The 57,671-nt window shown below is 70.6% G+C and carries 50 protein-coding genes (2 of these 50 cut by a window edge); 15 read left to right on the forward strand and 35 right to left on the reverse strand.

Features of this window, described 5'->3' with window-relative positions:
* The 5 genes in view from hisH to hisD are tightly spaced (at most 3 nt apart) and all read right to left on the reverse strand, a layout consistent with a single transcriptional unit that may run on beyond the window.
* Window positions 1-47 carry the start of an imidazole glycerol phosphate synthase subunit HisH gene (gene hisH, locus POF73_RS24765; protein ID WP_272119212.1) on the reverse strand. It extends 607 nt beyond the left edge of the window, so the window shows 47 of its 654 coding nt (coding positions 1-47); its start codon is at window positions 45-47; its stop codon lies beyond the left edge, outside the window.
* Window positions 44-208 (reverse strand): hypothetical protein, encoded by a 165-nt coding sequence (locus tag POF73_RS24770; RefSeq protein ID WP_272119215.1) that lies wholly within the window; start codon window positions 206-208, stop codon window positions 44-46. Before POF73_RS24770 ends, hisH begins: the two co-directional genes overlap by 4 nt.
* A 3-nt stretch (window positions 209-211) precedes the next feature.
* Window positions 212-805 (reverse strand): imidazoleglycerol-phosphate dehydratase HisB, encoded by a 594-nt coding sequence (gene hisB, locus POF73_RS24775; protein WP_030951295.1) that lies wholly within the window; start codon window positions 803-805, stop codon window positions 212-214.
* Window positions 802-1,908 (reverse strand): histidinol-phosphate transaminase, encoded by a 1,107-nt coding sequence (locus tag POF73_RS24780; protein WP_272119221.1) that lies wholly within the window; start codon window positions 1,906-1,908, stop codon window positions 802-804. Before POF73_RS24780 ends, hisB begins: the two co-directional genes overlap by 4 nt.
* Window positions 1,905-3,269, reverse strand: a complete 1,365-nt coding sequence (gene hisD / locus POF73_RS24785) for a histidinol dehydrogenase (RefSeq protein WP_272119222.1) — start codon at window positions 3,267-3,269, stop codon at window positions 1,905-1,907. Before hisD ends, POF73_RS24780 begins: the two co-directional genes overlap by 4 nt.
* A 171-nt stretch (window positions 3,270-3,440) precedes the next feature.
* Here hisD and POF73_RS24790 point away from each other — a divergent pair, with 171 nt between their 5' ends.
* The 4 genes from POF73_RS24790 to ybaK all read left to right on the forward strand — a co-directional run bounded on the left by POF73_RS24790 (window position 3,441) and on the right by ybaK (window position 7,589).
* Window positions 3,441-5,030 carry an oxidoreductase gene (locus POF73_RS24790; RefSeq protein ID WP_272119225.1) on the forward strand — a complete coding sequence of 530 codons (1,590 nt, stop codon included), beginning with the start codon at window positions 3,441-3,443 and terminating at the stop codon, window positions 5,028-5,030.
* A 161-nt stretch (window positions 5,031-5,191) separates the two neighbouring features.
* The gene (locus tag POF73_RS24795; protein ID WP_272119227.1) at window positions 5,192-6,235 is read left to right on the forward strand and encodes a hypothetical protein; all 1,044 of its coding nucleotides are present in this window, start codon (window positions 5,192-5,194) and stop codon (window positions 6,233-6,235) included.
* A gap of 11 nt (window positions 6,236-6,246) precedes the next feature.
* Window positions 6,247-6,984 (forward strand): LON peptidase substrate-binding domain-containing protein, encoded by a 738-nt coding sequence (locus POF73_RS24800; protein ID WP_272119229.1) that lies wholly within the window; start codon window positions 6,247-6,249, stop codon window positions 6,982-6,984.
* A 47-nt stretch (window positions 6,985-7,031) separates the two neighbouring features.
* Complete coding sequence (gene ybaK, locus POF73_RS24805) at window positions 7,032-7,589, forward strand: Cys-tRNA(Pro) deacylase (RefSeq protein ID WP_272119231.1); 558 nt, start codon at window positions 7,032-7,034, stop codon at window positions 7,587-7,589.
* A 133-nt stretch (window positions 7,590-7,722) separates the two neighbouring features.
* On the opposite strand, the gene POF73_RS24810 is transcribed toward ybaK, so the two are convergent.
* The 4 genes from POF73_RS24810 to POF73_RS24825 all read right to left on the reverse strand — a co-directional run bounded on the left by POF73_RS24810 (window position 7,723) and on the right by POF73_RS24825 (window position 11,842).
* Window positions 7,723-8,472, reverse strand: coding sequence for an AAA family ATPase (locus tag POF73_RS24810; protein WP_272119234.1), 750 nt, complete (start codon window positions 8,470-8,472; stop codon window positions 7,723-7,725).
* 34 nt (window positions 8,473-8,506) lie between these two features.
* Window positions 8,507-9,331 (reverse strand): ABC transporter permease, encoded by an 825-nt coding sequence (locus POF73_RS24815; RefSeq protein WP_272119235.1) that lies wholly within the window; start codon window positions 9,329-9,331, stop codon window positions 8,507-8,509.
* 100 nt (window positions 9,332-9,431) lie between these two features.
* Window positions 9,432-10,406 (reverse strand): ABC transporter ATP-binding protein, encoded by a 975-nt coding sequence (locus tag POF73_RS24820; RefSeq protein WP_272119358.1) that lies wholly within the window; start codon window positions 10,404-10,406, stop codon window positions 9,432-9,434.
* Between the two features lie 215 nt (window positions 10,407-10,621).
* Complete coding sequence (locus POF73_RS24825) at window positions 10,622-11,842, reverse strand: NYN domain-containing protein (protein WP_272119237.1); 1,221 nt, start codon at window positions 11,840-11,842, stop codon at window positions 10,622-10,624.
* 247 nt (window positions 11,843-12,089) lie between these two features.
* Between POF73_RS24825 and POF73_RS24830 the strand changes: the two genes are divergently transcribed.
* Window positions 12,090-12,254, forward strand: a complete 165-nt coding sequence (locus POF73_RS24830) for a hypothetical protein (protein WP_272119240.1) — start codon at window positions 12,090-12,092, stop codon at window positions 12,252-12,254.
* Between the two features lie 86 nt (window positions 12,255-12,340).
* On the opposite strand, the gene dnaE is transcribed toward POF73_RS24830, so the two are convergent.
* On the reverse strand, window positions 12,341-15,880 hold the full coding sequence (gene dnaE, locus POF73_RS24835) for a DNA polymerase III subunit alpha (protein WP_272119242.1): 3,540 nt from the start codon (window positions 15,878-15,880) through the stop codon (window positions 12,341-12,343).
* Between the two features lie 170 nt (window positions 15,881-16,050).
* On the opposite strand from dnaE, the gene POF73_RS24840 reads away from it, so the two are divergent.
* The 4 genes from POF73_RS24840 to POF73_RS24855 all read left to right on the forward strand — a co-directional run bounded on the left by POF73_RS24840 (window position 16,051) and on the right by POF73_RS24855 (window position 20,856).
* Window positions 16,051-17,376: a DUF2252 domain-containing protein gene (locus tag POF73_RS24840; RefSeq protein WP_272119244.1), complete on the forward strand. Its 1,326-nt coding sequence runs from the start codon at window positions 16,051-16,053 to the stop codon at window positions 17,374-17,376.
* Window positions 17,377-17,465: 89 nt separating this feature from the next.
* Entirely contained in the window at window positions 17,466-18,164 is a 699-nt protein-coding gene (locus POF73_RS24845) for a hypothetical protein (RefSeq protein WP_272119246.1), read from the forward strand.
* Between the two features lie 77 nt (window positions 18,165-18,241).
* Window positions 18,242-19,081, forward strand: coding sequence for a thioredoxin domain-containing protein (locus POF73_RS24850; RefSeq protein ID WP_272119248.1), 840 nt, complete (start codon window positions 18,242-18,244; stop codon window positions 19,079-19,081).
* Window positions 19,082-19,185: 104 nt separating this feature from the next.
* Window positions 19,186-20,856: an alkaline phosphatase D family protein gene (locus tag POF73_RS24855; RefSeq protein ID WP_272119250.1), complete on the forward strand. Its 1,671-nt coding sequence runs from the start codon at window positions 19,186-19,188 to the stop codon at window positions 20,854-20,856.
* Between the two features lie 33 nt (window positions 20,857-20,889).
* On the opposite strand, the gene POF73_RS24860 is transcribed toward POF73_RS24855, so the two are convergent.
* A complete protein-coding gene (locus POF73_RS24860; protein ID WP_272119253.1) occupies window positions 20,890-21,459 on the reverse strand; it encodes a dienelactone hydrolase family protein in 570 nt (189 codons plus the stop codon).
* Between the two features lie 95 nt (window positions 21,460-21,554).
* Here POF73_RS24860 and POF73_RS24865 point away from each other — a divergent pair, with 95 nt between their 5' ends.
* Complete coding sequence (locus POF73_RS24865) at window positions 21,555-22,685, forward strand: mechanosensitive ion channel family protein (RefSeq protein ID WP_272119255.1); 1,131 nt, start codon at window positions 21,555-21,557, stop codon at window positions 22,683-22,685.
* Between the two features lie 129 nt (window positions 22,686-22,814).
* On the opposite strand, the gene POF73_RS24870 is transcribed toward POF73_RS24865, so the two are convergent.
* The 6 genes from POF73_RS24870 to POF73_RS24895 form a co-directional block, all read right to left on the reverse strand.
* Window positions 22,815-23,555, reverse strand: a complete 741-nt coding sequence (locus POF73_RS24870; RefSeq protein ID WP_272119258.1) for an SDR family NAD(P)-dependent oxidoreductase — start codon at window positions 23,553-23,555, stop codon at window positions 22,815-22,817.
* Between the two features lie 38 nt (window positions 23,556-23,593).
* Window positions 23,594-25,180 carry a Na+/H+ antiporter gene (locus POF73_RS24875; protein ID WP_272119360.1) on the reverse strand — a complete coding sequence of 529 codons (1,587 nt, stop codon included), beginning with the start codon at window positions 25,178-25,180 and terminating at the stop codon, window positions 23,594-23,596.
* Between the two features lie 87 nt (window positions 25,181-25,267).
* Complete coding sequence (locus POF73_RS24880) at window positions 25,268-25,684, reverse strand: GNAT family N-acetyltransferase (RefSeq protein WP_272119362.1); 417 nt, start codon at window positions 25,682-25,684, stop codon at window positions 25,268-25,270.
* 65 nt (window positions 25,685-25,749) lie between these two features.
* Entirely contained in the window at window positions 25,750-26,694 is a 945-nt protein-coding gene (locus POF73_RS24885) for an RluA family pseudouridine synthase (protein ID WP_272119260.1), read from the reverse strand.
* A 73-nt stretch (window positions 26,695-26,767) separates the two neighbouring features.
* Window positions 26,768-27,364 (reverse strand): signal peptidase II, encoded by a 597-nt coding sequence (gene lspA / locus POF73_RS24890; RefSeq protein ID WP_272119262.1) that lies wholly within the window; start codon window positions 27,362-27,364, stop codon window positions 26,768-26,770.
* A 70-nt stretch (window positions 27,365-27,434) separates the two neighbouring features.
* Complete coding sequence (locus tag POF73_RS24895) at window positions 27,435-28,463, reverse strand: TraR/DksA family transcriptional regulator (RefSeq protein ID WP_272119264.1); 1,029 nt, start codon at window positions 28,461-28,463, stop codon at window positions 27,435-27,437.
* 602 nt (window positions 28,464-29,065) lie between these two features.
* Between POF73_RS24895 and ileS the strand changes: the two genes are divergently transcribed.
* On the forward strand, window positions 29,066-32,203 hold the full coding sequence (ileS, locus tag POF73_RS24900) for an isoleucine--tRNA ligase (protein ID WP_272119266.1): 3,138 nt from the start codon (window positions 29,066-29,068) through the stop codon (window positions 32,201-32,203).
* 209 nt (window positions 32,204-32,412) lie between these two features.
* Here ileS and POF73_RS24905 read toward each other — a convergent pair whose 3' ends face one another.
* The 16 genes from POF73_RS24905 to rsmH form a co-directional block, all read right to left on the reverse strand.
* Window positions 32,413-33,558, reverse strand: coding sequence for a DivIVA domain-containing protein (locus POF73_RS24905; protein WP_272119268.1), 1,146 nt, complete (start codon window positions 33,556-33,558; stop codon window positions 32,413-32,415).
* A 55-nt stretch (window positions 33,559-33,613) separates the two neighbouring features.
* A complete protein-coding gene (locus POF73_RS24910) occupies window positions 33,614-33,901 on the reverse strand; it encodes a YggT family protein (RefSeq protein ID WP_004001943.1) in 288 nt (95 codons plus the stop codon).
* 58 nt (window positions 33,902-33,959) lie between these two features.
* Window positions 33,960-34,601 carry a cell division protein SepF gene (locus tag POF73_RS24915; protein WP_031483359.1) on the reverse strand — a complete coding sequence of 214 codons (642 nt, stop codon included), beginning with the start codon at window positions 34,599-34,601 and terminating at the stop codon, window positions 33,960-33,962.
* A gap of 125 nt (window positions 34,602-34,726) precedes the next feature.
* Window positions 34,727-35,461, reverse strand: coding sequence for a YggS family pyridoxal phosphate-dependent enzyme (locus POF73_RS24920; RefSeq protein ID WP_272119275.1), 735 nt, complete (start codon window positions 35,459-35,461; stop codon window positions 34,727-34,729).
* Window positions 35,462-35,467: 6 nt separating this feature from the next.
* The gene (gene pgeF / locus POF73_RS24925) at window positions 35,468-36,196 is read right to left on the reverse strand and encodes a peptidoglycan editing factor PgeF (protein ID WP_272119278.1); all 729 of its coding nucleotides are present in this window, start codon (window positions 36,194-36,196) and stop codon (window positions 35,468-35,470) included.
* Between the two features lie 10 nt (window positions 36,197-36,206).
* Window positions 36,207-37,418: a cell division protein FtsZ gene (gene ftsZ / locus POF73_RS24930; protein WP_272119281.1), complete on the reverse strand. Its 1,212-nt coding sequence runs from the start codon at window positions 37,416-37,418 to the stop codon at window positions 36,207-36,209.
* Window positions 37,419-37,705: 287 nt separating this feature from the next.
* Window positions 37,706-38,503: a cell division protein FtsQ/DivIB gene (locus POF73_RS24935; RefSeq protein WP_272119283.1), complete on the reverse strand. Its 798-nt coding sequence runs from the start codon at window positions 38,501-38,503 to the stop codon at window positions 37,706-37,708.
* 23 nt (window positions 38,504-38,526) lie between these two features.
* On the reverse strand, window positions 38,527-39,621 hold the full coding sequence (gene murG / locus POF73_RS24940) for an undecaprenyldiphospho-muramoylpentapeptide beta-N-acetylglucosaminyltransferase (protein ID WP_272119285.1): 1,095 nt from the start codon (window positions 39,619-39,621) through the stop codon (window positions 38,527-38,529).
* A 6-nt stretch (window positions 39,622-39,627) separates the two neighbouring features.
* Window positions 39,628-40,989, reverse strand: coding sequence for a putative lipid II flippase FtsW (ftsW, locus tag POF73_RS24945; protein ID WP_272119287.1), 1,362 nt, complete (start codon window positions 40,987-40,989; stop codon window positions 39,628-39,630).
* A 113-nt stretch (window positions 40,990-41,102) separates the two neighbouring features.
* Entirely contained in the window at window positions 41,103-42,527 is a 1,425-nt protein-coding gene (gene murD / locus POF73_RS24950; RefSeq protein ID WP_272119289.1) for a UDP-N-acetylmuramoyl-L-alanine--D-glutamate ligase, read from the reverse strand.
* Window positions 42,509-43,582, reverse strand: coding sequence for a phospho-N-acetylmuramoyl-pentapeptide-transferase (gene mraY, locus POF73_RS24955; protein ID WP_272119291.1), 1,074 nt, complete (start codon window positions 43,580-43,582; stop codon window positions 42,509-42,511). The genes murD and mraY overlap by 19 nt, the downstream gene beginning before the upstream one ends.
* Window positions 43,579-45,009, reverse strand: a complete 1,431-nt coding sequence (locus POF73_RS24960) for a UDP-N-acetylmuramoyl-tripeptide--D-alanyl-D-alanine ligase (RefSeq protein ID WP_272119293.1) — start codon at window positions 45,007-45,009, stop codon at window positions 43,579-43,581. Before POF73_RS24960 ends, mraY begins: the two co-directional genes overlap by 4 nt.
* A gap of 4 nt (window positions 45,010-45,013) precedes the next feature.
* Window positions 45,014-46,540 (reverse strand): UDP-N-acetylmuramoyl-L-alanyl-D-glutamate--2,6-diaminopimelate ligase, encoded by a 1,527-nt coding sequence (locus tag POF73_RS24965; RefSeq protein WP_272119295.1) that lies wholly within the window; start codon window positions 46,538-46,540, stop codon window positions 45,014-45,016.
* 182 nt (window positions 46,541-46,722) lie between these two features.
* Complete coding sequence (locus tag POF73_RS24970) at window positions 46,723-48,675, reverse strand: peptidoglycan D,D-transpeptidase FtsI family protein (RefSeq protein ID WP_272119296.1); 1,953 nt, start codon at window positions 48,673-48,675, stop codon at window positions 46,723-46,725.
* A 5-nt stretch (window positions 48,676-48,680) separates the two neighbouring features.
* The gene (locus tag POF73_RS24975) at window positions 48,681-49,262 is read right to left on the reverse strand and encodes a septum formation initiator family protein (RefSeq protein WP_272119298.1); all 582 of its coding nucleotides are present in this window, start codon (window positions 49,260-49,262) and stop codon (window positions 48,681-48,683) included.
* Between the two features lie 79 nt (window positions 49,263-49,341).
* Window positions 49,342-50,298 (reverse strand): 16S rRNA (cytosine(1402)-N(4))-methyltransferase RsmH, encoded by a 957-nt coding sequence (gene rsmH, locus POF73_RS24980; protein ID WP_272119300.1) that lies wholly within the window; start codon window positions 50,296-50,298, stop codon window positions 49,342-49,344.
* Window positions 50,299-50,717: 419 nt separating this feature from the next.
* Between rsmH and POF73_RS24985 the strand changes: the two genes are divergently transcribed.
* The 4 genes from POF73_RS24985 to POF73_RS25000 all read left to right on the forward strand — a co-directional run bounded on the left by POF73_RS24985 (window position 50,718) and on the right by POF73_RS25000 (window position 56,345).
* Window positions 50,718-51,266 carry a beta-class carbonic anhydrase gene (locus tag POF73_RS24985; protein WP_272119302.1) on the forward strand — a complete coding sequence of 183 codons (549 nt, stop codon included), beginning with the start codon at window positions 50,718-50,720 and terminating at the stop codon, window positions 51,264-51,266.
* A gap of 284 nt (window positions 51,267-51,550) precedes the next feature.
* The gene (locus POF73_RS24990; protein ID WP_272119304.1) at window positions 51,551-52,591 is read left to right on the forward strand and encodes an AAA family ATPase; all 1,041 of its coding nucleotides are present in this window, start codon (window positions 51,551-51,553) and stop codon (window positions 52,589-52,591) included.
* Window positions 52,591-53,964 carry a DUF58 domain-containing protein gene (locus POF73_RS24995; protein ID WP_272119306.1) on the forward strand — a complete coding sequence of 458 codons (1,374 nt, stop codon included), beginning with the start codon at window positions 52,591-52,593 and terminating at the stop codon, window positions 53,962-53,964. Before POF73_RS24990 ends, POF73_RS24995 begins: the two co-directional genes overlap by 1 nt.
* Window positions 53,961-56,345: a transglutaminase TgpA family protein gene (locus POF73_RS25000; RefSeq protein WP_272119309.1), complete on the forward strand. Its 2,385-nt coding sequence runs from the start codon at window positions 53,961-53,963 to the stop codon at window positions 56,343-56,345. The genes POF73_RS24995 and POF73_RS25000 overlap by 4 nt, the downstream gene beginning before the upstream one ends.
* Window positions 56,346-56,460: 115 nt before the next feature.
* Here the strand turns inward: POF73_RS25000 and POF73_RS25005 are convergent, their stop codons facing one another.
* Window positions 56,461-56,853 carry a DUF3040 domain-containing protein gene (locus POF73_RS25005; RefSeq protein ID WP_272119311.1) on the reverse strand — a complete coding sequence of 131 codons (393 nt, stop codon included), beginning with the start codon at window positions 56,851-56,853 and terminating at the stop codon, window positions 56,461-56,463.
* A 289-nt stretch (window positions 56,854-57,142) separates the two neighbouring features.
* Window positions 57,143-57,671: the 3' portion of a class I SAM-dependent methyltransferase gene (locus tag POF73_RS25010; RefSeq protein WP_272119313.1), read on the reverse strand. 296 nt of this gene lie beyond the right edge of the window; 529 of the gene's 825 nt are visible here — the last part of the coding sequence; its start codon lies beyond the right edge, outside the window; the stop codon is at window positions 57,143-57,145.

Raw genomic sequence — 57,671 nt, forward strand, 5'->3', positions numbered from 1 at the left:
TAGTCGAAGACGACGACCTTCTTCGCGTTCGTCGAAGGAGCGCTCAACTCCACACCTCCAGCCTCATGACGCCCGCCACGAGACACATCGCGGCGCCTATCGACAGCAGCACGATGAGGCTCTTCGGCATCTGCTGCTTGGTGAAGGAGATGATGCCGCCGACCAGGAAGAGGCCGACGACGATCAGGATGGTGGACAGCCCGTTCATGGGTTACAGCGCGCCCTTCGTCGAGGGAAGGATGCCCGCCGCGCGCGGGTCGCGCTCGGAGGCGTAGCGCAGGGCCCGGGCGAGCGCCTTGAACTGGCACTCCACGATGTGGTGCGCGTTGCGTCCGTACGGCACGTGCACGTGCAGCGCGATCTGGGCCTGGGCGACGAAGGACTCCAGGATGTGGCGGGTCATCGTGGTGTCGTACTCGCCGATCATCGGCGCCATCTTCTCGGGCTCGGTGTGCACGAGGTAGGGGCGGCCGGACAGGTCGACGGTGACCTGGGCGAGGGACTCGTCCAGCGGGACCGTGCAGTTGCCGAATCGATAAATCCCCACCTTGTCGCCGAGGGCCTGCTTGAAGGCGGCGCCCAGCGCGAGGGCGGTGTCCTCGATGGTGTGGTGCGAGTCGATGTGCAGGTCGCCCTCGGTCTTCACGGTCAGGTCGAACAGACCGTGCCGGCCGAGCTGGTCGAGCATGTGGTCGTAGAAGCCGACGCCTGTCGACACATCGACCTTGCCGGACCCGTCGAGGTCGATCTCAACGAGGACCGAGGTCTCCTTCGTCACCCGCTCTATGCGGCCTACGCGGTTCATGCGCTCTGCTCCTTCTTCAGTTCACGTACCGCGTCGAGGAACGCGTCGTTCTCTTCGGGGGTTCCGGCGGTCACCCGCAGCCAGCCGGGCACGCCGTTGTCCCGGACCAGGACGCCCCGGTCGAGGATCTGCTGCCAGACGGTGTGCGCGTCGTCGAACCGGCCGAACTGCACGAAGTTGGCGTCCGACGCGGTGACCTCGTAGCCGATGGCGAGCAGCTCGCTCACCAGCCGGTCCCGCTCCGACTTCAGCTGCTCGACGTACTTGAGCAGCGTGTCGGTGTGTTCCAGGGCGGCCAGGGCGGTCGCCTGGGTGACGGCCGACAGGTGGTACGGCAGCCGTACGAGCTGGACGGCGTCCACCACCGCCGGGTGCGCGGCGAGATATCCGAGGCGCAGGCCGGCGGCGCCGAAGGCCTTCGACATCGTCCGGGAGACGACGAGATTCGGCCGGCCTTCGAGCAACGGCAGCAGTGAGTCGCCGTGGCTGAACTCGATGTACGCCTCGTCCACCACGACCATCGACGGCTTGGCGGCCTGCGCGGCCTCGTACAGCGCGAGGACGGTCTCGGGCGGGACCGCGGTGCCCGTGGGGTTGTTGGGCGTGGTGATGAAGACGACGTCCGGCCGGTTCTCGGCGATCGCCTTCTCGGCGGCCGCGAGGTCGATCGTGAAGTCGTCATTGCGCGGGCCCGAGATCCAGCCGGTGCCGGTGCCGCGCGAGATGAGCCCGTGCATCGAGTACGACGGCTCGAAGCCGATCGCCGTACGGCCCGGTCCGCCGAAGGTCTGCAGCAGCTGCTGGATGACCTCGTTGGAGCCGTTGGCCGCCCAGACGTTGGCCAGGCCCACCTCGTACCCGGAGGTGTCGGTGAGGTACTTCGCGAGCTGGGTGCGCAGCTCCACCGCGTCCCGGTCCGGGTAGCGGTTGAGGTTGCGGGCGGCCTCGCGGACGCGCTCGGCGATCCGCTCGACCAGCGGCTCGGGCAGCGGGTAGGGGTTCTCGTTGGTGTTCAGCCGTACGGGGACGTCCAGCTGGGGCGCGCCGTAGGGGGACTTGCCGCGCAGCTCGTCCCGTACGGGGAGATCGTCAATGCCGGTCACTTGTTCTCGGGTACCTTCCAGCCGCGCGACACTTGTTCGTCTCCGACAAACCTCGCCTTGACCGCCGCGCCGTGCGCCGGCAGGTCCTCCGCCTCCGCCAGCGTCACCACATGATGCGCGACCTCGGCCAGCGCGTCCTTCGTGTAGTCGACGATGTGGATGCCGCGCAGGAAGGACTGGACGGACAGGCCCGAGGAGTGGCAGGCGCAGCCGCCGGTGGGCAGCACGTGGTTGGACCCGGCGGCGTAGTCGCCGAGCGAGACCGGCGCCCAGGGCCCGATGAAGATCGCGCCGGCGTTGCGCACCCGGTCGGCCACGGCGGCCGCGTCGGCCGTCTGGATCTCCAGGTGCTCGGCGCCGTACGCGTCGACCACCCGCAGCCCCTCCTCGACACCGTCGACCAGGACGATCGCGGACTGCCTGCCCTTGAGTGCGGGCACGATCCGGTCGTCGATGTGCTTGGTGGCCGCGACCTGCGTCTCCAGCTCCTTCTCCACCGCGTCGGCGAGCTCCACGGAGTCGGTGACCAGGACGGCTGCGGCCAGTGGGTCGTGCTCGGCCTGGCTGATCAGGTCGGACGCGACGTGCACCGGGTCGGCCGTGGCGTCGGCCAGGACCGCGATCTCGGTCGGGCCCGCCTCGGCGTCGATGCCGATCTTGCCGGTGAAGTAGCGCTTGGCGGCGGCGACCCAGATGTTGCCGGGGCCGGTGACCATGTTGGCGGGCGGGCAGGACTCGGTGCCGTACGCGAACATCGCGACGGCGGTGGCGCCACCGGCGGCGTACACCTCGTCGACGCCGAGCAGCGCGCACGCGGCGAGGATCGTCGGGTGCGGCAGGCCGCCGAACTCGGCCTGTGCCGGGGAGGCGAGCGCGATGGACGCGACGCCGGCCTCCTGGGCCGGGACGACGTTCATGACCACGGAGGACGGGTAGACCGACCGGCCGCCGGGCGCGTACAGCCCGACGCGGTCCACCGGCACCCACTTCTCGGTGACGGTACCGCCGGGCACGACCTGCGTGGTGTGCGTCGTACGGCGCTGCTCGCGGTGGACGAGACGGGCGCGGCGGATGGACTCCTCCAGGGCCGCGCGCACGGCCGGGTCGAGTTCGGCGAGGGCCTTCTCGATCGCCTCGGCGGGCACCCGCACCTGGTCGAGCCTGACCCCGTCGAACTTCTCGGCGAAGTCGATCAGCGCCGCGTCGCCCCGATGATGCACGGCCTCGCAGATCGGACGCACCTTCTCCAGGGCGGCCTGCACGTCGAAGTCGGCTCGGGGCAGCAGGTCGCGCAGGGCGGGGCCCTCGGGAAGGGCGTCGCCGCGCAGATCGATTCGGGCCAAGAAGGAATATCGCAGCACGGGCTCAATTCTCTCAGACCCGGCTCCGGCGTCGTGCGCGCGTATCACTGGGTGGAACACGAGTCCGTCGGGAACCTGGAAGGTCGCGTTCACGTCTGGCGTTCGGGGCGTCACTCAGCGGGCATGAACAGTTGTACGAACCCACGAGTAGATGAGGGGGATGGAAGCAACGTGACCGAAGGTGCCGGCCTCCGTGACGGAGACCTGCCGGACGATCTCCCGGACGACCTGAGCCCCGCCGAGCTCGGCATGTGGCAGGCCTTCCGCAATGGCAGCGTGTACGACCTGAGCAGCGGCGACACGGTCGTCGACGATCCACACGGCGGGCACCCCTGGGGCGAGGAGCGGACGGTACGCGCACGGATCATCTGCTGGCTGCTGCTGGACGGGCCGCCCGCCCTCGCGGGCCGGGTGTCCTCGCTGAAACTGGTCGGCATACGGATCAGCGGCACGATGGACCTCGCGGGCGGCACGGTGGTGCCGTACGTCGAACTGCGCGGCTGTCGCTTCGACCGGGAGGTCCGGCTGCCGGAGGCCCGCTTCACGACCCTGCGCCTGGTGGACTGCGCGGTGCCGCGGCTGGAGGCGGCCCGGGTGCACACCGAGGGCGATCTGCATCTGCCGCGCTGCCGGTTCCACAACGGCGTACGGCTCACCGACGCCCACATCGGCACGGATCTGCTGCTCAACCAGGCGATCGTCCACCGCGACCGCAGCGGCCGCTCGATCGCCGCGGACGGCATCGGGGTCGGCCAGGACCTCCAGGCCGAGATGCTGGAGTCGCACGGCGAGCTCAGTCTGCGCGGTGCCGTGATCGGCGTGTCGCTGAGCCTGCGGGGCGCCCGGCTGGTCAACCCGTACACGCGGCTCGCTCTGAACGCGCCGCAGCTGACCGTCGGGCGCACCCTGTATCTGACCCCGGCGGGCGTCGGCAGTCCGCTGCTGAGCGGCCGTACGCCCGCGCGCGGGACGCGTATCCAGCGGTTCGCGTGCCAGGGCGGGGTGCGGCTGGACGACGGGCGGTTCGGGGACGCGGTCGACCTGGAGCGGGCCCGGTTCACCTTCACCGACGACCAGGAGCTGTCGCTGCGCCGCGTCCAGACGCCCGAGCTGCGCTTCCTGGGGGAGCGGCCGGAGCGGGGCAGGGTGGTGCTGTCGGGGGCCCGGGTGGTCAACCTGATGGACCGGGCGGACGCCTGGCCGGGCCCGGGTCTGCTGCACATGGGCGGCTTCACCTACGAGAACCTCGTGCCGCGCGGCCCGTTCCCGCTGGAGCGGCGGCTGGAGTGGGTGGCCGCCGCGACCGCCGAGTACAACCCGGAGCCGTACGAGCTGCTGGCCTCCGTGCTGCGGGCGGGCGGCGAGGACGAGGACGCGCGCGAGGTGCTGCTCGCCAAGCAGCGGCGCCGCCGCGAGACACTGCCGCCCGCGGCCAAGCTGTGGGGGTACGTGCAGGACTGGACGGTCGCCTACGGTTACCGGCCCGGCCGGGCCGCCGTATGGATGGCGGTGCTGTGGGCGGCGAGTTCGGTGGCCTTCGCGCACGCCGAGCATCCCCCGCTGAAGGGCGGCGAGCATCCGACCTGGAACCCGGCCCTGTTCGCCCTCGACCTGCTGCTGCCGGTCATCGACCTGGGCCAGGTCGGGTTCTGGCAGCTGAGCGGCGCCTGGCAGTGGCTGGCCGCGGCGATGATCCTGCTGGGCTGGATCCTGGCGACGACGGTGGCGGCGGGGGCCACGCGGCTGCTGCGGCGGAGCTGATGTGTATGGGTTTGGTGAGGTCAGTGAGGTTCCTGAGTAGAACATGTGTATTGCCCGACAATTGTTGAACCGTTGGCCTTTACCTGTTCTTGACCCATCCGCGTACAACTTTCCGCAGGTTGCCCGTTCCCTCTGGCGCGGGCGCGACCAGCGGACTTTCAATGGTCGACACCATGGCTCTGCTGCTGCCGTTCGGCCGTGCGTCCCGGACGACAAGGAACGTAGAACACCCCGCCGTCGGACTCCCCACCGACGCCGAGGTGCTCCTCGACGCACCCGACGACCACCTCGGACCCGCGCTGGTCGCGGCCGGGCGGGGCACGTACGAGCCGGCCGCCGAACTGCTGGCCGCCACCCGGCTGCGGACGCGGTGGGAGTACCGCGACGGGTACGTGCTGCGCCTGGCCGCCTTCGCACGCTCCCGGCCCGAGTGGCTGCAGGCCTGGTGCGCGGCCGCCCCGCACGACCCTGACGCGCTGCTGGTCAAGGCCCAGCTCGCGGTGGACCACGCCTGGCAGTCACCGGCCCGGGCCGAGCTGCTGCGCGGGGTGAGCCCGCTGATCACGGCCGCCGCCCGCGCCGACGACCGCGACCCGGTGCCGTGGCGGATCGCCCTGGACCACGCGCGCGGCTCCCGCGCCGGGCACGCTTACTTCGGGGAGCTGTGGGAGGCGGCGCTGCGCCGCGCCCCGCGCCACTACGGCTGCCATGTGGCGGCCCTGCGCTATCTGGCCTCGGCCTGGCACGGCTCCCACCGGGAGTGCTTCGACTTCGCCGACCGTGCAGCCCAGGACGCCCCGGGCGACTCCCTGGTGCAGGCCCTGCCGACCCGGGCCGCCTTCGCCTACCTGACCGACGGCTGCGGTCCGGGTGTGCCGCCCGAGCGGCTGGACGCTGCGGCCGACCGGGCCGTCGCGCTGTCCGCCCGGTTCCCGGCGGCCGACCTGTGGCCGGCCGGGATGCGCAACAAGTTGACGTACGTCCTGGTACGCCTGGGTCGCTGGGAGGACGCCCTGGAGCAGCTGCGGCTGATCGGCCCGTACGCCACGTCCTTCCCGTGGAGCCGGTTCTCCGAGGACCCGCTGGGCCGGTTCCTGGAGGTGCGTGACGAGGTCAGGGCGAGGGCGGCCGCCGCACCCGGCGACACCCGCGCCGTTCATCCACGGAGTGGGCACGCCGGACGCGTCCACTCCGGCGACCACTAGGCTTTGACGCCGTGACCGTCCGTCTTCCGCTCTTCCCCCTGAACTCGGTGCTGTTCCCGGGTCTCGTACTTCCGCTGAACGTCTTCGAGGAGCGCTATCGCGCCATGATGCGCGAGCTCCTCAAGACCCCTGAGGAGGAACCACGCCGTTTCGCCGTCGTGGCGATCCGTGACGGCCACGAGGTCGCCCCGAGCGCCCCCGGCATGCCCGACCCCACCGCACTGCCCGAGCGCGGCCCCACGGCGGGCTTCGGCACGGACCCGGTCAAGGCGTTCCACGGGGTGGGCTGTGTGGCCGACGCGGCGACCATCCGGGAGCGGGCCGACGGCACCTTCGAGGTGCTGGCGACGGGGACGACACGGGTACGGCTGGTGTCGGTGGACGCGTCGGGTCCCTACCTCACGGCGGAACTGGAGGAGCTCCCGGAGGAGCCGGGCGACGAGGCGGGAGCGCTGGCGGAGGGGGTGCTCCGTGCCTTCCGCCAGTACCAGAAGCGACTGGCGGGCGCCCGCGAACGCTCCCTGTCGACGGCGGCGGAGCTGCCCGACCAGCCCTCGGTCGTCTCCTACCTGGTGGCGGCCGCGATGATGCTGGACACGCCGACGAAGCAGCGTCTGCTCCAGGCCCCCGACACGGCGTCCCGACTGCGCGACGAACTGAAACTCCTTCGCGCCGAGACCTCGATCATCCGTACCCTGCCCTCGCTGCCGGCGTCCGAGCTGACCCGCAGCCCGACGAGCCTCAACTGAGGCACGCGCGCACGGCACTGACGTACGACCTCTGGGGAACCGGCACCATGGCGAAGAAGTCGAAGAAGAACCAGCAGCACGGAATCGAGGCGCGCGAAGCGCATTCGAACAGGGTTGGTGGCGGGCGACGGGCGGGCGGCACACCCGCCACGGTCGCCCTCACTGCCGCGGGCGTCGAGTACACGGTCCACTCCTACGACCACGACCCCGCCCACCCCTCGTACGGCGAGGAGGCCGCGGAGGCGATGGGCGTGTCACCGGACCGGGTCTTCAAGACCCTGGTGGCGGACGTCGACGGAGCCCTCACGGTGGCGGTGGTCCCGGTGGCGGGCCAGCTGGACCTCAAGGCCCTGGCGTCGGCGGTCGGCGGCAAGCGCGCGGCCATGGCCGACCCGGCCCTCGCCGAACGCACGACCGGCTACGTCCGGGGCGGCATCTCCCCGCTGGGCCAGCGCAAGAAGCTCCCCACGGTCCTGGACGCGTCGGCCTCGGCCCACCCCACGATCTGCGTCTCGGCCGGCCGCCGGGGCCTGGAGGTCGAGCTCTCCCCCGGCTCCCTCACCAAGCTCACCGACGCGACCCTCGCCCCCATCGGGCGCGCCTGAGCTCTCGACGGGAGCGGTGTCCTCGGTTAAGTACGAGGGGCATGTCGAAGAAAACCCGGAAACGCAAGTGGCGCATCAAGAAGGGCCGCTCGAACCACGGACGGCGCCCGGCGTAACGCCGGTCGCACAGGTCCTAGACCGGCGGAGCAGCATGCGGCGGCTGCCCCTCCGCATGCTGCTCCAGATACGGATCCACATCCCGAGGCCCGAACAACGCCGTCAGCCCCAGGTGCACCACCAGCGCGGCCAGCGGCCACACCAGCCACACCCCCTTGGCCCCCAGCTTCAGCGGCGCCGAGAAGGCGACCCCCTTGCCCACGTCCTTCGCGTGGGCGATCACATCCCCCGACGGCCCGAGCCACACCCCGACGCGCCACGCCAGCAACGACCCGAGCAGCGCCCCGACAGCCAGCCCCACCACCAACGGCACGCCCCCACGCCGCCGGAAGAGAAACACGGCGACCGCGCTCACCAGCCCGAACGCGAGCGCGAGCAGAGTGAACGTTCCGTCCACCCCGACGGCCTGCTCCCCCTCGGTGTCCTTGAAGTAGACGACCCAGTTCCCGTTGAGGACGTCCCCGACCAACGGCACGCTGGGCGCCAGCCACCACCACAGCACCCCCAGCAGCGCCCCACTGAGCGCCACGACCAGCGCGACGACGGCGGCCTCTCGCACTTCGGTCTTCATGCCGGGACCGTCCTGTTCGTACGAGCCATATATGCCGTACGGGCCGGGAGGGCCATACGGGCCCTGTGCCCCGGGCGGGGTGTCGGATATGGCGTCATGCGGCACGGCGGCCGCGTGCCCGGCAGCAGGCTGCTGCCACCCCTCGTTCGGGGACGGTTCACGCGGCGGCGGTGGAGGAGTCAGCGGAGCGGTCACCCTGCCATCGTGCCAGGCCGACCTGTGCCGCGCGTCACCGGACGGCCGCCCGGCGGTAGGCCCAGGTGGCGACGGCCAGCGAGACGACACCGACCAGCCCGCACACGGCGAGGTCACCGAGCACGAACGCCCAGTCGGGGTGCGGCCCGAAGGTGCGGGCGAAGGCCTCCACGCCGTACGTCGACGGCAGCAGATCCCGGGCGAACCGCACCGCCTCCGGCATCCGGTCGGCCGGCAGCACGCCCAGCAGCAGCGCCGCGGACATGCCCAACTGCCCCAGCAGCGTGGCGAGTTCGGGCCGCGGCGCGAGCAGCCCGAGCGCGGCGCCCAGTCCGGCGAGCGCTGCCCCGGCGAGCGGGATCACCGCGGCGAGCACCCACAGATGCGCCACCGGAAGCCCGAACAGCGCACATCCGACCATGGCCGTCACCACGGTCCCCGGCACCGTGAAGGAGGCGTACGCCCCGGCGGCCCCCAGCACCACGGCCGCGGGCGGCACGGGCAGGGTGGCGTAGTGGTCGAGCCCCCCGCTGGCCCGCAGCTGCCCGAAGTACTGCGCGAGCAGGTTCAGCGCGACGAAGGCGACCACGAGCACCGCCGACCCGGCCACCACGGCCCGCGCCTCGGCCCCGCCGTCCACGACCCCGCGCATCAGGATCATGATCCCGACGGACTGGAAGGTCGCCACGAACAGCAGCGGAATGCGCGCGACCCGCGCCCGCGACAGCTGCGCCCGGTACACGGCGCACAGCGACGGCCACAGCCGCGCGCGCGGCCCGAGCTCGGCAGCGGCCGGAGCGGCCGTCTCGTCCGCGGCCAGGGCGCTGCCCGGCAGAACCTCGGCGGGTACGACACTCACGTGGCGCTGCTCCCTTTCACACGGGGGATCACTGGGGAGGTGGCCCTGTTCCGCACGGAGACGGACACGGATACGGATACGGCTGCGACGGGCGGCGTGCTCAAGCCTTCACCAGCCCCTGCTGCGCGGCCCCGCCCAGCGACAGATACACGTCCTCCAGGCTCGGCGTGGCGAGCGTGAAGTCGTCCAGCGCGGCGAACGCGGCCCCGCCGGTGACGGTGGCGACGACCGCGCGGGCCTCCTCGGGGGCGAGCCGCAGCGTCCAGCGGCGCCCGGATTCCACGACCCGGTCCTGCAGCGCGGCGACCTCGGGCACCTCCAGGGGCGCCCGGTCCCGCCACAGCAGCTCGACGCGCACCTCTCCGGCGACCCGCTCCTTGAGCCCGGACGGCGTGTCACAGGCGATGACCCGCCCCCGGTCGAGCACGGCGACCCGGTCGAGCACGGTCTCGGCCTCGATGACGTTGTGGGTGACGAGCAGCACGGTCGTACCGAGCTCGGCCCGTCGCCGGTCCACGGCCGACCACACGGCCCGCCGCGCCACCGGGTCCATCGCGGTGGTCGGCTCGTCCAGCACGAGCAGCGGCCGCTCCCCGACCAGTGCGGCGGCGAAGCAGGCCAGCCGCCGCTGCCCGCCGGACAGCTTCTTCAGCGGCCGCCCCGCGAGCGGCGTGAGCCCCAGCTCGTCGAGTACGGCGTCCCGCTCGCCGCGTGCCTGCCGTACGTCCAGGCCGCGCAGCCGCCCGGTCGTCTCGGCGGCGAGGGACACGGTCAGCTCGTCGAGGGCGGTCGACTCCTGCCCGAGGTAGGCGAGGATGCGCGCGGCCCGCTCCGGGTGGCGCACGATGTCGTGCCCGAGGATCTCGACGCTCCCGGCGTCGGGCCGCATCAGCCCGGTGAGCTGCCGTACGAGGGTGGTCTTGCCGGCGCCGTTCGGCCCGAGCAGCCCGAAGATCTCGCCGCGCCGGATGTCCAGCCGTACGTCGTCGGTGGCCCGCACCTCGGGCGTGGCCGGCACCCCGCGGCGTCCTCGTACGGCCGGATAGGTCTTGGTCAGCCCGCGCACGGCGCACACGACATCACCACTGTGCCGAAGTGCCTGTCCCACGCGCGTACTCACAAGGGACGAGACTACGGGGTCCGCGGGCCCGCTCCGCCCTCGGGGCGGCCACTCGCCACAAACCACCAGCTCGCCGACGTAAAACCGCCGGTCCCCATAAATCCGCCGCAACGGCGCTCAACCGCGACCACGCCTCCCGGTGCGGGCGAACCCGCCACAACCCGTCCGGCTCACTCACCGGCAGGCGCGTGCTCCGCCGCCGTCCGTACATCGATCTCCCGCCAGAACCCGGCCCGGATCGCGTACCGATCATGCTCGTCGATCTGGTCGTCCTTGTGCGCGAGCAGCCCGAACCGGGCCGCGTACCGCAGCAGCTCGCCGTCGATCCGGTGCGGAATCCGCGGGTACATCCCGGACAGCCGTTGCAGATGTCCCTGGTCCCCCAGCCGCCCCATCCAGCGCCGGGCGAAGACCTGACCCACCTCGTACGGGTCGCCGCCGACCGTCGTGATGTCCTCCTCGCGGTCGGCCCACCGCTGCTCCGCCGTGGTCAGCTGCGCCAGCGTCGGCATCGACGCGGCCTCGGCCGGCTCGGCGGCGACGCCGGGCCGGTCGACCCACCCCTTGTCGGAGGACCAGCGCAGCGTCGCACTGGCCGGGGGCTGGCTCGGCTGAACACCGGGCGCGCGCAGCGCGGCGAGGTCCTTCGGCGTGGGCACGCCCTTGGGCGAGGGCACCCGCTCCGCGGTGCCGTTCTCGGAGGCGGCGATCGCCGGCCGGTGCTCGCGCTCCTCGGGGGGCCGCTCGGCGGTCGCGCCGAGCGCGGAGTCGGGCAGCGGCGCGGACAGGATCGCGGCGATCTCGGGGCGGGGTGCGGGCGGCGGCGCGCACACCCCGGAGAGCTCCTTGGCACGGACGGCCTTGGTGATCCACGTACGGTCCAGGACGCGCCGTTCGTCGGCCTCGGCGACCAGGTCCTCGGACTGGTTGTAGTCACCGTCGGCGGCCTGCACGGCCCACAGATGTACGGCGACGCCGTGCTCCTTGGCGGCCATCATGCCCGGCAGCAGATCGCCGTCTCCGGTCACCAGCACCACATCGGAACAGGCGCGATTGCGGGCCAGCTCGGTCAGCTCGGCGTGCATCGCGGCGTCCACACCCTTCTGCGCCCAGCGTCCGTCGCTGCGGGTCAGTGCGCCGAGCCGGACGGTCACCCGGGGCATCACGCGCAGCCTGCGGTGCTCGGGCTGGGGGACGCGGTCGGGAGCGCCGTCGAACCAGTAGATGCGCAGCAGGGGCTGCTGGGTGTCGGACTCGGCGCGTTCCCGCAGGCCCTGGATGAGGGCGGCGTGATCGACGGTGATCCGGGACCGGGAGGGTTCCCCGGCGAGGAGGCTGGCGGCGGCCCCCAGCAGATACCCGGCGTCCACCAGGACGATGCAGCGGTCCACGCGACTCACCCTCTTCCTGGGAGGTTTGCTTGGGGCTTCCTTCGAGTCTGCCCGACCGCGCGGGGGTTAACGGGGCGAACTCGATCTTCGGCGTGGCGTTTCGGGGCATCGCCGCCCCGGCGCGCCATTCCTCGCGCCCCGACAACCGCTGTCACACACGGTAATTATCCGAAATGCGTTCTTTATCAGCCTATGTGAATCTGGTCGCGGCCCTGGCCCCTAGATCCCCCACAGGAGGCAGATCACCATGGCCAAGAACAAGAAGCAGGACCGAACCCAGCCCCAGTCCGAGCGCGGGCAGCAGCAGGCCCAGCAGTCCTCGATGGAGGCGCAGGCCGAGCAGCGCATGTCCCAGGTGACTCCGGGCGATGTCGCGCGCAAGGGCAAGCAGAAGAAGTTCGGTCACAACTGACATCTTCATAAAGGGCTTTTGCAGCCCAGGCACATGACGAGGGGCGCACCCGGCACGCGGGTGCGCCCCTCTCACACATGTACGCCTCAGCCCGCCAGGCAGGACGGTCCGAGCAACACCTTCAGGTCACCGAACAGCGCCGGGTCCGGCTTCACCCGGTGCCGGTCCAGCCGTAGCACCGTCGTCTTGGTCGGGCCCTGCAGCTTGATGCGGACCTCGCTCTCGCCCTTGTGGTGGCTGAGGATCTCACCGAGGCGGCTCACCATCGGCGGGGTGACCCTGGTGGCCGGGATGGTGAGGATCACGGGCGCGTTGGTGCCCGCGTTGGACAGGTCGGGGACCTGGAGCTCCATCGCGACCAGCCGCGGCACGTCCTCGCGCTTGTCGAGACGGCCCTTGACGAACACGACGGCGTCCTCGACGAGTTGGGTCGAGACGAGCTGGTACGTCGCCGGGAAGAACATGCACTCGATGGACCCGGCGAGGTCCTCGACGGTGGCGATCGCCCAGGCGTTGCCCTGCTTGGTCATCTTGCGCTGGAGGCCGGAGATGATGCCGCCGATGGTCACCACGGCGCCGTCGGCGTGCTCGCCGCCCGTCAGCTGGGCGATGCCCGCGTCGGCCTTGTCGGACAGCACGTGCTCCAGGCCGAAGAGCGGGTGGTCGGAGACGTACAGACCGAGCATCTCCCGCTCCTGGGCGAGCAGATAGGTCTTGTCCCACTCCTCGTCGGTGAAGACGACGTCGAGTCCGAAGCCGGGCTCGTCGCTCTCCTCCTCGCCCATGCCGCCGAAGAGGTCGAACTGGCCCTCGGCCTCCTTGCGCTTGACCGCGACCACGTTGTCGATCATCGGCTCGAAGTGCGCGGTGAGGCCCTTGCGGGTGTGCCCCAGGGTGTCGAACGCGCCCGCCTTGATCAGCGACTCGGTGGTGCGCTTGTTGCAGGCGACCGCCTCGACCTTGTCCAGATAGTCGGGGAAGGAGCCGTACTTGCCCTTGGCCTTACGGCTCTTGATGATCGACTCGACCACGTTCGTACCGACGTTGCGCACCGCTTCGAGGCCGAAGAGGATCACGTCGTCGCCCTGGGCGGCGAAGTTGTGCACGGACTCGTTGACGTTCGGCGGGAGCACCCGGATACCCATGCGGCGGCACTCGTTGAGGTAGACCGCCGACTTGTCCTTGTCGTCCTTGACGGACGTCAGCAGCGCCGCCATGTACTCGGCGGGATGGTTGGCCTTGAGGTAGGCGGTCCAGTACGACACCAGGCCGTACGCCGCGGAGTGCGCCTTGTTGAACGCGTAGCCGGCGAACGGGACCAGCACGTCCCACAGGGCCTGGATGGCCTCGTCGCTGTAGCCCTTCTTGCGGGCGCCGTCCTGGAACAGGACGAAGTTCTTGGCCAGTTCCTCGGGCTTCTTCTTGCCCATCACCCGGCGGAGGATGTCGGCCTCGCCGAGCGAGTAGCCGGCGATGATCTGGGCGGCCTTCTGCACCTGCTCCTGGTAGACGATCAGGCCGTAGGTGACGTCCAGGACCTCCCTCAGGGGCTCTTCGAGCTCCTTGTGGATGGGGGTGATCTCCTGGAGCTTGTTCTTGCGCAGCGCGTAGTTGGTGTGCGAGTCCATGCCCATCGGGCCCGGACGGTACAGGGCCGAGACGGCGGAGATGTCTTCGAAGTTGTCGGGCTTCATCAGGCGCAGCAGCGAGCGCATGGGGCCGCCGTCGAACTGGAAGACGCCCAGGGTCTCGCCGCGCTGGAGCAGTTCGAAGGTCGTCGGGTCGTCCAGCGGGAGGCTCAGCAGCTCCAGGTCGATGCCCTTGTTGGACTTCACCATCTTGACGGCGTCGTCCATGATCGTCAGGTTGCGCAGGCCGAGGAAGTCCATCTTCAGCAGGCCGAGCGACTCACAGCTCGGGTAGTCCCACTGCGTGATGGTCACGCCGTCGGTGTGCCGGACCCAGACGGGCACGTGCTCGGTGATGGTCTCGCTGGACATGATCACGCCGGCGGCGTGCACACCCATCTGCCGGACCAGGCCCTCGACGCCCTTGGCGGTGTCGATGACCTTCTTCACGTCCGGTTCGTTCTCGTACATCCCGCGCACCTCGCCCGCCTCCGAGTAGCGGGGGTGCGAGGGGTCGGTGATGCCGTTGAGGTCGATGCCCTTGCCGAGGACGTCGGCGGGCATGGCCTTGGTGATGCGGTCGCCCATCGCGTACGGGTAGCCCAGCACGCGCGCGGAGTCCTTGATCGCGTTCTTGGCCTTGATCTTGCCGTAGGTGCCGATCATGGCGACCTTGTCGGCGCCGTACTTCTCCGTCACGTACCTGATCACCTCGACGCGCCGACGCTCGTCGAAGTCGATGTCGACATCGGGCATCGAGATGCGCTCCGGGTTGAGGAACCGCTCGAAGATCAGGCCGTGCGGGATCGGGTCGAGGTCGGTGATGCCCATGGCGTAGGCGACGATCGAGCCGGCCGCGGAGCCTCGGCCGGGGCCGACCGCGATGCCGTTGTTCTTGGCCCACATGATGAAGTCGGCGACGACGAGGAAGTAGCCGGGGAAGCCCATCGAGATGATGACGTCCATCTCGTACTCGGCCTGCTTCTGGCGGTCCTCGGGGACGCCGCCGGGGAAGCGGCGCTCCATGCCGCGGCGGACCTCCTCCTTGAACCAGGTGACCTCGGTGAAGCCCTCCGGGATGTCGAACTTCGGCATCAGGTTCTTCGACTCGAACATGCCGTCGGTGTCGACCATCTCGGCGACCAGGAGGGTGTTGGCGCAGCCCTCCTGCCAGGCGTCCGAGGAGTCGATGGCGTACATCTCGTCCGTGGACTTCAGGTAGTAGCCGGTGCCGTCGAACTTGAAGCGGTCCGGGTCGGAGAGGTTCTTGCCGGTCTGGATGCACAGCAGGGCGTCGTGCGCGGTCGCCTCGTGCGCGTACGTGTAGTGCGAGTCGTTGGTGACCAGCGGGGGGATGCCGAGCTTCTTGCCGATCTCCAGGAGGCCGTCGCGGACCCGGTGCTCGATCTCGATGCCGTGGTCCATCAGCTCCAGGAAGTAGCGGTCCTTGCCGAAGATGTCCTGGTAGTCGGCGGCCGCCTTGAGGGCCTCGTCGTACTGGCCGAGGCGCAGCCGGGTCTGCAGCTCACCGGAGGGGCAGCCGGTGGAGGCGACGATCCCCTCGGACCACTGGGAGATCGTCTCCTTGTCCATCCGGGGCCACTTCTGCAGCCAGCCCTCGGCGTAGGCGTCGGAGGAGAGCCGGAAGATGTTGTGCAGGCCGGTCTTGTTCACCGCCCACATCGTCTTGTGGGTGTAACCACCCGAACCGGAGACGTCGTCCCGCTTCTGGTGCGGCTGGCCCCACTGGATCTTGCGCTTGTTGCGCCGGGACTCGGGGGCGACATACGCCTCGATCCCGATGATCGGGGTGATCCCGGCCTTCTTCGCGGTGTGGAAGAAGTCATACGCCCCGTGGAGGTTGCCGTGGTCGGACATCGCGATGTGCGTCATGCCCATCTCGTTGCACGCGTCGAACATGTCCTTCAGCCGCGCGGCACCGTCCAGCAGCGAGTACTGGGTGTGGACGTGCAGGTGCGTGAACGGCGGCTTTGACACGGTGAGTCCTCCAAGGGAAACGCTCGGCGACGGGGTGGCGGACACTTCTGGGATCAGCGTCGAAGTCTATGCCTCGGGACTGACACCCGGCGGGCACTCGCGCGTACCTTCATGCGTTGGACACGGCAGAGACGCTGTCGTACATGCACTGCACCAGGAGGCACCCAGCGATGTCGGTTCCCCAGCTCAACGGCGAGCAGCGTGGCGAGGAGATACTCGCCGTCTTCGACACCGCCTTCGGCGAACTCCTGGCCGCCGACCCGGCGGCGTTCCGGGTGAAGTTCCGCAAGATGGCGGCCTCGGCCTTCGCGTTCTACCGGGGAACGGCGTGTCTCTTCTACCGCGACCTGGACCACGAGAAGCACGGCGGGCCCTACCTGGACGAGCGCACCTCGCGCGTGTGGATCCACGGCGACCTGCACGCGGAGAACTTCGGCACGTACATGGACGCCAACGGCCGTCTGGTCTTCAACGTCAACGACTTCGACGAGGCGTACGTCGGCCCCTTCACCTGGGACCTCAAGCGCTTCGCCGCCTCGATCGCCCTCATCGGCTACGCCAAGGCGCTCAGCGACGAGCAGATCACCGAGCTGGTGCGGGTCTACGCGGGAGCCTACCGCGCGCGCGTGCACGCCCTGGCGACCGGCGCCAAGAGCGACGAGGTGCCGCCGTTCACGCTGGACACCGCCCAGGGCCCGCTGCTGGACGCGCTGCGCGACGCCCGTGCGCTGACCCGCTTCGGGCTGCTGGAGTCGATGACCGGGATCCGCGACTTCGAGCGCCGCTTCTCCGCTGGCGGCGGCGCGATCGAGCTGGACGCGGCCACCCGCTACAAGGTGCTCGCGGCCTTCGACGGCTATCTGGAGACACTGCCGGACACCTCCCTGGACCGCCCGGACTCCTACCGGGTGAAGGACGTGGTCGGGCGGCGCGGCATCGGCATCGGATCGGCCGGGCTGCCGTCGTACAACATCCTCCTGGAGGGCCACACGGACGCCCTGGAGAACGACGTCGTGATCTACATCAAGCAGGCCCAGACCCCGGCCGTCTCCCGGCACATCACCGACCAGGCACTGCGCGACTACTTCCAGCACGAGGGCCACCGCACGGTGATCTCCCAGCGCGCCCTGCAGGCGAACGCCGACCCGTGGCTGGGCTGGACCGAGCTGGACGGAGCGGGCCAGCTGGTCGCCGAGGTCTCGCCGTACGCGGTGGACCTGGACTGGGGCGACATCGACGACCCGGAGGAGATCGCGTCGGTCGTCGCCGACCTCGGCCGGGCCACGGCCACGATGCACGCGGCGGCGGACGACACCTCCGGCGAGTCCCTGGTGCCGTTCTCCACCGAGCGGGCCATCGACGCGGCGATCGCGGCCGACGAGGAAGGCTTCGCGGAGCTCCTGGTCGCCTTCGCGCACGACTACGGCGCACGCGCGCGTGCCGACCACCAGATCTTCGTGGACCTGTTCCGCAACGGGCGGATTCCGGGTCTGTGACGGAAAGGCCGTTCTCCGGCGTTTCTCAGCCAGGCACAGGCCCCCTTTAAGGGTCTCTTACAGGACCACGTGACACACTCTTCTCCGCCATGGACATATCCGGGACCCAGCTACGAGCCGTACGCGCGGCGCTGTTCACGTCACTCGTCGTGACGCTCAGCGCCGCGTCACACGTGCTGTTGTCCCGGGCGCCGCTGCCGCTGAACACGGTGGCCCTGCTCACGGCCGCCGTGTTCGTCCTCGCCTACGTCCTGGCCGGCCGCGAGCGGACCTTCGGGCGGATCGCCGCCCTGCTGATCCCGCTGGAACTGGCGGCGGACACGATCCTCACCACCGGCCAGCACGTCTGTTACGGCCGGGCGGGCGGCCCGGTCGCGGGCCCGCTGCGGTCCGTCGGCTTCGACGTGCTGTGCGGCGACAACACCGCCGTGGGCACTCCCCTGGCGGGGGTGAGCGGTGCCGACCCGCACCGCCTGGCCACGGTTCTCGCCCAGGCCGACCCGGTGACGCCCTGGCTGCTGCTGGGCGCGCACATCGGCGTCGGCCTCCTCGCCGCCGCCTGGCTGCGGCGCGGCGAGCGGGCCCTGGCCCAGCTGCTGCGGGCGGTGACGGCGACCACGTTCCGCCCGCTGCTGCTGGCGGTCGCCGCGGTGACGGTGCGCCGGACCACGCCGGTCCGCCGACTGCCGCGCCCCGCCCGCCGTACGGCCGGCACCCGCAGCCGCCTCCTCGTGCACTCCCCGGGACGCCGTGGACCGCCGTGCTCACTCGCCTTCACCTGCGCGTGAACCGCGCCTGAGCACCACACCCCACCCATACGTATCCCGCACACACAGGTGTGCGCGTCCCCATGGAGATCACCAACATGAGCAAGCGGAACAGCCAGGCGGCGAAGACGGCGGCCCGGGAGCGGCTGCGCGCCGAGCGCGAGCGCGAGGCCAAGCGGGCCAAGGTCAGGCGCCAGATCATCGTCGCCTGCTCGGTCGTCGGCGTCCTGGCGGCGGCGGGCGGCATCGGTTACGCGGTCGTCCAGGCCAACAAGCCCGGCCACTGGGAGGCCGTGAAGGACGCGAAGGTCGTCGCTCCGGCCCACACCACGGGCACCGACGGCACGACGGTCGTCATCGGCAAGGACAGCGCCAAGAAGACCCTCAAGGTCTACGAGGACCCGCGCTGCCCGGTCTGCGCCTCGTTCGAGCAGGCCGCCGGTTCGGTCGTCGACAAGGACATCGAGGCCGGCAAGTACAAGGTCGAGTTCATCGGCGGCACGTTCCTCGACGGCGACCAGCTGAAGGACGGCAAGATCGGCGCCAACGCCGAGGGCTCCAAGAACGCGATGAGCGCCATGGGCGCCGCGCTGAACGTGAGCACCGAGGCGTTCATGGAGTACAAGGCCGCGCTGTACTCGGCGAAGTACCACCCCGAGGAGACGGACGACAAGTTCAAGGACGACGACTACCTCATCGAGATCGCGGACTCCGTCCCCGCCCTGAAGAACAACGCCAAGTTCGAGAACGCGGTGAAGAAGGGCACGTACGACGCCTGGGCGCTGGCCATGTCGAAGGCCTTCGACACCAATAAGGACGGTGTGACGGGCACCCCGAGCTTCGTCATGAACGGCAAGCAGCTGAAGACCTCCGGCCCCAACCAGCCGTGGACGGCGGAGGAGTTCACCAAGGCGGTGGACGCGGCTCTCAAGGGCTGACTCAAGGGCTTACACCGGCGGGGAGTCGACCTCCGTGTGAAGGGCGGGCGAACATTCACAGGTTCGCCCGCCCTTGTTCATACCGATCAGTAACCTGATCGCTCGTGACCAGTCGATACAGATCATCCGAGCAGCACAATTCCCCTGCCCCCCGCCGCCGTACGGTCGTCAAGGCCGCGGCGGCGACGGCCGGTGCCGCGGTCGTCGCGGCCCCGCTCGCAGCCGCGCTGCCCGCCGGTGCCGCCGAGGCGGCCCCCGCCTTCCTGCACGGTGTCGCCTCCGGTGACCCGCTGCCCGACGGCGTCCTGCTGTGGACCAGGGTGACGCCGACCGCCGAGGCCACCCCCGGTTCCGGGCTCGGCCCGGACACCGAGGTGAGCTGGGTCGTGGCCCGGGACAAGGCGCTGACGAACATCGTCGCCAAGGGCTCGACCACCGCGAAGGCAGCCTCGGACCACACGGTCAAGGCGGACATCCGGGGCCTGCAGCCGGCCACCGACTACTGGTTCCGCTTCTCGGCAGGCGGCACGGAGTCCCCGGTGGCGCGCACCCGGACCGCGCCGCCGGTCGACGCGGCCGTGTCCAACCTCCGCTTCGGCGTGGTCTCCTGCGCGAACTGGGAGGCCGGCTACTTCGCGTCGTACCGCCATCTCGCGGCCCGTGGCGACCTGGACGCCTGGCTGCACCTCGGCGACTACATCTACGAGTACGGCACCGGCCAGTACGGCACGCGCGGCACCGTCGTACGGCAGACGGAGCCCGCGGGCGAGACCCTCACGCTCGCCGACTACCGCGGCCGGCACGGCAAGTACAAGACGGACCCCGATCTGCAGGCCCTGCACACGAAGGCGCCCGTCGTCGCGATCTGGGACGACCACGAGATGGCCAACGACGCCTGGTCGGGCGGCGCCGAGAACCACACCGAGGGCGCCGAGGGCACCTGGGCCGCGCGTCAGGCCGCCGCCAAGCAGGCGTACTTCGAGTGGATGCCGGTGCGTCCGGCGATCGCCGGCACCACCTACCGACGGCTGCGCTTCGGCAAGCTCGTCGACCTCTCGCTGCTCGACCTGCGCTCCTTCCGCTCGCAGCAGGTCAAGACCGGCAACGGCGAGGTCGACGACCCGGACCGCACCCTCACCGGCCGGGCCCAACTGGACTGGCTGAAGGCGGGGCTGAAGTCCTCCGACACCACCTGGCGGCTGGTCGGCAACTCGGTGATGATCGCGCCGTTCGCGATCGGCTCCCTCACCGCGGACCTGCTCAAGCCGCTCGCCAAGCTGCTGGGCCTGCCGCAGGAGGGGCTCGCCCTCAACCCCGACCAGTGGGACGGCTACACGGACGACCGCCGGGAGCTGCTGGCCCACCTGCGGTCCAACGCGATCCGCAACACCGTGTTCCTGACCGGCGACATCCACATGGCGTGGGCCAACGACGTGCCGGTGGACGCCGGTACCTACCCGCTGTCCGCCTCCGCCGCCACGGAGTTCGTCGTCACCTCGGTGACGTCGGACAACCTCGACGACATCGTCCAGGTCCCCCAGGGCACGGTCTCCGCGATCGCCTCGCCGATCATCAAGGCCGCCAACCGGCACGTCCACTGGGTCGACACCGACCGCCACGGTTACGGCGTCCTGGACATCACGGCCGACCGTGCGCAGATGGACTACTACGTCCTGTCCGACAAGACGAAGCAGGACACGACCGCCTCCTGGGCGCGGTCCTACCGCACGCGCAGCGGGACCCAGAAGGTGGAGCGCACGTACGACCCCGTCTGACGGCTCCCGCTCGGTCCTGGGAGTCCTACGGAGTCACAGGGTGTCGAGGAAGCCGAGTGCCACCCGCCAGGTGGCCTCGGCGGCCTCCTCGTCGTAGTCCGGCAGGTCCGGGTCGGTGTAGAGGTGGCCCGCCCCGGCGTATCTGTACACCTCGACGTCGGCGCCCGCTCGGCCCATCTGTAGATACCAGGCGCTCAGCCAGTCGTCCGTCTCGAACGGGTCCGGCTCGGCGACATGCAGCTGCACCGGCAGATCGTCCACCGAGACGTTCGGCGCGATGTCCGACGTGCCGTGCAGAAGCAGCAGTCCGCGCGCCTTCTCGTCGCCGAGCGCGAGGGTCTGGGCGATGGAGGCGCCGAGCGAGAACCCGGCGTAGACCAGCCCGCGCTCCGAGTAGGGCGCGGAGGCGAGCACGGCCCGCTTCAGCAGGTCGTCCTTGCCGATCCGCTCCTTGAACTCCATGCCTTCCTCGACCGTCTCGAACGTCCGCCCCTCGAAGAGGTCCGGCGTCCACACCTCGTGTCCGGCGGCGCGCAGCCGGTCCGCGGCCCGGCGCACCGCGGGCCTGAGGCCAAAGGTCGAGTGAAACAGCATGATGTTCATGAAGCCATGGTGCCAGCCGGGTACGACAGCGCCGTGACCACCGCCTCACCGGCACGGATGTTCATGACCCCCCTCGGGTGGTTACGTTCGGAGGCATGGAGAACATACTCCGACCACTGATCGTGATCGGCGGCTCGGTGCTGCTCACCCTGGTCATCGGATGGGCCACCGACCGCCTCATGCACAAGGCCGACGAACGGCACAGTGAGACACCGCTGTGGGGTCTGCTGCGCCAGGCCCGCATCCCCTACCAGCTCGTGCTGTGCGCGGCCCTGCTCAGAGGGTCCTACGACGAGGCCGAGCTGTTCCAGGAGAACCGGGTCGCGATCGGCAGGGTGCTGACCCTGGTGCTGATCGGGGCGGCGGCCTGGCTGGCGATCCGTATCGCGGCGGCGGTCGTGGAGACCTCGTACAGCCGTTACGCCCGGGCCCATCGCGATCCGGCCCGGGTGCGGCGGGTGCGCACCCAGGTGACGTTGATCATGCGTGTGGTCTCGGCGGTCGTCGGTGTGGTGGCCGTGGCGGCGATGCTGCTGACCTTCCCGGCGTTCCGCGCGGCCGGTGCCTCGCTGCTGGCCTCGGCCGGCATCCTCGGCATCGTCGCCGGTGTCGCGGCCCAGTCCACGCTGAGCAACATGTTCGCCGGGCTGCAGATCGCCTTCGGCGACATGGTGCGCATCGGGGACACGGTCGTGGTGGACGGCGAGTGGGGCACCGTCGAGGAGATCACCCTGACGTTCCTGACGGTGCGGACGTGGGACGAGCGCCGGATCACGATGCCGGTGTCGTACTTCACATCGAAGGCCTTCGAGAACTGGTCGCGCGGCGGCGCCCAGATGACCGGCACCGTCTTCCTGCACGTCGACCACTCGGCGCCGATGGAGGCGATGCGCGAGCAACTCCGCGACATCCTGCGCGCGTGCCCGGCGTGGGACGGCCGCGACTACGGCCTGGCCGTCACCGACTCCACGCCGAGCACCATCGAAGTGCGGGCGCTGGTCACGGCCAAGGACGCGGACGACCTGTGGACGGTCCGGGTCACGGTGCGCGAGCAGCTGATCCGCTGGCTGACCGCGCAGCATCCGTACGCGCTGCCCCGCGTCAACGCGACGGACGCGGCCCTGCCGCCCGGCTTCCCGGTCCCCGGCCCGGTCTCCGGCCGCCTCCCGGCCCGCCGCACCCACCAGCACGACCACCTGCCACCACAACGCCCTGACCGCCTCTGACCGGGGCACGGCGGCGCCGTAAGGGGCGCGGGGCCGTTGTCGATGTGCGGCTACCGCCGCGTGGGCGCGACCAGCCGCAACGGCGCCGCGGACAACCGAGGGCCTGTCGCGGTGTTTCCCGCGGAGGGCTCAGTGCCCGCGCTCGGCCCCGCCGCTCACCTGGATGATCTGCGAGGTGATGTGCCCGGCGCCGTGGGACGCCAGCCAGTGCAGGGTCGCGGCGACGTCCCCGGGCGTACCGGCCCGCCCGGTCGAGGTCTCCGCGACCAGCCGGGCGCGCCGCTCCTCGTCCATCCCGTCGCCGAAGAACTCGGTGTCCTCGACATAGCCCGGCGCGACCACGTTCACGGTGATCCCGCGCGGCCCCAACTGCCGGGCCAGATCATGGGCGTACGGATGCAGCGCTGCCTTGGACGCCGCGTACGCCCCGCTGCCGGAGCCCCGGAAGGCGGCGATGGAGCTGAGGAACAGCACCCGCCCGCCGGGGTCGGCGAGCCGGTCCTTCAGGGCCTCGGTGAGCAGGGCCGCGGTCAGGGTGTTGAGGCCGAAGTTGAGGGTCCAGTTGTGCAGGACGACATCGAGCGGCTCGTCGCTGTCGACCTTGGGCTCCAGATACCCGGAGCCGCCTGCGCTGTGGATCAGCACGTCCACCGTGCCGAGCTCCGACGCCACGAACCGCTCCACGCCCCGCACACCGCGCGGCCTGCTCAGATCCGCCGCGTAGGTGAGGGCGCCGGGCACACCGGCCTTCTCCAGCACCTCGGGGCGTCTGCCGAGCAGCAGCACCCGGTCCCCGTCCGCCGCGAACAGCTGTGCCGCCGCGAGCCCGATCCCCGTACCGCCTCCACTGATCACCACGTTGCGAGCCATGATCAGATCGTACGAAAGGAGGGCCGCCCGCGGCCAGATCACCTCAGACTGCGCACGTCCAAATGCCGCAGCACCCGGTCCACCACCTCCGGGTCGGCCCCCGGCTCACTGCGCGCCGCCAGCACCTCGTGCCGGGCCGCGCTCAGCAGCTCGTTCTGGATCCGCCGCACCCGCTTCAGCCGCCGCACCCGCTGCTGAAGCGCCTCCCTGCGCTCGTCCTCAGCCATGTCGGGGCTGATCCGCACGCCGATCTCGAACGCCCGCCGCAGCATCTGCTCGGACAGATCCTCGGGCAGGTCCTCGACCTCCTCGATCTCCCTCAGCCTGCGCTTCGCCGCCTTCGCCGCGCGCACCGCCAGCTCCTTCTCGAACTCCTTCTCCCGCTCGTTGTCGGCGCGCACCCCGAGCCGTTTCACCAGCCACGGCAGGGTCAGCCCCTGCACCACCAGCGTCGCCATGATCACCCCGAAGGCGATGAACACGATCTCGTTGCGGTCGGGGAAGGGATCACCCGCGTCGGTCTCCAGCGGAATGGCCAGCGCCAGGGCCACGGACGCCACCCCGCGCATCCCCGACCACCACATCACGACGGTCTCGCGCCAGCTCATCGGGACCTCCTCGTCGTAGTCCCGCTTGGCGTGCATGCGCCTGGTGAGCCAGGTGGCCGGCAGCAGGTACAGCAGCCGTACCAGTACGACGACGCCGACCACCGTGGCCGCCCAGCCGAGCATCTCCTCCCACCGCCCGGACGCCGTGCGCACCGCGATGTGCAGTTCCAGCCCGATCAGCCCGAACGCGACACCGGTGACCAGCGTGTCGACGATGTCCCAGAAGGTGTGCCCGGCCAGCCGCGTCATCACGTCGTCGGCGTCAGTGGCGTACTCGGCGAGGAACAGGGCGGTGACGAGCACGGCGAGCACACCGGAGCCCTGGAGCTCCTCGGCCAGCACATACGAGGCGTACGGCACGAGCAGCGAGAGCCCGATCTGCAGGGTCGGGTCCCCGAGCAGGTCCATCAGCTTGTTGGCGCCCCACCCGAGGGCGAGCCCGACGGCCAGCGCGACGACGGCGGAGAGCACGAGATCGAGTCCCGCCTCCCACGCGGTGAAGCTGCCGCTCACGGCGGCGGCGATGGCCACGTGGTACAGCACGATGGCCGTCACGTCGTTGAAGAGCCCCTCGCCCTCCAGGATGGACACCATGCGCCTGGGCAGCCCGAGTTGCCCGGCGACCGCGGTCGCGGCGACCGGATCGGGCGGTGCGACGAGCGCGCCCAGCGCCACGGCGGCGGCGAGCGGCAGCCCCGGCACGATCGCGTGGGCGACCGCGGCCACACACAGCGTCGTGACGAACACCAGCGCCACGGCGAGCAGGAAGATGGGCCGCACATTCGCCGCGAACTGCCGCCAGGAGGTCCGTCGTACGGCCGCGTACAACAGGGGCGGCAACAGCAGCGGCAGGATCAGATCAGGCGGTACGTCGACGTTCGGCACGAAGTCGAGCAACGCGAGCACGATCCCGAGCAGCGTCATCAGCACCGGTGCCGGCAACCCGAGCCGGTCCCCCACCGGGACACTCACCACGGCCCCGAGCAACAGCACGAACAACAGGGCCAACTGATCCACGGTCAGCGCTCCGGTGATCTCGGCTTCCACAAGGCAGACCTCAAGCCTGCCACGCCGCCCTTCTCACCAGCGCCTACGCTCCCTCGGCTACAGAGCGCGCCGCATCGCCCGGTGCGGCATCCCCGCGTCGTAGAACTCCGGCCCGTACGCCACGTACCCCAGCCGCTCGTAGAACCCCAGCGCCTGCGTCTGCGCATGCAGGTCCACGGCCACCAGGCCACGCGCGCGTGCCGCGTCCTCGATGGCCCGCACCAGCGCGGCCCCGACACCGAGCCCCCGTGCCGCCTGCGTCACGGCGAGCCGCCCCAGCGACCCCACGGCCGGATCACCGTCGACCTTCGCCGCGGCCGCCTCCCCGTGCAGCAGCCGGCCGGTCCCGAGCGGCACGCCGTCCTCCCGGACCGCCAGCACATGCACGGCGGTGGCGTCGTAGGCGTCGTACTCGATGTCCTCCGGCACGCCCTGCTCACCGACGAAGACGTCCTTGCGCACCGCGAAGCACATCTCACGGTCGGCGGGATCGTCGGCGACCCGCACGGCATACGACGGCGACGCCGACGACGGCAGGCTCACGCGTATGTCTCCTCACGGACCTGGTCGAGGGCTTCCTGCAGGTCGGCCGGGTAGTCGCAGGAGAACTCCACCCACTGCCCGTCCCCGGGGTGCTCGAAGCCGAGACGGACGGCGTGCAGCCACTGGCGGGTCAGCCGGAGCCGCTTGGCGAGCGTCGGGTCGGCGCCGTAGGTCAGGTCGCCGACGCAGGGGTGGCGGTGGGCCGCCATGTGCACACGGATCTGGTGGGTGCGCCCGGTCTCCAGCTTCACGTCGAGCAGGGAGGCCGCGCGGAACGCCTCGATGAGGTCGTAGTGCGTGACGGACGGCTTGCCGTCGGCCGTGACCGCCCACTTGTAGTCGTGGTTGGGGTGGCGGCCGATGGGTGCGTCGATGGTGCCGCTGGTCGGGTCGGGGTGGCCCTGGACGAGCGTGTGGTACCGCTTGTCGACCGTGCGCTCCTTGAACTGGCGCTTGAGCGACGTGTACGCGTACTCGGACTTGGCGACGACCATCAGCCCCGAGGTGCCCACGTCGAGCCGGTGCACGATGCCCTGACGCTCGGCGGCCCCGGACGTGGAGATGCGATACCCGGCGGCGGCCAGCCCGCCGATGACCGTCGGCCCGGACCAGCCGGGGCTCGGGTGTGCGGCGACACCGACCGGCTTGACGATCACGACCACGTCATCGTCGTCGTGCACGATCTCCATGCCCTCGACCGGCTCGGCGACGATCTGCACCGGCGCGGCCGCGCCCGGCATCTCGACCTCCAGCCAGGCCCCGCCGCGCACCCGCTCGGACTTGCCGACCACGCTCCCGTCGACCTGGACCTTGCCCGCCGCGGCCAGCTCGGCCGCCTTGGTCCTGGAGAAGCCGAACATGCGGGAGATGGCGGCGTCGACGCGCTCGCCCTCCAGGCCGTCCGGCACGGGCAGGGTTCGGATCTCGGGAATCGTGCTCACCCGACGAGTATGCCGGACGGGGCCGACAGTCCCGCACGGAGCCTGTGGACAACCTCCCGGGCTCCTGGCGGGCTCAGTCCTTGTGCACGGTGCCGTCGGGGTCCAGCCCCCGGAACGACAGCAGCACGATCAGGATGCCGCCGCACACGATCGCAGAGTCGGCGAGGTTGAACACGGCGAAGTGCTTGGGCGCGATGAAGTCCACGACCGCGCCCTCGAAGACTCCCGGCGAGCGGAAGATCCGGTCGGTGAGGTTGCCGAGCGCACCGCCGAGCAGCAGGCCGAGCGCGATCGCCCAGGGCAGGCTGTACAGCTTGCGGGCGAGCCGGGCGATCACCACGATCACGGCCGCCGCGATCACCGTGAAGATCACGGTGAAGGCCTCACCGAAACCGAAGGCCGCGCCCGCGTTGCGGATCGCCTCGAACTTCAGCCAGTCCCCGATGATCTCGATCGGCGCGTGGTGCTCCAGCTTGGCGACCACGATCATCTTGCTGACCAGGTCCAGGGCGTACGCGAAGGCGGCGACTGAGAACAGCACGGCGATCCGGCGCTTGCCCCGGGGCCGCTCGGTCCCGGGGTCCGTCGCCTGCTCGTCGGACTGCTCCGGCTCGGCTCCCGCCGCCTCTGGGGTGTCCGGCGTACCGATGATGCGCTCCGCCTCTGCCACGTGAGTCCCTCAACCTAGGTACCTGACTGAGCACGAGAGTACGGCACGTCCGGCAGCACCCGCCTACCGGTCAGTACCGGCGTTCCTGCTTCTGCTTGCACTCCACGCAGAGGGTCGCGCGGGGGAAGGCCTGCATCCTGGCCTTGCCGATCGGGTTCCCGCAGCTTTCGCACAGACCGTAGGTACCCGCGTCGAGCCGTTCCAGGGCCCGCTCGGCCTGGGTGAGCATCTCGCGCGCGTTGGCGGCGAGCGCCAGCTCGTGCTCGCGCGTGATGTTCTTGGCGCCGGTGTCCGCCTGGTCGTCGCCGGCGCCGTCCCCGGAGTCCCGCATCAGGCCGACGAGCGACTCCTCGGACGACGTGATCTCGTCACGCAGGCGCACGACCTCGGACATCAGCTCGGCCCGCGCCTCCTCGACCTCCTCCGGGGTCCAGGGGTCCTCACCGGGGCGTACCGCGAGCTCGCCGGGCTCCACCGCCGCGGCGATGCGTGCCTTGGGAACGGCGGTCTTCGCCGCCGTGGCCGTGCCAGGAGTCTTCTTCGCAACCACCGTCGTGGCTCCCGTCTGCTCCGCGGCCTGCGCCGCGCCCGACTTCTTGGCCCTGCTCTTGGCGACCGCACTCTTCCTGGCCGCCTTCTTGGGGACCGCATCCTCGGCCGCGGCCTTCTTGTCCGCGGCCTCCTTGTCCGCGGCCTCCTTGTCCGCGCCCTCCTTGGCCGCGCTCTCCTTGGCCGCGCTCTCCTTGGCCGCGCTCTCCTTGGCCGCCTTGCCCTTGGACACGGTCTTCGCGGTCTTCCTGGCCGCTGCCTTCCCGCCCGCCGCCTCGGGACCCGAGGTCTTGGCGGTGACGGCCTTCTTCGGGGCCGTCCCGGTGGCCGCCGCCGTCGCCTTCTTGACGCCCGGCTTCGCCGCCGTCTTCTTCCCGGCCTTCTTCGCCGCGCTCCCCTTGGAATCGCTCCCCTCGGACTCGGTCCCCTTGGACTCGGTCCCCTGCGTGCTCTTCTTCCCGCTCACATCCTTGGCCGCACCGCCGGAGGCGTCCGCATGGGTGGACCTGCCCGACGCCGACTGCTGTTCGGCGGTCTTCTTCGCCACCATGCCGCGGCCCCTTCACATATTGTGATCTTGCTCGCGAATCGTGCTGGGACGATAAATCGACTTGAGTCCCGCGGCAACGGGGCACACCGCCCGATTCGCCCGCCTCGCGCATGCCGCGGGGCAGACATGCAAGCGTTGTGCCCAGCTCCCCGCGGGGTATGCCGCCGAGCCGGACGTCCCAGAATCCGAACGCACGTACCGCACCATTCGGGTCACCGAGTCCAGAACACGATCCCCGCCCCCGCGCCCCGGAAATCCGGTCGGCCGCTGTCCGCGCGGCGCCGTACACTGGGCGGAGCGAAAAGCGTGGATGGGGACGAGTAGCGACGTACGCAGCCCAGAGCGACCCGGGGACGGTGGAAGCCCGGGGGCGAGCGCGACGTGAAGATCACCCCGGAGCCGTCGGAAGAAAGCCGCAGCCGAAGCGCAGCGGCGAGTAGAACCGGCATCGCGACCCCAATGAGGGGGCTCGCCGACGCACACCCCGCGTCGGAGGGCCAAGGAGGGTGGTACCGCGGGAGCGCGCCGAAACCGGCGTACGGAAAGTTCGGCTCTCGTCCCTCCGGACGGAAGGCAGCAAGTCCGCCGGAGGAAGCCCGCTGATGACAACGCCGACGTACCGCCAGGTGCCCGCCCAGGTCGACCTGCCCGCGCTTGAGCACGCGGTGCTCGACTTCTGGCGTGAGCAGAAGATCTTCGCCAAGAGCCTGGAGCAGTCCGAGGGCCGCCCCGAGTGGGTGTTCTACGAGGGCCCGCCCACCGCCAACGGCATGCCCGGCGCCCACCACATCGAGGCCCGCGTCTTCAAGGACGTCTTCCCCCGCTTCCGCACCATGCGCGGCTACCACGTCGCCCGCAAGGCCGGCTGGGACTGCCACGGCCTCCCGGTGGAGCTCGCGGTGGAGAAGGAGCTCGGCTTCTCCGGCAAGAAGGACATCGAGGCGTACGGCATCGCCGAGTTCAACGCCAAGTGCCGCGAGTCCGTGACCCGGCACACCGACGCCTTCGAGGCGCTCACGACCCGCATGGGCTACTGGACCGACCTCCAGGACCCCTACCGCACGATGGACCCCGAGTACATCGAGTCGGTCTGGTGGTCGCTGAAGACGATCTTCGACAAGGGCCTGCTGGTCCAGGACCACCGCGTCGCCCCCTGGTGCCCGCGCTGCGGCACCGGCCTCTCGGACCACGAGCTGGCGCAGGGCTACGAGACGGTCGTCGACCCCTCGGTGTACGTCCGTTTCCCGCTCACCTCCGGTCCGCTGGCCGGTGAGGCGGCGCTCCTGGTGTGGACGACCACGCCCTGGACCCTGGTCTCCAACACGGCCGTGGCCGCGCACCCCGAGGTCACCTACGTCGTCGCGACGGACGGCGAGGAGAAGCTCGTCGTCGCCGAGCCGCTCGTCGCCAAGGCGCTCGGCGAGGGCTGGGAGACCACCGGCCAGACCTTCACCGGCGCCGAGATGGAGCGCTGGACGTATCAACGCCCGTTCGAGCTGGTGGAGTTCCCGGCTCCGGCCCACTACGTGGTCAACGCCGAGTACGTCACGACCGAGGACGGAACGGGTCTGGTCCACCAGTCCCCCGCCTTCGGTGAGGACGACCTCAAGGTCTGCCGTGCCTACGGCCTGCCCGTGGTGAACCCGGTCCGCCCGGACGGCACCTTCGCCGAGGACGTCCCCCTGGTCGGCGGCGTCTTCTTCAAGAAGGCGGACGAAAAGCTCACCGAGGACCTCCAGCAGCGCGGCCTCCTCTTCCGGCACATCCCGTACGAGCACAGCTACCCGCACTGCTGGCGCTGCCACACCGCGCTCCTCTACTACGCGCAGCCGTCCTGGTACATCCGCACCACGGCCGCCAAGGACCGCCTCCTCCAGGAGAACGAGAACACCAACTGGTTCCCGGAGACGGTCAAGCACGGCCGGTACGGCGACTGGCTGAACAACAACATCGACTGGGCGCTGTCCCGCAACCGCTACTGGGGCACCCCGCTGCCGATCTGGCGCTGCGAGGACGACCACCTCACCTGCGTCGGCTCCCGCACCGAGCTCACCGAGCTGACGGGCACCGACCAGTCCGGACTGGACCCGCACCGCCCGTTCATCGACGCGGTCACCTTCGCGTGCCCCCAGTGCGAGAAGCCGGCCACGCGCGTGCCGGAGGTCATCGACGCCTGGTACGACTCGGGTTCGATGCCGTTCGCGCAGTGGGGCTACCCGTACAAGAACAAGGAGCTGTTCGAGGCCCGCTACCCGGCGCAGTTCATCTGCGAGGCCATCGACCAGACCCGCGGCTGGTTCTACACGCTGATGGCCGTCGGCACCCTGGTCTTCGACAAGTCGTCGTACGAGAACGTCGTCTGCCTCGGCCACATCCTCGCCGAGGACGGCCGCAAGATGTCCAAGCACCTGGGCAACACCCTGGAGCCGATCCCGCTGATGGACCGGCACGGCGCGGACGCGGTGCGCTGGTTCATGGCGGCCGGCGGCTCCCCGTGGGCGGCACGCCGCGTGGGCCACGGCACGATCCAGGAGGTGGTGCGCAAGACCCTCCTCACGTACTGGAACACGGTCGCCTTCCAGGCCCTGTACGCCCGCACGTCCGACTGGGCGCCCAGCGCGGCCGACCCGGCCCCCGCCGACCGCCCGGTCCTGGACCGCTGGCTGCTCTCCGAACTCCACGCGCTCACCGACCAGGTGACACAGGCCCTGGAGGCGTACGACACCCAGCGCGCCGGCAAGCTGCTCTCGGCGTTCGTCGACGACTTGAGCAACTGGTACGTCCGCCGCTCCCGTCGCCGTTTCTGGCAGGGCGACAAGGCGGCGCTGCGCACCCTGCACGAGGTCGTCGAGACGGTCACCAAGCTGATGGCCCCGCTGACCCCGTTCATCACCGAGCGGGTCTGGCAGGACCTGATCGTGCCGGTGACCCCCGGCGCCCCGGAGTCGGTCCACCTCGCCTCCTGGCCGGAGGCCGACCTGTCGGCGATCGCCCCGGAACTGTCGAGGCAGATGGTCCTGGTCCGCCGGCTGGTCGAGCTGGGCCGCGCCACGCGCGCGGAGTCGGGTGTCAAGACCCGTCAGCCGCTGTCCCGTGCCCTGGTGGCGGTGGCGGGCTTCGAGACGCTCGACCGCGAGCTGCACACGCAGATCACGGAGGAGCTGAACGTCGAGTCCCTGGCGTCCCTGTCGGAGGTCGGCGGCAGCCTGGTGGACACCACCGCCAAGGCCAACTTCCGCGCCCTGGGCAAGCGTTTCGGCAAGCGCGTCCAGGACGTGGCGAAGGCCGTCGCGAACGCGGACGCGGCCGCGCTGTCCCTGGCCCTGCGCGAGGGGACCGCGTCGGTGGAGGTCGACGGCGAGACGGTCACGCTCGCGCCGGACGAGGTGATCATCACGGAGACCCCGCGCGAGGGCTGGTCGGTGGCGTCCGACTCCGGTGCGACGGTCGCCCTGGACCTGGAGATCACGGAGGAGCTGCGCCGCGCGGGCCTGGCCCGTGACGCGATCCGCCTGATCCAGGAGGCCCGCAAGAACAGCGGCCTGGACGTGGCCGACCGGATCGCCCTGCGCTGGACGGCGACGGACCCGGCGACGGTCTCGGCCCTGAGCGAGCACGCCGAGCTCATCGCCGAGGAGGTCCTGGCGACGGACTTCGCCCAGGGCGAGGCGGACGACACGTACGGCCCCCCGTTCACGGACGAGGGCCTGACCCTGGCGTTCCGTCTGCGCAAGCAGTAGCGGGACTCAGCCGGGCGACCGAAGGCCCGGGACCACCAAAGAATCTTGGTGGTCCCGGGCCTTCGGCGTTGTGTACGTCGGACACCGCACCCAGGGCCGAACAAACACCTCAAACACCGTGAACACGCGTAGCAAAAGGGCGGGGCCCCGGATCAAAATCCGGGGCCCCGCCCTGAACGCTGCCGACGCCTAAGGCGTACTACCAACCGTCAGTTGTCGTCCTCGTCGATCAGGAACCCACGCATCGGCGAGGGAGCCTGACCCATCGGGGACGGACCCTGCGGACGCACGGGCGCCATCGGCTGGGTCATCGCCGGGGACATCTGCTGCTGGCCGCCGTAGGACGGAGCAGCCGGAGACGGGGCGCCGCCCATCGTCTGGTTGCCGCCGTACGACGGGGCGCTCGCGCCGGCCGGTGCCATGGAGGGCGCCGGGGACGGCGGGAGAGACGCCGCAGCCGGGGTGCGCGGCGGGGCGAGCGAGTCGTCCGCCTGGGTCTCCAGCTGGCGCAGCTGGGACTCAAGGTAGGACTTCAGCCGCGTGCGGTACTCGCGCTCGAAGCCGCGCAGGTCCTCGACCTTGCGCTCCAGCGTGGCGCGAGCGGACTCCAGGGAGCCCATCGCGACGCGGTGCTTCTCCTGCGCGTCCCGCTCCAGGGCGTCCGCCTTGGCACGGGCGTCCCGCTCAAGACCCTCGGCACGCGAACGCGCCTCGCCGACGATCTTGTTGGCTTCGGAACGAGCCTCGGCGATCGCCTGGTCGGCGGTCTGCTGGGCGAGCGACAGAACGCGCGCGGCGCTGTCGCCACCGGGGCCGCCCTGACCGGGACCGCCCATCGGGCCACCCATAGGACCGCCCATCGGGCCGCCCATCTGCTGCATGGGGGGCTGGCCCATCGGCCCCGGACCCTGGCCCATCGGACCGGGACCCTGAGGGCCACCCTGACCGCCGGGACCGGCGGGCAGCTGCGGAGCACCGCTGGGCAGCTGGGGCGGACCACCCATGGGGCCACCCATCTGCTGCTGCGGCGGGCCCGATATCCCGGCGGGTACGGGAGCCCCGGGACCGCGCATGCCCTGCTGCGGCATACCGCCCTGCTGGGGCATTCCGCCCTGCTGCTGGTCCTGCGGTCCGCCGGGCCCCTCCGGGGGCTTGCGCATGTTCTGCTGGTTCTGGGCAGCAGCGCGCGTGGCCGCGGCCAGCTTGGCGCGCAGGTCCTCGTTCTCGCGGAGCAGGCGGGTCAGTTCGGCTTCGACCTCATCGAGGAAGGCATCGACCTCGTCCTCGTCATAGCCTTCTCGGAGGCGGACGGTCGTGAACTGCTTGTTCCGCACGTCCTCGGGGGTCAACGGCATCTCTTCACCTCAACGTAGTCGTCGGCAGTCGGCAAGACCGTATCTGTCACATCGCTCACATCGCGCTCCGCACGAGCGTGATCAGGATGTAGACGATGATCATCAGTACGAAGAAGGACAGGTCGAGCGCCACGCCCCCGAGACGCAGCGGCGGAATAACCCGCCGCAGAAGCTTCAGCGGTGGATCAGTGACAGTGTAGGTGGCCTCCAGAACGACCACCATCGCCTTGCCGGGTTGCCATGAGCGGGCGAACTGGAACACGTAGTCCATGACCAACCGGAAGATGAGCACGATGAGGAACACCATCAGCGCGATGTAGAGAACCTGCAGGACCACGCTCATGACTGGTGCTTCCCTCTCCCCTGTTCCTTGTTCCGTGCGTTTCTTCCGGTGGTGCGTCTCAGCTCTGGTTGAAGAACCCGCCCTCTGCGATGCGGGCCTTGTCCTCCGCCGTGACATCGACGTTAGCAGGAGACAACAGGAACACCTTCTGGGTCACCCGCTCGATGCTGCCGTGAAGACCAAACACCAAACCCGCCGCAAAGTCGACAAGTCGCTTGGCATCTGTGTCGTCCATCTCAGTCAGATTCATGATCACCGGGGTACCTTCACGGAAGTGTTCCCCGATGGTACGGGCCTCGTTGTAGGTCCGCGGGTGAAGCGTGGTGATCCGATAAGGCTCTCGTTCCGACACGACCTTGGGCATGATCACCGGTGCGTTCTTCTCCAGGCTTGCGCGTTCTTGTGTGATAGACGCCACGGGCGCGATACGTGCCGGGCGGCTGGATTCCGCGGGTAGCGAAGTCGATCGGGCGACCGGTTCACGCGGCGCGGGCGGCTGTACGATTCGCACCTCTTCGTCCCTTTGGGACTGATGTGCACTGTGCGACTGGTGCGACGGCTCGTGCCGTCGATGGTCCCGCTCAGGCTCCGGGTCCAGTTCGGGCTCGAAGTCGTCATCGGGGTCGAACCCCCGGCCGTCGTACCCATCGTCCTCCACGAGGCCGAGGTAGACCGCCATCTTGCGCATCGCGCCGGCCATGCTCTGAGTCCTCCGCTCTGTGGTGGATCGGCGACTGCCAAGTGCCCGCCATCCACGCGGCCGTTACGTCCGCCTTTCGGCGACATTGACCATATTTTCTGCTGTGGTCCGACTTCCTGGCGACGTTACCCGAGCCTGGGGCGGACTCCGAGTACCGCAGTGCCGACGCGCACATGTGTCGCACCCGCCGCCACCGCCTCTTCGAGATCCGCACTCATCCCTGCCGACACCATGTTCGCAGCCGGATGAGCTCGGCGCAGGTCGGTCGACAAATCCATCAACCGCTCGAACGCCGCCTGTTGGCGCCCCGCGTACTCCCCGGTGAGCGGAGCGACGGTCATCAGCCCGTCGAGCCGCAGCCCCGGAGCCTTCGCCACGAGGTCGGCCAACTCTTCGATCCCGCCCGGTGCCACACCGCCCCTCTCGCCTCGCGCGCCCCCGCCCGCCGCGGGCTCCCCCGCGTCCAGCGCCACCTGGATCAGGCAGCCGAGCTCGCGCTCCTGCCGTACGGCCTCCTTCGACAGGGCCGTCACCAGCTTGGAACGATCGACGGACTGCACGAGATCCGCGTAACCGACCACGGATCGCACTTTGTTGGTCTGCAACTGGCCGACGAAGTGCCAGGCGAGGGGCAGGTCCGAGCATGCGGCGGCCTTGGGCGCCGCGTCCTGGTCGCGGTTCTCGGCGACATGGCGCACACCGAGCTCCGAAAGGACCCGCACATCGCTCGCGGGGTAGGTCTTGGTGACCACGATCAGGGTCACTTCCTCGCGGGGGCGCCCGGCGGCCGCGCAGGCGGCGGCGATACGGTCCTCCACCTTCGCCAGGTTCGCGGCGAGTTCGTCCTTACGGTCCGTCATGTCCATTCAGTCCAGCCAGACGTAGCCGGCGAGCCGACCGGTGGTGCGGTCGCGGCGGTACGAGAAGTGGTCGCCCGACTCCAGGGTGCACACCGGCGACTGCTCCCGGTCACGCACTCCGAAGCGCGCGAGCTGGGCGTGCACTCCGGCGGCCACGTCCACCGCCGGCGTACCCCAACTCGTCTCGGCGTGCGCCGTCGGCTCCTTGATGGCGACCTCGGCGCGCATCGCCTCCGGCACCTCGTAGCACCGGCCGCAGACGGCGGGGCCGGTGCGGGCGACGATCCGGGCCGGGTCGGCACCCAGTTCGGTCATCGCGCGTAGCGCTGCCGGGACGACCCCGGCGATCATGCCCGGCCGCCCAGCGTGGGCCGCGGCGACGATCCCGGCGACCGGGTCGGCCAGCAGGACCGGCACGCAGTCGGCAGTGAGAACCGCGAGGGCGAGACCCGGCCGCGCCGTGACGATCGCGTCGACGTCGGGCACCGGACCATCACCCCACGGTCCGTCGACCACGGCGACGTCCGCCCCGTGCACCTGGTTCATCCAGACCACGTCACCCGGACCGAACCCGAGCGACTTGGCGGCGAGATCCCGGTTGGTCAGTACGGCGTCCGCGTCGTCGCCGACCGCCCCGCCGAGGTTGAGCTCCGCATACGGAGCGGCGCTCACCCCGCCCCACCTGTCGGTGAAGGCGAAGTGCGCGCCGCTCACGGTGTCGCGCTGTGCTATCACGTCAGAAGGATCACTTAAGGAAGTCCGGGACGTCCAGTTCCTCCGCCGCGCTGTCGGCGTAGGACCGCGACGGCGGAACCGGCGGGGCGACCGGGATGTCGGCCACCGGCTCCGGTGCCGCGGGCTCCGGCTCCTCCTTCGGCGTGACGCTGCCGAGCGAGCCGAACGACGGGCGGGACTCGGTCTGCCGTACCGGAGTGGGCTCCTCGCGGCGAGCCGAGGCCGACGTCGAGGTCGAGGTCGAGCCGAGGACGTTGTCCCGGCGGGCCGGCGGCTGGCCGCCGTCGAAGCCGGCCGCGATCACGGTCACCCGGACCTCGTCGCCGAGGGCGTCGTCGATGACCGCGCCGAAGATGATGTTGGCCTCGGGGTGGGCGGCCTCGCTGACCAGCTGGGCCGCCTCGTTGATCTCGAACAGGCCGAGGTCGGAGCCGCCGGAGATGGAGAGCAGCACGCCCCGGGCGCCGTCGATGGACGCCTCCAGGAGCGGCGAGGAGATCGCCATCTCGGCCGCGGCCACCGCGCGGTCGTCGCCGCGGGCCGAGCCGATGCCCATGAGGGCCGAACCGGCCTCGGACATGACCGACTTGACGTCGGCGAAGTCGAGGTTGATCAGACCCGGCGTGGTGATGAGGTCGGTGATGCCCTGGACACCGGAGAGCAGAACCTGGTCGGCCGACTTGAAGGCGTCGAGCACCGAGACCTGGCGGTCCGAGATGGACAGCAGCCGGTCGTTCGGGATGACGATGAGGGTGTCGACCTCTTCACGGAGCTCGGCGATGCCGTCCTCGGCCTGGTTGGCGCGGCGCCGGCCCTCGAAGGTGAACGGGCGGGTGACCACGCCGATGGTGAGGGCGCCCAGGTTGCGGGCGATGTTGGCCACGACGGGCGCGCCGCCGGTGCCGGTGCCGCCGCCTTCACCGGCCGTCACGAAGACCATGTCGGCCCCCTTGAGGACCTCCTCGATCTCCTCGCGGTGGTCCTCGGCGGCCTTGCGGCCGACGGCCGGGTTGGCTCCGGCGCCGAGTCCGCGGGTGAGTTCGCGGCCGACGTCGAGCTTGACGTCGGCATCGCTCATCAACAGAGCTTGCGCGTCAGTGTTGATGGCGATGAACTCGACACCCTTGAGACCGACCTCGATCATCCGGTTGATGGCATTGACACCACCGCCGCCGACACCGATGACTTTGATGACTGCGAGGTAGTTCTGCGGTGCTGCCACGTCGAAGGCCTCTCGCCTCGATTTACGGGTCGTCGGATCGCGGGGAGCGACGTGCTTCGCGAACCGGCGACTGATGCCGAATGGGACGGTCCGTAGCGCCGACCCGAACCCTAACCCTGAAGTTTAGGGTTACCAGTGTGTCTGTTCCTTGAAGTCTTCTGAACAGGACACTAAGTCGACAAGTGGCGCACGTTCAACGAACACGCCGAACCTCCCGTTTTTCTTTTCACCCTATGTGATCAGCCATGTCGCCGCCCAACCAGGGTGCTGGCCTGCGCGAATGTGCGTCAACTCCGCGCTGACGCAGGGGCGGTGGGAACGCTGACGTCGAAGTACCGCGCATCCGGCGAGGCTTTCATGAGAGCGGTGAGTGTGCGAGCCTTCGCGGCGCCCTTCTCGCCACTCCCCCAGACGACGGTCCGGCCGTCGCCCAACTCCAGTGAGATGTCGTCGTAGGAGCGCACCTTGACGACCTCGGTTGACCTCGCAACGGCGGCCGGAATGGCCCCGGCGACCCGCACCGCCTCCCGCACCAGTCGCCCCTCGCCGAAGCGGCGCAGGCTCGCGGCGGCGGAGCCCGACCGGGACACCGACAATTCCAGCACGGGAACGCCTTTCGGGGCTTCAGAAACTGTGGCGAAACGGACACCTTCGTCATCCACTTCGATGAAGTTTCCGCCCTTTTGGACAATCAGAACCGGAGTACGCTCCACCACTTTCAGGCCGATTCCATGCGGCCAGGCACGGACTACGTCAACTGCGTCAATTCGGGGCAATTTCCGACGCAGTCGTGCCTCAATCGCATCGGTCTGCACGGAAATCAGCGGCGCCCCGACGGGGACGTCGGCGGCCTCAAGGACCTGCGCGGGCGTCAGAACCCGGGTCCCGGAGACGGATACCCGCTCGACGCGCAGCCACTTGGAGCCGTACAGCAGCCAGACGGAGCCCACGGCGAGGAGCGCCAGGACGACGGCAAGGATGATGATCGTACGAAGGCGCGTCAGCCTCAACCGCCGCCGGGCGAGGGGCGGGTCGGACGACTCCTGCTGGCGTTCACCGCGCTCGGCGGTCGTCGGTCCGGCCACGCTCCCTGCCCTCCGTCATCCGGTTACTGGCGGCGGTGCGAGGCGATCGCCTCGTACACCATGCCGACGAGCAGGTCGTCGGCGTCCCGGCGGCCGAACTCGCTTGCGGCGCGGGACATCTCGTACAGCCGGTGCGGGTCGGCGAGCACGGGCAGGACGTTCTGCTGCACCCACTCGGGCGTGAGTTCCGCGTCGTCGACCAGCAGGCCGCCGCCGGCCTTGACCACCGGCTGGGCGTTCAGCCGCTGTTCGCCGTTGCCGATGGGCAGCGGAACGTAGGCGGCCGGGAGTCCGACGGCGGAGAGTTCGGCGACGGTCATCGCGCCCGCGCGGCAGAGCATCATGTCGGCCGCGGCGTACGCGAGGTCCATCCGGTCCAGGTAACTTACCGGGATATAGGGGGGCATTCCCGGCATCTGGTGCACTTGCGGCAGTTCGTTCTTCGGGCCGACCGCGTGCAGGATCTGGATGCCGGCCTGCTGGAGCCAGGGCGCGACCTGCTGGACGACCTCGTTGAGGCGCCGTGCGCCCTGTGAGCCGCCGGAGACCAGCAGGGTGGGCAGGTTCGGGTCGAGCCCGAACATCGCGCGCGCCTCGGGGCGGACAGCGGCCCGGTCGAGGGTGGCGATGGTGTGGCGCAGCGGGATGCCGATGTAGCGGGAGTTGCGCAGCTTGCTGTCCGGGGTGGCGACGGCGACCTGGGCGGCGTAGCGCGAACCGATCTTGTTGGCCAGGCCCGGACGGGCGTTGGCCTCATGGATGATGATCGGCACACCGAGGCGCTTGGCGGCGAGATAGCCGGGCAGGGCGACATAGCCGCCGAAGCCGACGACGGCGTCCGCCTTGGTGCGCTCCAGGATCTGCTCGGTCGCCTTGATCGTCCCGCGCAGCCGGCCCGGGACGGTGATCAGCTCGGGCGTCGGCTTGCGCGGCAGGGGTACGGCGGGGATCAGCGCGAGCTCATAGCCCCGCTGTGGGACGAGCTTGGTCTCCAGGCCGCGCTCCGTGCCCAGGGCCGTGATCCCCACGCCCGGGTCCTGCCTGCGCAGGGCGTCCGCGAGGGCGAGCGCGGGCTCGATGTGGCCGGCGGTCCCCCCACCGGCGAGTACGACATGCACCGAAATTCACCGCTCTCCGGACGAACGCGCCGCCGAGGCACGCCGTCGCATCGTGTTCCATCTCCGAGGCCCCCGGCCGGAACCGGCGCCTCCCGCACGCTTTCTACCAAGGCGGGATTGCCGTGCAGAAAGCGCCGCCCGCGCAGCGGGTTCGTCGCGCGCGAACGCGATCAGCAGCCCGATGGCGAACATGGTCGGCAGCAGGGCGGACCCTCCGTAGGAGAACAGCGGGAGGGGAACGCCGGCGATCGGCAGCAGACCGAGCACCGCACCGATGTTGATCACGGCTTGCGCGGTGATCCAGGTGGTCACGCCTCCCGCGGCATACCTCACGAAGGGGTCCTCCGTGCGTCCGGCCACGCGGATACCCGCATAGCCTAGAGCCGCGAAGAGGGCGAGCACCGACAGCGTCCCCGCCAGGCCCAGTTCCTCACCGGTGACGGCGAAGATGAAGTCGGTGTGGGCTTCGGGGAGTTGGCCCCATTTCTCCACACTCGCACCCAGCCCGGAACCGAAGATTCCGCCGGAGGCGAGCGCATAGATGCCGTGCACGGCCTGCCAGCAGTCGACCGGGCCGGACTGGGGCTCGGTGGCGCCGAGGCACTGGAGGCGGGCCATCCGGTTCTCGCTGCTCTTGATGAGGAGCACACCGATCACGCCCGCGAACGACAGCACGCCCACGAACAGCCGGGTGGGCGCTCCCGCCAGCCACAGCAGGCCGAACAGGATCGCCGACAGGATGATCGCCGTACCCATGTCGCCGCCGAGCATGATCAGCCCGAGCAGCATGAAGGCGACCGGCACCAGCGGCACCAGCATGTGCTTCCACTGCGTCAGCAGCTTCTTGTCCTGTTTGCGGGCGATCAGATCGGCGCCCCACAGGACCAGCGCGAGCTTGCCGAACTCGCTGGGCTGGATCTGGAAGGAGCCGCCGAGGGCGATCCAGTTCTGGTTGCCGTTGACCGCGACTCCTATCCCGGGGACCTGCACCAGCGCCATCAGGAAGACGGCGCCGGCGAGGATCGGGTAGGCGAGCGCCCGGTGCAGCTTGACGGGCATCCGGGAGGCGGCGAGCAGCAACCCGGTGCCGATCACGGCGGCGAGCAGCTGCTTGCGGAAGAAGTACGACCCCGGCAACGACATCTGCAGCGCCGTGATCTGGGAGGCCGAGTAGACCATCACCAGACCGAGCACGGTGATCAGCAGGCTGCCGCCGAGGATCAGGTAGTAGGCGGTCAGCGGCCGGTCCCACGCGCGGTACACGCGCGTGTAGAACCGCTGGACCGCGTTCTCGTCCCGCGCCGGGGAAGGAGAGGGCCGCCGAACGGCCCGCTGTACGGGAGGCCCTCCCGTACGGCTACCGGGCATCGGCGCTCACCGCCCCGCCGTGGGCGTACGTACTGGCCGACCGCATCCGAGTCACGCGTCCCTCCACTTCACGGTGGGGGTCCCGAAGCACCCGCAGTGGCCGAGACCCGGCGTCAGGCGCCCGCGCCGAGTTCGCGAACCGCCTCCGCGAACGCGTCACCGCGCTGGTTGTAGTTGGCGAACATGTCCATGGAGGCACAGGCCGGAGCAAGGAGCACCGTGTCGCCGGGCCGTGCGAGGCCCTTCGCCTCCTGGACCGCCGCAAGCATCGCCCCAGTGTCGGTCCGGTCGAGGTCGACGACGGGTACTTCCGGCGCGTGTCGCGCGAGGGCTTCACGGATCAGGCCACGATCGGCGCCCATGAGCACGACCGCGCGCAGCCGCTCGGCCGACTCGGCGACCAGTTCCTCGAAGACGGCGCCCTTGGCGAGCCCGCCCGCGATCCAGACGATGGAGTCGTAGGCCGCCAACGACGCTTGAGCCGCGTGGGTGTTGGTGGCCTTGGAGTCGTCGACGTAGGCGACCCCGTCCACGTCCGCCACGTGCGCGATGCGGTGGGCGTCCGGGGTGAAGGCCCGCAGCCCGTCCCGTACGGCCTTGGGGGGCACCCCGAAGGCCCGGGCGAGGGCCGCCGCCGCAAGGGCGTTGGCGATGTTGTGCGGCGCCGGCGGGTTGACGTCGGAGACCTCGGCGAGCTCCTGGGCGTTCTTCTGCCGGTCCTCGACGAAGGCGCGGTCGACGAGGATGCCCTCGACGACGCCGAGTTGGGACGGGGCCGGGGTGCCGAGGGTGAAGCCGATGGCCCGGCAGCCCTCCTCCACGTCGGCCTCGCGGACCAGGTCCTCGGTGGCCTTGTCGGCGACGTTGTAGACGCAGGCGACGCGGTTGCCCTCGTAGATACGGCCCTTGTCGGCGGCGTACGCCTCCATGGAGCCGTGCCAGTCGAGATGGTCGGGGGCGAGGTTCAGCACGGCCGCCGAGTGGGCGCGCAGCGAGGGCGCCCAGTGCAGCTGGTAGCTGGACAACTCCACGGCGAGGACGTCGTACTGCTCCTCGCCGAGCACCGCGTCGAGGAGTGAGACGCCGATGTTGCCGACGGCCGCCGTGCGCAGGCCCGCCGCCTTGAGGATGGAGGCGAGCATCTGGACGGTCGTGGTCTTGCCGTTGGTGCCGGTCACGGCGAGCCAGGGCGCGGCGTCGGGGCCGCGCAGTCGCCAGGCGAGCTCGACGTCGCCCCAGACCGGGACGCCGGCCTGCTCGGCGGCGGCGAACAGCGGCTTGTCCGGCTTCCAGCCGGGTGCGGTGACGATCAGTTCGGTGCCGTCGGGCAGGGTCGCTCCGTCGCCGAGGCGGACGGTGATGCCGAGGTCCTCCAGCTCGGTGGCCTGGGCACGCGCGCGTGCGTCGTCGCCGTCGTTGACGACGGTGACGTGGGCGCCGAGGCCGTGCAGCACCTTGGCCGCCGGGATCCCGGAGACGCCGAGCCCGGCGACGGTGACGTTCTTCCCCTGCCAGTCGGTCACTTGTCCGCTGCCCATCCCGCGTAGAAGAGGCCCAGTCCGACGATCACACAGATGCCCTGAATGATCCAGAAGCGGACCACTACGAGCACTTCCGACCAGCCCTTGAGTTCGAAGTGGTGCTGGAGTGGCGCCATGCGGAAGACGCGCTTGCCGGTGAGGCGGAAGGAGCCGACCTGGATGACCACCGACATGGTGATCAGCACGAACAGACCACCGAGGATGGCGAGCAGCAGCTCGGTGCGCGAGCAGATGGCGAGACCGGCGAGCGCGCCGCCGAGGGCCAGTGAACCGGTGTCACCCATGAAGATCTTGGCGGGCGACGTGTTCCACCACAGGAAGCCGAGGCAGGCGCCCATCAGCGCGGAGGAGACGACGGCGAGATCGAGTGGATCGCGCACTTCGTAGCAGGCGTTGGGGTTGGGCAGGATCTGCGCGTTGGCGCAGGACTCCTGGAACTGCCAGACGCCGATGAAGGTGTAGGCGCCGAAGACGAGCACGGAGGCGCCGGTGGCGAGGCCGTCCAGACCGTCCGTCAGGTTCACGCCGTTCGACATGGCGAGGATCATGAACAGCGCCCAGACGACGAACAGCACCGGGCCGATGGACCAGCCGAAGTCCTGCACGAAGGAGAGCTTGGTGGAGGCCGGGGTGTTGCCGCGGTTGTCCGCGAACTGCAGCGAGAGCACCGCGAAGGCGATACCGCCGAAGAGCTGGCCGGCCATCTTGGCCTTGGCCCGCAGACCCAGCGAACGACGCTTGACGATCTTGATGTAGTCGTCGAGGAAACCGACCAGACCCATGCCGGCCATCAGCCCGAGCACCAGGATGCCGGAGAACGTCGGCGGCTTGCCGGTGATCAGCTTGGACAGGAAGTACGCGGCGACCGTGGCCAGGATGAAGGCGATACCACCCATGGTCGGCGTACCGCGCTTGGCGTGGTGCTCGCGCGGGCCGTCGTCCCGGATGTACTGACCGTAGCCCTTGCGGGCCAGCAGCTTGATCAACAGCGGGGTGCCGATCAGGGTCAGGAAGAGGCCAATGACTCCTGAGAACAGGATCTGATTCATCATCGGGCGGCAACCTCACCCTCGGTGCCGCCCGCGAGCAGCGCCTCGGCGACACTCTCCAGCCCGACCGAACGGGACGCCTTCACGAGTACGACGTCCCCCGGGCGCAGCTCGCTGCGCAACAGGTCGACCGCCGCCTGTGCGTCGGACACGTGCACCGACTCCTCACCCCACGAACCCTCGTTATATGCGCCCAGTTGCAGCCAGGACGCTTCCCTGCCCCCGACCGCGACGAGCTTGCTGACGTTGAGCCGGACGGCGAGCCGTCCGACCGCGTCGTGCTCGGCGAGCGCCTCGTCACCGAGCTCGGCCATCTTGCCGAGCACCGCCCACGTACGGCCCCCCGTCGCCCGTGCGGCGCCGCCCATCGCGGCCAGCGCACGCAGAGCGGCCCGCATGGACTCGGGGTTCGCGTTGTAGGCGTCGTTGACGATCGTCACGCCGTCCGGGCGCTCGGTGACCTCCATCCGCCAGCGGGAGAGGGAGCCCGCCTCGGAGAGCGCGGTGGCGATCTCTTCCGCGGACATGCCCAGCTCATGGGCGACGGCGGCCGCGGCGAGCGCGTTCGACACGTGGTGCTCACCGTACAGGCGCATGGTCACATCGCTTGCACCGGAGGGTGTGTGAAGGGTGAAAGCAGGCTGTCCGCTGTCCGTGAGTCTCACGTTCTCGGCGCGTACGTCCGCTTCGCCTGACTCTCCGAAAAGGATCACCTTCGCCTTCGTACGGGAGGCCATGGCCCGTACGAGGGGATCGTCGGCGTTGAGGATCGCGGTGCCGCCCTCCGCCGCCGACGGCAGCCCTTCGACGAGCTCGCCCTTGGCCTGCGCGATCTGCTCACGGCCGCCGAACTCGCCGATGTGGGCGGTGCCGACGTTGAGCACGAGGCCGATCCTCGGGGGCGTCAGATCGGAGAGGTAGCGGATGTGGCCGATGCCGCGGGCGCCCATCTCCAGGACGAGGAAGCGGGTCTCCTCGGTGGCGCTGAGGGCGGTGAGCGGCAGTCCGATCTCGTTGTTGAGGGAGCCCGGCGTCCACACGGTGGGCGCCTTGCGCTGGAGCACCTGGGCGATCAGGTCCTTGGTGCTGGTCTTGCCCGCCGAGCCGGTCAGGGCCACGAGGGTCGCGCCGAGCCGCTGGACGACATGACGGGCGAGGGCGCCGAGGGCCTTCTGGACGTCCGGCACGACGATCGCGGGCACGCCCACGGGGCGCGAGCCCAGTACCGCGGCGGCGCCGGCCGCGACGACGGCCTGCGCGAAGTCGTGGCCGTCGACGCGCTCGCCGACGAAGGCGACGAAGAGGCTGCCGGGCTCCACTTCACGGGAGTCCCGGACGACGGATCCGGTGACCTGGACGGACGGATCCGGTATGTCGTGCGTCTGCCCGCCGACGACTTCTGCGATCTCGGCGAGGGAGAGGGCGATCACAAGTTCATCCCTGGGTCTTCTGGATAGCTTCGCGAAGCACCTGGCGGTCGTCGAAGGGACGGACCACCCCGGCGATGTCCTGGCCCTGCTCATGCCCCTTGCCGGCGACCAGCACGGTGTCGCCGGGCTGTGCGCGGGCGACGGCTGCGGCGATCGCGGCGGCCCGGTCCTCGAAGACCTGGACCTCGCCACGCTCGTGCACTGGCACGGACGCCGCGCCCTGGAGCATGGTTGCGAGAATCGCGAGGGGGTCTTCGGAGCGGGGGTTGTCGGAGGTCAGTACGGCGGTGTCGGCGAGCCGGGCCGCGGCGGCACCCATCGGTTCGCGCTTGGTCTGGTCGCGGTCCCCGCCGCAGCCGAGCACGATGTGCAGGCTGCCCTCGGTGACCTTGCGCAGCGCCTTGAGCACCGACTCGACGGCGTCGGTCTTGTGGGCGTAGTCCACGACCGCGAGATACGGCTGCCCGGCGTCCACCCGCTCCAGCCGGCCCGGCACGCCCGGCACGGCGGCGATGCCGTCGGCGGCGGTCTGGGCGTCGAGGCCGGCGGCGGCCAGGGCGACGATGGCGGCGAGGGTGTTCGCCACGTTGAAGGGGCCCGGCAGCGGCGACCTGGCGGTGATCCGCTCGCTCTTGGGGCCGATCACCGTGAACGTCGCGTCCATGGGACCGACCTCGACGTCCTCGGCACGCCAGTCGGCGTCGGGGTGGCCCTCGGCGGAGAAGGTGACGACCGGGACGGAGGCCTCCTTCGCGAGCCTGCGGCCGTACTCGTCATCGAGGTTGACGACGCCGAATCTGCTGCGCCGGGGAGTGAACAGCTGCGCCTTGGCCCGGAAGTAGTCCTCCATGTCGGAGTGGAACTCCATGTGTTCCGGGCTGAGGTTGGTGAACACGGCGATGTCGAAGACGCAGCCGTCGACCCGGCCGAGCACCAGCGCGTGGCTGGAGACCTCCATGGCGACCGCCTCGACGCCGCGTTCGCGCATGACGGCGAACAGGGCCTGCAGGTCGGTGGCCTCGGGGGTGGTCCGCTCGGACTTGATGCGCTCGTCGCCGATACGCATCTCGACCGTGCCGATCAGCCCGGTGGAGCGGGTGCTCTTGAGGCCGCCCTCGACCAGGTACGCGGTGGTGGTCTTGCCGGAGGTGCCGGTGATGCCGATCTGGAGCAGATCGCGGCCGGGGTGGCCGTAGATCGTGGCCGCCAGTTCGCCCATCCGGCCGCGCGGATCCTCGACGACCAGGACCGGCAGGCCGGTCGCGGCGGCGCGCTCGGCGCCGGTCGGGTCGGTCAGCACGGCGGCCGCGCCGAGGCCGGCGGCCTGCGTCACGAAGTCGGCACCGTGCAGACGGGCGCCCGGGAGGGCGGCGTACAGGTCGCCGGGGCGGACTGCGCGCGAGTCATGGGTGATGCCCGTGACCTCGGCGGATTCGGCGCGCTCCGGCGTGGTGGCCCCCAGCTGACCGGCGAGTTCCGCGAGGGGTGTGGCGGAGACCTGGGCCGGCCTGGGCGGTCCCGGATATGTCACGGGATGCCCCTTCTGGGTGGTTTGGGACTGATCAGCGTGTGGCACGGCGGTGAGCGTACCGGGCGTACCGGCTTCGGAGCGAAGTGAGGGGCGGGGCTCGCTCTGGTTCCCGGCGTCGGGAGTGATCGTTGTCACGAGGTGGTTCCTGGCTGCTCGGTGCTGATCAGTGTGGTCGGGTGAGGTCAGGGTCGGTAGCCGACCGGGAGCTTCGCGGGCTTGGCCCCGGTGGGCGGAACCTGGAGGGTCTTCAGCGCGAACTCCATGACCTTCTTGTAGATCGGCCCGCAGATCTGGCCGCCGAAGTAGTTGCCCGCGGTGGCGTTCTGGATGGCGCAGTAGACCGTGACGCGGGGCTTGTCCGCGGGCGCGAAACCGGCGAACGACGACGTGTAGCCGCGGTACCTGCCGGTGGCCGGATCCACTCGGTTCGCCGTACCCGTCTTGCCCGCGACCCGGTAGCCGGGGATGCGCGCCTTGGTGCCGGTGCCCTCCTCGTCGTCCACGACCGACTCCAGCATCTGGGCGAGGGTCCTCGCCGTCTTGGCGCTGACGACCCTGGTCTTCTTGGGTTTCTTGGCGGGCGTGAACTGCCCGTCGGGTCCCTTGGTGCCGCGCACGAGGGTGGGCTCGATGCGTACGCCGCCGTTGGCGATCGTCGAGTAGACGGAGGCCGCCTGCATCGCGTTGATGGACACGCCCTGGCCGAAAGGAATCGTGTACTGCTGCGAGGTGGACCAGGTGTCCGGGGCGGCGAGGATGCCCGGGGTCTCACCCGGGTAGCCCAGCCCGGTGTAGCCGCCGAAGCCGAACTTGCGCAGGTAGCTGTACAGGACCCGGTTGGCCTGCCGCTGCGTCTTGCCCAGCTGGCCGGTGGCCAGGATGGTGCCGATGTTGCTGGACTTGGCGAGCACGCCGTTGAGCGTCAGGTACCAGGTCGGGTGGTCGATGTCGTCCTTGAAGAGCCGGTCGCCGCGGTGCAGCCGGTTCGGCACGACGACACTCGTGGTGGGCACGGCCACGCCCTCCTGCAGTACGGCGGCCATCGAGATGACCTTCGCGGTGGAGCCGGGCTCGTAGGCGTCCTGGACGGCCGCGTTGCCCATGTTGGCGGCCCTGGCCTCGGAGAGGTTGTTCGGGTCGAAGCCGGGCGAGTTGGCCATCGCGAGGACCTGGCCGGTCCGGGTGTCCTGGACGATCACATAGCCGCGGTCCGCCTTGGACTTCGCGACCTGCTCGGAGATCGCGTTCTGCGCGGCCCACTGGATGTCGCGGTCGATGGTGAGCTCGACGTCGCTGCCGGGCACGGCGGGCGTCTCGGTGGAGTTCACGGTGGGGACCTGGCGGCCGCCGGACTGGGCGTAGCGGATCTCGCCGTCCTTGCCGGTCAGCTCCTTGTTCAGCTGCTGCTCGACACCGCCGCCGCCCTTGCCGTCGGCGTTGACCCAGCCCAGTATCCCGGCGGCGAGGTCGCCGTTGGGATACACGCGCTTGCTGCTGGCGACCGAGAGGACGCCGGCGAGGACGTTGACCGTGGTCTTGTCCTTCTGGGACTTGGTGGCCAGCGCGTTCTTCAGGTCCTTGATCTGCTTCCAGACCTGCGGGGTCTGGCGGCTCGCCAGCAGGGTGTAGCGCTGGTTCTTGTTCTCCGGCCGGAGCTTCTTGACGATCGCCTGCTGGTCCTGGCCGAGGATCGGGGCCAGGAGGGCGGCCGCCTGCTCGGGGCCGTCGTCGATCTTCAGCTGCTCACGGCTGAACAGCGTGGGGTCGGCGGTGATGTCGTACGCGTCCACGCTGGCCGCCAGCGCCACGCCGTTGCGGTCGGTGATGCCGCCGCGCTCGGCGGCCAGGGTGTAGCCGACGTAGCGGTTCTTCTCGGCCTTGGCCGCGTAGGTGCTCGCGTCGACGCCCTGCACCTGGAGCAGGCGCAGGACGAAGGCGAGCAGGACCAGGGTCAGGGCCAGGCTGACCATGCGGAGCCGGGGGCGGGGCCTGCCGAGCCGGATACGGACCACGGGACGCGGGACCGGGCGGCGGGCGGGGCGGGCACCGGGGCCCGAACGGCGCTGGGCTCCGCCGGAACGGGCGGGCTTCGCGGGTCCGGGCACACGGCGGCGCGGCGCTTCCCTGTCGGACACTTCCGTCACCTGCCGGGGGTCGGGTACGTGGAGGACTGGGCGGACGGGATGGACTGCTGGGCGGGGGGCGGGTACTGCGGCGCGGCGGGAGCGGCCCCGGGAGGCGGTGTGACGGACATCGGGCTCGGTGCCGTACCGGCTGCCGGGGCCGCCGCGGGCTCGCTGACGGGGGTCTCGGGGGTGAGGATGAGCGGCGTGTAGGCGGCGCCCTCGCCCCAGGACCGGGACGCGGGGCTCGGGACGCCCTTGACCTTGCCGTCGGGGCCGAGGAACGCGGGGTCGCCGCCGGGGACCATGCCGAGCTCGCGGGCGCGGCGCTGGAGGGCGTCGGGTTCGGCGTAGCCGTCGATGTCCCGCTGGAGGGACTGCTCCTCGTCGGTGAGGGTCTTCGTCCCCCTCTTCAGGTCGTCCAGCTTGAACGCGCCCTCGCTGAGGGCGGAGTTCAGCACGAGGAGCCCGATGAGGCCGCCGCCGAGGAGAAGGACGACAAGGAGGACGAAGGGGGTGCGGGCGGCGCGTGCGCGCCCTGCGGGGATGAGCCGCGCGAGCCGGGCGGCTCGCCCCTTCAGTTCGGGTTTCCTGCTCACTGGACCTCCCCCGGGTCCGGTTCTCCAACTGATGGGTTCGGATCCTGGACCCGGACGCCCGCCCCTGCCCTCTCGCCCGTCATTCGATGGACTCCCTGATGCGCTCGGCGCCACGCAGGCGCGCAGGTGCCGCGCGCCGGTTCTCGGCGACCTCTTCCTCGGTGGGAAGTTCGGCACCGCGCGTCAGCAGCTTGAGCCGCGGCTGGTACTGCTCGGGGACGACGGGCAGCCCGGGCGGGGCGGTGTTGGCGGCGCCGGCTGCGAAGACCTGCTTGACCAGCCGGTCCTCCAGCGAGTGGTACGACAGGACGGCGATCCGCCCGCCGACGTCGAGGGCCTCCACGGCGGCCGGGATCGCCCGCTCCAGGACGGAGAGCTCGCCGTTGACCTCGATGCGCAGCGCCTGGAAGGTGCGCTTGGCCGGGTTGCCGCCGGTACGCTTGGCGGCCTGCGGCAGCGCGTCCCGGATCAGCTCCACGAGCCGGGCGCTGTTGCTGAACGGCTCCTTGTCGCGTTCGCGCACGATGGCGGACACGATCCGCTTGGCCTGCTTCTCCTCGCCGTAGGCGCGCAGGATGCGGACCAGCTCACCGGCCGGGTAGGTGTTGAGGACCTCGGCGGCACTCATACCGGTCGTCTGGTCCATGCGCATGTCGAGAGGGGCGTCCTGGGCGTAGGCGAAGCCGCGGTCGGCCTCGTCCAGCTGCATGGAGGAGACGCCGAGGTCGAACAGGACGCCCTGCACGCGCGCGATGCCGAGCCGGTCCAGGACGTCCGGGAGCTCGTCGTAGACGGCGTGCACGAGGTTCGCGCGCTCGCCGTAGGGCGCGAGGCGCTCGCCGGACAGGCGCAGCGCCTCCTTGTCGCGGTCGAGAGCGACGAGCCGGGCCTCGGGGAACTGCTGGAGGAGCGCCTCGCTGTGGCCGCCGAGCCCGAGGGTGCAGTCGACGACGACCGCTCCGGGCCGCTGCAGGGCGGGGGCCAACATGTCCAGGCACCGCTGGAGCATCACCGGGACATGTCGACTCTGGCTCAAGGGGCCCTCTCAGATCCGGCGGGCCTTACGCACCGCCGGGTCCCCGCCCGCTCGTGAAGGGGAGGTCTGCCGGCGCCGGGAGCGTCAGCCGACCGGGAGCGGGAGGAGGCCGAGCCGTACGTACGCGCCGCGCACGCGGGGAGATCTCCGGAAAATCGCCGGGGTCTCCGGGAAAAACAGTCCAGCAGGGAGAGCCGCCCCTCCCGCTTCGCGTCACTTTAGTCCACCGTGTCGCGCGGTCAATCAACCGGCCTGCGCTTCGCCGATTCGGGTTCGGACGAAGCCGCGCGGTGCGGAAAATCGCTCGTATGGGCGCACTCACGCCACCCCTGTGGGTTAGCTCACAACAAGGCTCGATGGCGTTCTTTGTCCCCCCTCACAGCGGGACCGTTCGGCACGTGACCAGTACCGTCATGGGTATGACGACTTCTGCATCGGTTCCCGCTGGTCCCGACGGTGCGATAGCCGGCCACGGCACGGTCACCGACCGTCTCGTCGACGCGAACGAGCGATACGCCGCCGCCTTCACCGACCCCGGCATGGACGCCCGTCCCGTGCTCCACGTCGCCATCGTCGCCTGCATGGACGCCCGTCTCGACCTGCACGCCGCGCTCGGTCTGGAGCTCGGCGACTGCCACACCATCCGCAACGCCGGCGGTGTCGTCACCGACGACGTGATCCGCTCGCTCACCATCAGCCAGCGCAAGCTCGGCACCCGCAGCATCGTGCTGATCCACCACACCGGCTGCGGTCTGGAGGCGATCACCGAGGACTTCCGCACCGACCTGGAGATGGAGGTCGGCCAGCGGCCCGCCTGGGCGGTGGAGTCCTTCCGGGACGTCGACCAGGACGTACGGCAGTCGATGCAGCGGGTGCGGACCTCGCCGTTCCTGCTGCACACCAACGACGTGCGGGGCTTCGTCTTCGACGTGCGGACGGGTCTGCTGCGCGAGATCGACCCCGGGTGACCGTCCGTGTCACCCGCCTGTGCATGACCTCGCGCGGATGCGCGTGACCATCCGCCGGACCTGTCGTTCCGCTGTCAATTTGAGCTTGGGCGTGCCCAAAAGGCCGTAAGACCCGACATAACGCAGGCAGTTGTCCACAGGCGAGTGACACGAATCGGTAACGGCAGCAAGAATGCTGGGGTGGCAACACGCGGAACCTTTCACGCGTGGTGTCCGTGTTCCAGGGGTGGGCCGGTCCGCGTCGTAGAGCGTCGGCCCGGATAGAACGGGCCGAGGAGGGCCGGGTGACGACCTATGACGATCGAGCGAGCCTCACTGATCTGACCGCCACTGTGGAGCGTGTCCGCAGTTCGGTGGAGGGTGTGATCGAGGGCAAGCCCGAGGTCGTACGGCTTTCGCTGACCGTGCTGCTCGCCGAGGGACATCTTCTGATCGAGGATGTTCCCGGTGTGGGCAAGACGATGCTGGCGAAGGCGCTGGCGCGGTCCATCGACTGCTCTGTACGGCGTATCCAGTTCACGCCGGACCTGCTGCCGTCGGACATCACGGGTGTGTCCATCTGGGACCAACAGCGCAAGGACTTCGAGTTCAAGCCGGGTGCGATCTTCGCGCAGATCGTGATCGGCGACGAGATCAACCGCGCGTCGCCGAAGACCCAGTCCGCGCTGCTGGAGTCCATGGAGGAGCGCCAGGTCACCATCGACGGCCAGACCTATGAGCTGCCGAGCCCCTTCATGGTGGTGGCCACGCAGAACCCGGTCGAGATGGAGGGCACCTATCCGCTGCCCGAGGCCCAGCGCGACCGCTTCATGGCCCGCGTCTCCGTCGGCTACCCCAGCGCGGAGGCCGAACTGCAGATGCTGGACGTGCACGGCGGGGTCTCCCCACTGGAGGACCTCCAGCCGGTGGCGCACGCCCACGACATCGTGAAGCTGGTCGAGGCCGTGCGCGGCGTCCACGTCGCCGACCCGGTCCGGCGGTACGTGGTGGACCTGGTCGCCGCCACGCGCACCCACCCCGACCTCAGACTCGGCGCCTCCCCGCGCGCGACGCTGCATCTGCTGCGCGCCGCGAAGGCGTCGGCGGCCCTGAGCGGCCGGGAGTACGCGCTGCCGGACGACGTGCAGGCCCTCGCCGTGGCCGTCCTGGCCCACCGTCTGCTGCCGACCGCGCAGGCCCAGCTGAACCGCCGTACGTCCGAGCAGGTCGTCCAGGAGATCCTGCAGCGCACCACCGTGCCCGCCGCACCCCACCAGCAGAGCGGCTTCGGCGGCCTGGGCCGGGGCACCGCGGCCTACGGCCAGCAGCCACCGCGGAGGCTGTGATGACCTCCGGCAGTACCGGCCAGGCCGAGGCGGACCGGGGTGAGAAGAGCGGGCTGCGCACGGCGCTGGCCGGTCTGACCACCCGTGGCCGCTCCTTCCTGGCCGCCGGTGTCGCGGCCGCCGTCTGCGCCTACGTCCTCGGCCAGAGCGACCTGCTGCGCGTCGGACTGCTGCTCGCCGTGCTGCCCCTGGTCTGCGCGACCGTGCTGTACCGCACCCGCTACCGGGTCGCGGGCAGCCGCAGGCTCTCCCCCGCCCGCGTGCCCGCGGGCAGCGAGGCCCGCGTCCATCTGCAGATGGACAACGTCTCCCGGCTGCCCACGGGCCTGCTGATGCTGCAGGACCGGGTGCCGTACGTCCTCGGCCCGCGCCCCCGCTTCGTGCTGGACCGGGTGGAGCCGGGCGGCCGCCGCGAGGTGTCCTACCGGGTGCGCTCCGACCTGCGCGGCCGCTACCCGCTGGGCCCGCTGCAGCTGCGCCTGACCGACCCGTTCGGCATGTGCGAGCTGACCCGCTCCTTCTCGACGCACGACACCCTCACCGTCATCCCGCGCGTGGAGCCGCTGCCGCCGGTGCGCTTCAGCGGGGAGGCCAAGGGGTACGGCGACGGCCGGCAGCGCTCGCTGGCGCTGGCCGGCGAGGACGACGTGATCCCGCGCGGGTACCGCTACGGCGACGACCTGCGCCGTGTGCACTGGCGCTCCACAGCGCGCTACGGCGAGCTGATGGTGCGCCGCGAGGAGCAGCCGCAGCGCTCCCGCTGCACGGTGCTGCTGGACACCCGGGGCCCGGCCTTCCAGGGCGCGGGCCCCGACTCGGCCTTCGAGTGGGCCGTGTCGGGCACGGCGTCCGTGCTGGTCCACATGCTGGAGCGGGGCTTCTCCGTACGGCTGCTCACCGACACCGGCAGCTCGGTGCCCGGCGAGGGCGCCGACGGGTTCGCGGGCGCGAGCCAGGAGTCGGCGGACGCGGCCGGGCTGATGATGGACACCCTCGCGGTGATCGACCATTCCGACGGCACGGGTCTGTCGCGGGCGTACGACCTGCTGCGCGGCGGCAACGAGGGGCTGCTGGTGGCCTTCTTCGGCGACCTCGACGAGGAGCAGGCGGCGGTGGCCGCCAAGATGCGGCAGCGCAGCGGCGGCGCGGTGGCCTTCGTGCTGGGCAGCGGAGCCTGGGTGCGGGAACCGACCGATGTGGCCGGTCCGTCGGACAGGGGCGAGGAGCGACTGCGGATGCTGCGGGAGGCGGGCTGGACGGCCCTGAGCGTGCCGCGCGGCGCCTCGCTGAACGAGCTGTGGCGCCAGGCGGACCGCGCGCGTACGGACGCCGTCGCGAGCAGTGGCGTGCGGGGCGAGGGGGGACCGGTATGAGCGGGCGGACACGGATGGCGCTGAGCTCCGCGGCGGCCACGCTGCTGGCCTCGTGCGCCCTGCTGCCGCTGGTCTCCCCGGCCACCTGGCTGGTGCAGGCGATCTTCCTGCTGGCGATCCAGACGGGCGTGGGCATGGCGACCCGGCGGGTGCCGCTGGCGCGGCCCCTGACCGTGGGGGCACAGGCCCTCGTCGCGCTGATGCTGCTGACGCTGACCTTCGCCAACCGGCAGGCGATCCTCGGAGTGATCCCCGGCCCGGAGGCCTTCCGTCACTTCGCCGACCTGTTGCAGGCGGGCGCGGACGACGTCAGCCGGTACTCGATCCCGGCGCCGCTGTCGGACGGCATCCGCCTGATGCTCATCGGCGGGGTCCTGATCATCGGCCTGGCGGTGGAGACCCTCGCGGTGACCTTCCGCAGCGCCGCCCCGGCCGGGCTGCCGCTGCTGGCGCTGTACTCCGTGGCCGCCGGGCTCTCCGAGGGCGGCTCGGACTGGGTGTGGTTCCTGATCGCCGCCGCGGGCTATCTGATGCTGCTGCTGGCCGAGGGACGCGACCGGCTCTCGCAGTGGGGCAGGGTCTTCGGCGGGGGGCCTCGGACCCCGGGCGAGGAGCAGAGCGGCGCGGTGGCGCCGGTCCGCACCGGGCGGCGGATCGGCGTGGTCGCCCTGGGCGTCGCCCTGGTGGTGCCGCTCGCCCTGCCCGCCATGGACGGCGGTCTGCTGGACGCGGCCGGCACGGGCGTGGGCTCCGGGAGCGGCGGCGGGGGCACGATCTCGGCGGTGAACCCGCTGGTGTCGCTGCGCGACAGTCTGAACGTGGACGAGGACCGCCAGGTCATGTCCCTGAAGACCAACTCGCAGGACATCTCCGACCTGTACCTGCGGATCGTCTCCCTGGACGACTTCGACGGCACCACCTGGCAGCCGTCGAAGCGCAGCATCCAGTCCGTGCCGGGCGAGTTCCCCACGCCCATCGGCCTCGGCCCCGAGATCCGGCGCACGGACGTCGAGACGACGATCTCGGCCGCGAACTGGTACGCCCAGAACTGGCTGCCGATGCCGTACCCGCCAAGCAGCGTGCAGATCGGCGGAAACTGGCGGTACGAACCGCTGGGCATGACGGTCGTCGGGGACCGCCGCCAGACCACACGCGGGGTGACGTACACCGTGCGCAGCCTTGATGTGCGGCCGACGGCCGACCAGCTCGCGAACGCGCCGGAACCGCCCGCCGCGCTGAAGCGCGAGTTCACCGAGCTGCCGGACTCGCTGCCCGCGGTGGTCGCCAAGACCGCGCGCGAGGTCACCGAGGGCGCCACCAGCCACTACGGCCAGGCGGTCAAGCTGCAGGAGTACTTCGCCGTGAACGGCGGATTCCAGTACGACACCAACGTCAAGGTCGGCACCGGCCGGCAGGCGATCGCCCGGTTCCTGAAGGACAAGCAGGGCTTCTGCGTCCACTTCTCCTTCGCGATGGCGGCGATGGCCCGCTCGCTGGACATACCGGCCCGGGTCGCGGTGGGCTTCGCACCCGGAACCCCGCAGGGCGACGGTTCGGTGTCGGTGGGGCTGAGGGACGCGCACGCCTGGCCCGAGCTGTACTTCGAGGGCGTGGGCTGGACCCGCTTCGAGCCGACGCCGACCCGTGGCTCGGTTCCGACGTACACCCAGTCGGACACGCCCGGCTCCACGCTTCCCGACGTGTCACGGCCCTCGCAGTCGACGAGCACCGGCCCCTCCGCCGCGCCGTCGGCGAGCGATAGCTGCGTCGGGCGGAACCGGGAGCTGTGCGCGACCGAGTCCCCCGAGGCGGCGCTGGCCACGGGTGACGACGGCCCGGGGTGGTACGCCCTGCTGGCCTGGACGCTCGGCGGGCTGGTGTCGCTGCTGATCCCGCTGACGCCGATGCTGTTGCGGATGCGGACACGGGCGGTACGGCTGGGGGCGCACGGCCGCTCCGAGGCGGACATCGCGCCGCACACCCTGGCGGTCTGGCGTGAACTGACCGACACCGCCTGGGACTTCGGCATCCACCCGGACGAATCCCAGACCCCCCGCAAGGCCGCCGCCCGCATCGTCCGCCTCGGTCACCTCGACCCACCGGCCGCGGCCTCCGTGCACCGGGTCGCCGACGCGGTGGAACAGGTCCTCTACGCGCCCAGTCCGCGCCCGGTGGCCGGCCTCGCGGAGGATGTCCGCCGCGTCCTGTCCAACCTGCAGTCCAAGGTCAGCTGGACGACGAACATGCGCGCCCTGCTGGCCCCGCGCTCCAGCGTGCGCATCACCTGGGCCCTGTCGGACTGGTGGACCGGCCTGAAGCAACGCGTCGCCGCAGCCCGACCGACGTGGCGCAGGCCGTCCACGCCGGGGCAGCGGGGGTGACACCCCGCCGGGGGCGGGCGGCGTCCGTACTCCGGCGGTGCGAGCAAACGCGTCAGGGGGTGACCACCCATCCGGTGGTCACCCCCTGACGTATGTCCAGGAGCCGCTCGTCGAGCTAGTGGCCGCCCTGCTCGTCACGGCGGCGCTGCCAGCGTTCCTCGATGCGGTCCATCATCGAGCGCTTCTGGCGTGGCTGACGGCGGGCGTGCGGGCCGCTCGCGGGCTGCTCGCCCGGCTTGGGGGCCTTGCGCCATCCGGTCACAGCGAGTACCGCGCAGCCCAGCATGACGAGGAATCCCACCACGCTCAGCCAGACCTGCTTGGCGACCATTCCAGCCATGAGGAGCGCGATACCTACGAGGAAGCCCGCGACCGCCTGGTAGACCCGTCGCCGGGTGTACGTACGCAGCCCGCTTCCCTCAAGCGCTGTCGCGAACTTGGGATCTTCGGCGTACAGCGCTCGCTCCATTTGCTCGAGCATTCGCTGCTCGTGCTCCGAGAGCGGCACGGAGTCCTCCTCATCGTGCAGTCGCCGGGGCGACCCGGGGGGTCCCTTCAGGATAGGCAGGGAATCGCCCCCGTGAAACCCGCCCCTCTACGCCAATTGGCCAACCGGGCTCCGGCATGGAGGCCCGGCTCGCTGAGATCTTCATTCCCCAGCGGCCGACCCGTCATGCCGGAACGGTCTCCCTCGATCATACGGCGCTGAGCGCTCGATCGGGGGGCCTGTGGCGTACTCCATGTGCGGCCAAGTCCCTGATCAAGGCCCACCCGCACGGTGCGCCCACAGGGGGAGCTCAGGCCTGCGAGGTCTCCCCCGTCTCACCGAGCACATGGAGCTGGGTGGCCACCGAGTGGAAGGCGGGCAGCTCGGCCGCAGCCTCCTCCAGCTTCAGCAGTGCCTCCAGCGCCCCGGGCTCGGTGTCCACCAGCACACCGGGGACCAGGTCGGCGAAGACCCGCACGCCGTGCACGGCGCCGACCCGCAGGCCGGCCCCCTCCACCAGCCCGGTGAGCTGCTGGGCGGTGAAACGACGCGGCACCGGGTCGCCCTCCCCCCAGCGGCCGTCCGGGTCCTCCAGGGCCCGCTTGGCCTCCTTGAAGTGACCGGCGAGGGCCCGCGCCAGCACCGCACCGCCCAGCCCGGCCGCGAGCAGGCTGAGGACGCCCTCGTCGCGCAGGGCGGCGACCGCGTTGCGGACACCCTCGGCGGGGTCGTCGACGTACTCCAGGACGCCGTGGCAGAGCACGACGTCGTAACCGCCGCGCTCGACCACGTCGAAGAGGCCGTGGGCGTCGCCCTGGACTCCCCGTACCCGGTCGGCG

It is taken from the genome of Streptomyces sp. HD, from assembly GCF_028369295.1.
In the GTDB taxonomy this organism is placed as follows: domain Bacteria; phylum Actinomycetota; class Actinomycetes; order Streptomycetales; family Streptomycetaceae; genus Streptomyces.

Excerpts from the sequence above, each read along its gene's own strand:
- POF73_RS24985 (WP_272119302.1), top strand. The coding sequence starts at position 50,718 with ATGACGACTTCTGCATCGGTTCCCGCTGGTCCCGACGGTGCGATAGCC.
- POF73_RS24860 (WP_272119253.1), bottom strand. The coding sequence starts at position 21,459 with ATGAACATCATGCTGTTTCACTCGACCTTTGGCCTCAGGCCCGCGGTG.
- mraY (WP_272119291.1), bottom strand. The coding sequence starts at position 43,582 with ATGATGAATCAGATCCTGTTCTCAGGAGTCATTGGCCTCTTCCTGACC.
- POF73_RS24865 (WP_272119255.1), top strand. The coding sequence starts at position 21,555 with ATGGAGAACATACTCCGACCACTGATCGTGATCGGCGGCTCGGTGCTG.
- ileS (WP_272119266.1), top strand. The coding sequence starts at position 29,066 with ATGACAACGCCGACGTACCGCCAGGTGCCCGCCCAGGTCGACCTGCCC.
- POF73_RS24770 (WP_272119215.1), bottom strand. The coding sequence starts at position 208 with ATGAACGGGCTGTCCACCATCCTGATCGTCGTCGGCCTCTTCCTGGTC.
- POF73_RS24895 (WP_272119264.1), bottom strand. The coding sequence starts at position 28,463 with ATGGTGGCGAAGAAGACCGCCGAACAGCAGTCGGCGTCGGGCAGGTCC.
- POF73_RS24920 (WP_272119275.1), bottom strand. The coding sequence starts at position 35,461 with ATGACGGACCGTAAGGACGAACTCGCCGCGAACCTGGCGAAGGTGGAG.
- POF73_RS24795 (WP_272119227.1), top strand. The coding sequence starts at position 5,192 with ATGGTCGACACCATGGCTCTGCTGCTGCCGTTCGGCCGTGCGTCCCGG.
- hisB (WP_030951295.1), bottom strand. The coding sequence starts at position 805 with ATGAACCGCGTAGGCCGCATAGAGCGGGTGACGAAGGAGACCTCGGTC.
- ftsW (WP_272119287.1), bottom strand. The coding sequence starts at position 40,989 with ATGCCCGGTAGCCGTACGGGAGGGCCTCCCGTACAGCGGGCCGTTCGG.
- POF73_RS24840 (WP_272119244.1), top strand. The coding sequence starts at position 16,051 with ATGTCGGTTCCCCAGCTCAACGGCGAGCAGCGTGGCGAGGAGATACTC.
- ybaK (WP_272119231.1), top strand. The coding sequence starts at position 7,032 with ATGGCGAAGAAGTCGAAGAAGAACCAGCAGCACGGAATCGAGGCGCGC.
- POF73_RS25000 (WP_272119309.1), top strand. The coding sequence starts at position 53,961 with ATGAGCGGGCGGACACGGATGGCGCTGAGCTCCGCGGCGGCCACGCTG.
- POF73_RS24850 (WP_272119248.1), top strand. The coding sequence starts at position 18,242 with ATGAGCAAGCGGAACAGCCAGGCGGCGAAGACGGCGGCCCGGGAGCGG.
- POF73_RS24880 (WP_272119362.1), bottom strand. The coding sequence starts at position 25,684 with ATGTGCTTCGCGGTGCGCAAGGACGTCTTCGTCGGTGAGCAGGGCGTG.
- POF73_RS24845 (WP_272119246.1), top strand. The coding sequence starts at position 17,466 with ATGGACATATCCGGGACCCAGCTACGAGCCGTACGCGCGGCGCTGTTC.
- POF73_RS24870 (WP_272119258.1), bottom strand. The coding sequence starts at position 23,555 with ATGGCTCGCAACGTGGTGATCAGTGGAGGCGGTACGGGGATCGGGCTC.
- POF73_RS24995 (WP_272119306.1), top strand. The coding sequence starts at position 52,591 with ATGACCTCCGGCAGTACCGGCCAGGCCGAGGCGGACCGGGGTGAGAAG.
- POF73_RS24830 (WP_272119240.1), top strand. The coding sequence starts at position 12,090 with ATGGCCAAGAACAAGAAGCAGGACCGAACCCAGCCCCAGTCCGAGCGC.
- POF73_RS24910 (WP_004001943.1), bottom strand. The coding sequence starts at position 33,901 with ATGAGCGTGGTCCTGCAGGTTCTCTACATCGCGCTGATGGTGTTCCTC.
- murD (WP_272119289.1), bottom strand. The coding sequence starts at position 42,527 with ATGGGCAGCGGACAAGTGACCGACTGGCAGGGGAAGAACGTCACCGTC.
- POF73_RS24905 (WP_272119268.1), bottom strand. The coding sequence starts at position 33,558 with ATGCCGTTGACCCCCGAGGACGTGCGGAACAAGCAGTTCACGACCGTC.
- POF73_RS24915 (WP_031483359.1), bottom strand. The coding sequence starts at position 34,601 with ATGGCCGGCGCGATGCGCAAGATGGCGGTCTACCTCGGCCTCGTGGAG.